This window comes from Pedobacter nyackensis (genome assembly GCF_032678475.1).
In the GTDB taxonomy this organism is placed as follows: Bacteria; Bacteroidota; Bacteroidia; order Sphingobacteriales; family Sphingobacteriaceae; genus Pedobacter; species Pedobacter nyackensis_A.
Window position 1 is genome coordinate 1 of sequence record NZ_JAVTSF010000005.1, and the last position, 57,671, is coordinate 57,671.

The 57,671-nt window shown below is 39.3% G+C and carries 46 protein-coding genes (1 of these 46 running past the window's edge); 24 read left to right on the forward strand and 22 right to left on the reverse strand.

Annotated elements, in window-relative coordinates; all coding sequences use genetic code 11:
* Nucleotides 1-313: 313 nt before the first annotated feature.
* The 7 genes from R2Q84_RS16450 to R2Q84_RS16480 all read left to right on the forward strand — a co-directional run bounded on the left by R2Q84_RS16450 (nucleotide 314) and on the right by R2Q84_RS16480 (nucleotide 12,366).
* The gene (locus tag R2Q84_RS16450) at nucleotides 314-451 is read left to right on the forward strand and encodes a hypothetical protein (protein ID WP_316817672.1); all 138 of its coding nucleotides are present in this window, start codon (nucleotides 314-316) and stop codon (nucleotides 449-451) included.
* Between the two features lie 474 nt (nucleotides 452-925).
* Nucleotides 926-1,531, forward strand: a complete 606-nt coding sequence (locus R2Q84_RS16455) for an RNA polymerase sigma factor (RefSeq protein WP_316817673.1) — start codon at nucleotides 926-928, stop codon at nucleotides 1,529-1,531.
* 90 nt (nucleotides 1,532-1,621) lie between these two features.
* Complete coding sequence (locus R2Q84_RS16460) at nucleotides 1,622-2,803, forward strand: FecR family protein (protein WP_316817674.1); 1,182 nt, start codon at nucleotides 1,622-1,624, stop codon at nucleotides 2,801-2,803.
* A gap of 227 nt (nucleotides 2,804-3,030) precedes the next feature.
* Nucleotides 3,031-6,315 (forward strand): TonB-dependent receptor, encoded by a 3,285-nt coding sequence (locus R2Q84_RS16465; RefSeq protein WP_316817675.1) that lies wholly within the window; start codon nucleotides 3,031-3,033, stop codon nucleotides 6,313-6,315.
* A gap of 10 nt (nucleotides 6,316-6,325) precedes the next feature.
* Nucleotides 6,326-8,038, forward strand: a complete 1,713-nt coding sequence (locus R2Q84_RS16470; protein WP_316817676.1) for a RagB/SusD family nutrient uptake outer membrane protein — start codon at nucleotides 6,326-6,328, stop codon at nucleotides 8,036-8,038.
* Between the two features lie 273 nt (nucleotides 8,039-8,311).
* A complete protein-coding gene (locus tag R2Q84_RS16475; RefSeq protein ID WP_316817677.1) occupies nucleotides 8,312-10,414 on the forward strand; it encodes a right-handed parallel beta-helix repeat-containing protein in 2,103 nt (700 codons plus the stop codon).
* 5 nt (nucleotides 10,415-10,419) lie between these two features.
* Nucleotides 10,420-12,366, forward strand: coding sequence for a glycoside hydrolase family 97 protein (locus R2Q84_RS16480; protein ID WP_316817678.1), 1,947 nt, complete (start codon nucleotides 10,420-10,422; stop codon nucleotides 12,364-12,366).
* 78 nt (nucleotides 12,367-12,444) lie between these two features.
* Here the strand turns inward: R2Q84_RS16480 and R2Q84_RS16485 are convergent, their stop codons facing one another.
* Together R2Q84_RS16485 and R2Q84_RS16490 are read right to left on the reverse strand one after the other, a co-directional pair.
* Nucleotides 12,445-12,804 carry a CoA-binding protein gene (locus tag R2Q84_RS16485; RefSeq protein ID WP_316817679.1) on the reverse strand — a complete coding sequence of 120 codons (360 nt, stop codon included), beginning with the start codon at nucleotides 12,802-12,804 and terminating at the stop codon, nucleotides 12,445-12,447.
* A 75-nt stretch (nucleotides 12,805-12,879) separates the two neighbouring features.
* On the reverse strand, nucleotides 12,880-14,421 hold the full coding sequence (locus tag R2Q84_RS16490) for an NAD(P)/FAD-dependent oxidoreductase (protein WP_316818024.1): 1,542 nt from the start codon (nucleotides 14,419-14,421) through the stop codon (nucleotides 12,880-12,882).
* A gap of 541 nt (nucleotides 14,422-14,962) precedes the next feature.
* Here R2Q84_RS16490 and R2Q84_RS16495 point away from each other — a divergent pair.
* From R2Q84_RS16495 to R2Q84_RS16510, 4 genes are all read left to right on the forward strand, one after another.
* Nucleotides 14,963-15,544, forward strand: a complete 582-nt coding sequence (locus R2Q84_RS16495) for a LemA family protein (protein WP_316817680.1) — start codon at nucleotides 14,963-14,965, stop codon at nucleotides 15,542-15,544.
* An 82-nt stretch (nucleotides 15,545-15,626) separates the two neighbouring features.
* Nucleotides 15,627-16,070 (forward strand): TPM domain-containing protein, encoded by a 444-nt coding sequence (locus R2Q84_RS16500; RefSeq protein ID WP_316817682.1) that lies wholly within the window; start codon nucleotides 15,627-15,629, stop codon nucleotides 16,068-16,070.
* A gap of 3 nt (nucleotides 16,071-16,073) precedes the next feature.
* Nucleotides 16,074-16,847, forward strand: a complete 774-nt coding sequence (locus tag R2Q84_RS16505; RefSeq protein ID WP_316817683.1) for a TPM domain-containing protein — start codon at nucleotides 16,074-16,076, stop codon at nucleotides 16,845-16,847.
* Between the two features lie 12 nt (nucleotides 16,848-16,859).
* Nucleotides 16,860-17,408 carry an NUDIX hydrolase gene (locus R2Q84_RS16510; RefSeq protein ID WP_316817684.1) on the forward strand — a complete coding sequence of 183 codons (549 nt, stop codon included), beginning with the start codon at nucleotides 16,860-16,862 and terminating at the stop codon, nucleotides 17,406-17,408.
* Nucleotides 17,409-17,471: 63 nt separating this feature from the next.
* Here R2Q84_RS16510 and dnaA read toward each other — a convergent pair whose 3' ends face one another.
* The 3 genes from dnaA to R2Q84_RS16525 form a co-directional block, all read right to left on the reverse strand.
* A complete protein-coding gene (dnaA, locus tag R2Q84_RS16515; protein WP_316817685.1) occupies nucleotides 17,472-18,902 on the reverse strand; it encodes a chromosomal replication initiator protein DnaA in 1,431 nt (476 codons plus the stop codon).
* Between the two features lie 194 nt (nucleotides 18,903-19,096).
* Nucleotides 19,097-20,644 carry a methylmalonyl-CoA mutase gene (locus tag R2Q84_RS16520; protein WP_316817686.1) on the reverse strand — a complete coding sequence of 516 codons (1,548 nt, stop codon included), beginning with the start codon at nucleotides 20,642-20,644 and terminating at the stop codon, nucleotides 19,097-19,099.
* Nucleotides 20,645-20,646: 2 nt separating this feature from the next.
* Nucleotides 20,647-21,231 carry a hypothetical protein gene (locus R2Q84_RS16525; protein WP_316817687.1) on the reverse strand — a complete coding sequence of 195 codons (585 nt, stop codon included), beginning with the start codon at nucleotides 21,229-21,231 and terminating at the stop codon, nucleotides 20,647-20,649.
* Nucleotides 21,232-21,283: 52 nt separating this feature from the next.
* Here R2Q84_RS16525 and R2Q84_RS16530 point away from each other — a divergent pair, with 52 nt between their 5' ends.
* Both R2Q84_RS16530 and R2Q84_RS16535 read left to right on the forward strand, forming a co-directional pair.
* A complete protein-coding gene (locus R2Q84_RS16530; RefSeq protein WP_316817688.1) occupies nucleotides 21,284-21,637 on the forward strand; it encodes an iron-sulfur cluster assembly accessory protein in 354 nt (117 codons plus the stop codon).
* 86 nt (nucleotides 21,638-21,723) lie between these two features.
* Nucleotides 21,724-22,953 carry an ABC transporter permease gene (locus R2Q84_RS16535; protein WP_316817689.1) on the forward strand — a complete coding sequence of 410 codons (1,230 nt, stop codon included), beginning with the start codon at nucleotides 21,724-21,726 and terminating at the stop codon, nucleotides 22,951-22,953.
* 43 nt (nucleotides 22,954-22,996) lie between these two features.
* Here R2Q84_RS16535 and rfbB read toward each other — a convergent pair whose 3' ends face one another.
* The 5 genes from rfbB to R2Q84_RS16560 are packed head-to-tail and all read right to left on the reverse strand — an operon-like array spanning nucleotide 22,997 to nucleotide 27,969.
* Nucleotides 22,997-24,046, reverse strand: a complete 1,050-nt coding sequence (gene rfbB, locus R2Q84_RS16540) for a dTDP-glucose 4,6-dehydratase (RefSeq protein ID WP_316817690.1) — start codon at nucleotides 24,044-24,046, stop codon at nucleotides 22,997-22,999.
* Nucleotides 24,047-24,072: 26 nt separating this feature from the next.
* The gene (locus R2Q84_RS16545; protein WP_316817691.1) at nucleotides 24,073-24,639 is read right to left on the reverse strand and encodes a hypothetical protein; all 567 of its coding nucleotides are present in this window, start codon (nucleotides 24,637-24,639) and stop codon (nucleotides 24,073-24,075) included.
* Nucleotides 24,640-25,662 (reverse strand): UDP-glucose 4-epimerase GalE, encoded by a 1,023-nt coding sequence (gene galE, locus R2Q84_RS16550; RefSeq protein WP_316817692.1) that lies wholly within the window; start codon nucleotides 25,660-25,662, stop codon nucleotides 24,640-24,642.
* Nucleotides 25,663-25,669: 7 nt separating this feature from the next.
* Nucleotides 25,670-26,659 (reverse strand): UDP-glucuronic acid decarboxylase family protein, encoded by a 990-nt coding sequence (locus R2Q84_RS16555; RefSeq protein ID WP_316817693.1) that lies wholly within the window; start codon nucleotides 26,657-26,659, stop codon nucleotides 25,670-25,672.
* Nucleotides 26,659-27,969: a UDP-glucose/GDP-mannose dehydrogenase family protein gene (locus R2Q84_RS16560; RefSeq protein WP_316817694.1), complete on the reverse strand. Its 1,311-nt coding sequence runs from the start codon at nucleotides 27,967-27,969 to the stop codon at nucleotides 26,659-26,661. The genes R2Q84_RS16555 and R2Q84_RS16560 overlap by 1 nt, the downstream gene beginning before the upstream one ends.
* Nucleotides 27,970-28,031: 62 nt before the next feature.
* On the opposite strand from R2Q84_RS16560, the gene R2Q84_RS16565 reads away from it, so the two are divergent.
* Nucleotides 28,032-29,255, forward strand: coding sequence for a 3-deoxy-D-manno-octulosonic acid transferase (locus R2Q84_RS16565; RefSeq protein WP_316817695.1), 1,224 nt, complete (start codon nucleotides 28,032-28,034; stop codon nucleotides 29,253-29,255).
* On the opposite strand, the gene hemH is transcribed toward R2Q84_RS16565, so the two are convergent.
* The 11 genes from hemH to kbl form a co-directional block, all read right to left on the reverse strand.
* On the reverse strand, nucleotides 29,242-30,258 hold the full coding sequence (gene hemH, locus R2Q84_RS16570; protein WP_316817696.1) for a ferrochelatase: 1,017 nt from the start codon (nucleotides 30,256-30,258) through the stop codon (nucleotides 29,242-29,244). The genes R2Q84_RS16565 and hemH overlap by 14 nt on opposite strands.
* 91 nt (nucleotides 30,259-30,349) lie before the next feature.
* On the reverse strand, nucleotides 30,350-31,204 hold the full coding sequence (locus R2Q84_RS16575; RefSeq protein WP_316817697.1) for a 4-hydroxy-3-methylbut-2-enyl diphosphate reductase: 855 nt from the start codon (nucleotides 31,202-31,204) through the stop codon (nucleotides 30,350-30,352).
* A 51-nt stretch (nucleotides 31,205-31,255) separates the two neighbouring features.
* Nucleotides 31,256-32,221, reverse strand: coding sequence for a hypothetical protein (locus R2Q84_RS16580; protein ID WP_316817698.1), 966 nt, complete (start codon nucleotides 32,219-32,221; stop codon nucleotides 31,256-31,258).
* 41 nt (nucleotides 32,222-32,262) lie between these two features.
* Nucleotides 32,263-32,772, reverse strand: coding sequence for a phosphoribosyltransferase family protein (locus tag R2Q84_RS16585; protein WP_316817699.1), 510 nt, complete (start codon nucleotides 32,770-32,772; stop codon nucleotides 32,263-32,265).
* 174 nt (nucleotides 32,773-32,946) lie between these two features.
* Nucleotides 32,947-33,351: a hypothetical protein gene (locus R2Q84_RS16590; protein ID WP_316817700.1), complete on the reverse strand. Its 405-nt coding sequence runs from the start codon at nucleotides 33,349-33,351 to the stop codon at nucleotides 32,947-32,949.
* 16 nt (nucleotides 33,352-33,367) lie between these two features.
* On the reverse strand, nucleotides 33,368-34,816 hold the full coding sequence (gene rlmD / locus R2Q84_RS16595; protein WP_316817701.1) for a 23S rRNA (uracil(1939)-C(5))-methyltransferase RlmD: 1,449 nt from the start codon (nucleotides 34,814-34,816) through the stop codon (nucleotides 33,368-33,370).
* A gap of 91 nt (nucleotides 34,817-34,907) precedes the next feature.
* Entirely contained in the window at nucleotides 34,908-35,018 is a 111-nt protein-coding gene (locus tag R2Q84_RS16600) for a phenylalanyl-tRNA synthetase subunit alpha (protein ID WP_316817702.1), read from the reverse strand.
* 115 nt (nucleotides 35,019-35,133) lie between these two features.
* Nucleotides 35,134-35,709: a helix-turn-helix domain-containing protein gene (locus R2Q84_RS16605; protein WP_316817703.1), complete on the reverse strand. Its 576-nt coding sequence runs from the start codon at nucleotides 35,707-35,709 to the stop codon at nucleotides 35,134-35,136.
* On the reverse strand, nucleotides 35,709-36,122 hold the full coding sequence (locus tag R2Q84_RS16610) for a hypothetical protein (protein WP_316817704.1): 414 nt from the start codon (nucleotides 36,120-36,122) through the stop codon (nucleotides 35,709-35,711). The genes R2Q84_RS16605 and R2Q84_RS16610 overlap by 1 nt, the downstream gene beginning before the upstream one ends.
* Nucleotides 36,122-37,159 (reverse strand): phenylalanine--tRNA ligase subunit alpha, encoded by a 1,038-nt coding sequence (gene pheS, locus R2Q84_RS16615; RefSeq protein ID WP_316817705.1) that lies wholly within the window; start codon nucleotides 37,157-37,159, stop codon nucleotides 36,122-36,124. Before pheS ends, R2Q84_RS16610 begins: the two co-directional genes overlap by 1 nt.
* Before the next feature lie 28 nt (nucleotides 37,160-37,187).
* Nucleotides 37,188-38,375, reverse strand: coding sequence for a glycine C-acetyltransferase (kbl, locus tag R2Q84_RS16620; RefSeq protein WP_316817706.1), 1,188 nt, complete (start codon nucleotides 38,373-38,375; stop codon nucleotides 37,188-37,190).
* A gap of 139 nt (nucleotides 38,376-38,514) precedes the next feature.
* Here kbl and R2Q84_RS16625 point away from each other — a divergent pair, with 139 nt between their 5' ends.
* Nucleotides 38,515-40,965, forward strand: a complete 2,451-nt coding sequence (locus R2Q84_RS16625) for a DUF5686 and carboxypeptidase regulatory-like domain-containing protein (protein ID WP_316817707.1) — start codon at nucleotides 38,515-38,517, stop codon at nucleotides 40,963-40,965.
* 118 nt (nucleotides 40,966-41,083) lie between these two features.
* Here the strand turns inward: R2Q84_RS16625 and R2Q84_RS16630 are convergent, their stop codons facing one another.
* Nucleotides 41,084-42,271, reverse strand: coding sequence for an aminopeptidase C (locus tag R2Q84_RS16630; RefSeq protein ID WP_316817708.1), 1,188 nt, complete (start codon nucleotides 42,269-42,271; stop codon nucleotides 41,084-41,086).
* Nucleotides 42,272-42,649: 378 nt separating this feature from the next.
* Between R2Q84_RS16630 and R2Q84_RS16635 the strand changes: the two genes are divergently transcribed.
* From R2Q84_RS16635 to bglX, 9 genes are all read left to right on the forward strand, one after another.
* On the forward strand, nucleotides 42,650-43,588 hold the full coding sequence (locus R2Q84_RS16635) for a rhodanese-related sulfurtransferase (protein WP_316818025.1): 939 nt from the start codon (nucleotides 42,650-42,652) through the stop codon (nucleotides 43,586-43,588).
* Between the two features lie 15 nt (nucleotides 43,589-43,603).
* Nucleotides 43,604-46,516, forward strand: a complete 2,913-nt coding sequence (locus tag R2Q84_RS16640) for a triple tyrosine motif-containing protein (RefSeq protein WP_316817709.1) — start codon at nucleotides 43,604-43,606, stop codon at nucleotides 46,514-46,516.
* A gap of 250 nt (nucleotides 46,517-46,766) precedes the next feature.
* Nucleotides 46,767-49,814, forward strand: a complete 3,048-nt coding sequence (locus tag R2Q84_RS16645) for a TonB-dependent receptor (RefSeq protein ID WP_316817710.1) — start codon at nucleotides 46,767-46,769, stop codon at nucleotides 49,812-49,814.
* 10 nt (nucleotides 49,815-49,824) lie between these two features.
* Nucleotides 49,825-51,366, forward strand: a complete 1,542-nt coding sequence (locus R2Q84_RS16650; RefSeq protein ID WP_316817711.1) for a RagB/SusD family nutrient uptake outer membrane protein — start codon at nucleotides 49,825-49,827, stop codon at nucleotides 51,364-51,366.
* A 21-nt stretch (nucleotides 51,367-51,387) separates the two neighbouring features.
* A complete protein-coding gene (locus R2Q84_RS16655; protein WP_316817712.1) occupies nucleotides 51,388-52,242 on the forward strand; it encodes a LamG domain-containing protein in 855 nt (284 codons plus the stop codon).
* A gap of 96 nt (nucleotides 52,243-52,338) precedes the next feature.
* Complete coding sequence (locus R2Q84_RS16660) at nucleotides 52,339-53,988, forward strand: glucoamylase family protein (RefSeq protein ID WP_316817713.1); 1,650 nt, start codon at nucleotides 52,339-52,341, stop codon at nucleotides 53,986-53,988.
* 83 nt (nucleotides 53,989-54,071) lie between these two features.
* Nucleotides 54,072-55,430, forward strand: coding sequence for a glucoamylase family protein (locus R2Q84_RS16665; protein ID WP_410478430.1), 1,359 nt, complete (start codon nucleotides 54,072-54,074; stop codon nucleotides 55,428-55,430).
* 2 nt (nucleotides 55,431-55,432) lie between these two features.
* The gene (locus tag R2Q84_RS16670) at nucleotides 55,433-57,181 is read left to right on the forward strand and encodes a family 43 glycosylhydrolase (RefSeq protein ID WP_316817715.1); all 1,749 of its coding nucleotides are present in this window, start codon (nucleotides 55,433-55,435) and stop codon (nucleotides 57,179-57,181) included.
* A 48-nt stretch (nucleotides 57,182-57,229) separates the two neighbouring features.
* A protein-coding gene (gene bglX, locus R2Q84_RS16675; RefSeq protein WP_316817716.1) for a beta-glucosidase BglX crosses the window boundary here: on the forward strand, nucleotides 57,230-57,671 show its 5' portion. It continues 1,877 nt past the right edge of the window; 442 of the gene's 2,319 nt are visible here — the first part of the coding sequence; the start codon lies at nucleotides 57,230-57,232; its stop codon lies off the right edge, out of view.

A 57,671-nucleotide genomic window follows, 5' to 3' on the forward strand; every position in this document is an offset into this window, starting at 1 on the left:
CCAGCACCCCCTGGTCAGCGGCCCGATCCTGTCTGGGTACGGTTTGGAACAAGCAGGTAGATTCCAGGTACCTTCTAGGTACATCATAGGTACCTCATAGGTGTAAACACATACGAGGTAGGCCTCAGGCACCACTGAGGTCCGAATGATCTGCCAATGCATACCAGGCCACAATGCCACGACACGATGACTCAACTTCCGCCGGAAAAGACCATACCGACCTCTTGTTTTCAGGCCAACTTTCTCACATGGTTCACATGTTCTGCACACATCCTTCACAAAAAGGTACCCGTCTGTCGGCTTAGGGTCAAGCATGTCTGGAGAATACATGAAGAACCAGCAGGCAGTTAATATCAACTATAGAAACTCAGCATCGGTGACGCGGGCTGAAATCAGAAAGCAGCTTACATCCGGCTTAAGAGGCCCGGACTACTATTTTCCGGGTGTATAGCGAGCTCAGGATTATCGCGTAGTATATATATACTACATAGTGGAAACGAAATCGAAAACAAACAGCATTGATATAGCCGTTTAAAACCCCCTATTAAAGAGAAAAATTGTTCATACCAATGTTCAGCTGGAAATTAACTTATACTTAACTGCGCCTTACTTGGGTTTTGCCCCTACTAAAAGCCCAACTAACCATAAGCCCAGATGATTAACAAACTTATACTATGCAAAGAACACCTTATACCAAACATAATCTAGCAGCCTATCACCATGATGACCATCATGGTGATAGGCTGCTAGATTTTTCAATAACACTTAATATAAACTTCCTGGCATAACAACTATTCAGTTACCAACTAGACAGAAGTCTTTCCACTTTTTTTATTTTTCTAATTGCAAGGTTTTTCATAAAATTATATACAGATTTGTTCAGAGCACCATAGCCCAACAAAACACAACCAAATAAGTTATTGAAATGAAGGTGACGGATACAAAAAATGAGTTGTCTTTGCTTACGAAAGTAGCGGAGGGAGATGAACACTCATTTAGTTTGTTATTTAACAGATATAGACCAAACATTTATACCACCGCATTAAGAATTACCGGAGATGAATGGGTAGCAGAGGAAATTCTTCAAGATACTTTTTTAAAAGTCTGGGTGAACAGAACCACACTTCCTTATCTGGATAATTTTGGTGGATGGCTGTACACTATAGCAAAAAATCTGACCTTTAATTCTATTAAACATGCTCAAAGTGAAAGAAAAAAACTCTTAAATATTACAAGAGAGTCTATATCCATTTATTACAGGGAAACCGACTATCTGGCGGAAGAAAACGAATTTAACAAAATACTAAACCAGGCTATTGAACGACTGTCTCCAAAACAAAAACTCACCTATAAATTGATCAAGGAACAAGGCATGAAACGTGAAGAAGCGGCATCAGCGTTAAATGTTTCAGCCGAAACTATAAAATGGAATCTGGATCAAGCCATGAAAAGCATACGTGCCTTTTGTATGGTTCGGTTAAAAGACCTTCCATTAATTATTGTTTTATACTTCTCTGCAAAATATTTTTAAACCTCCCCCCCCAAACACGCCTTATTATTGTCTAACTGTTTTACGCCAATAAGATTCCGCTTGTCTGCATCTTTAGAAGCTGTTTTTTGTATGAATGTACCGAGATTAGAATATTTAATAGCCCTTTCCATAGATAAAAAAGCCACTGCTGAAGAACTCAGAGAAATGGCTCAATTGATAGCCTTACCTGAGCATGAAACTTTGGCTAAGGAACTGCTCTTTAAAGCATATGAGATGCCCAAAGAACTTTCAGATATTGATCCCCAAAAAAAAGATGCCATACTTCAGGCGATTTACAATTCAGAAAAGCCATCGAGAAGAGTATTTAAAGATTCTTCAGATCGGCCATACATAAAGTGGCTTTCAATTGCGGCAACTGTCCTAATTCTCTTTTCAGCAAGTTTCTTCTTTATTTATCATAAAAATGAACTACCTCAGCAAACGACCAAACTCATCAAACAGACTATCGTTCCTGGGGGAAACAGAGCTATGCTTACATTGGCTGATGGCACGAAGGTTACTTTGGATGATACTGATACAGGCAAAATAGCCAATCAAGGGGCAGTACGAATTACTAAAACAGCAAATGGACGACTAGAATATAATATTACAAATTCCTCAGTTAAATTAAATGCGAACAAATTTAATATGATAGAAACTCCAAAAGGGGGAAAATACCAAATCAGTCTGCCCGACGGAACCGTAGTTTGGTTAAATTCGGCTTCGACCTTAAAATACCCGGTAGACTTTAAAGGTAAGGAACGAAAAGTAGAGCTAAGTGGAGAAGCATATTTTGAAGTATCATCTAATAAAAAAATGCCTTTCAGGGTAATAAGTGGCAGCCAAGTCATTGAGGTCCTGGGCACTCACTTTAACGTAAATAGTTATAAAGATGACAACAATTGGGAAACTACATTACTTGAAGGTAGTGTAAGGGTATCCAATCTAAAAAACCAATCCATACTTAAACCCGGCCAACAAGCCAGAATTGAAAAAAACGAAATCATCTCTATCTCCGAAGCGGATATAGAAGAAGTTATGGCCTGGAAAAACGGTTATTTTAAATTTCATAAGGAAGATATTGAAACTATCATGAAAAAAGTATCAAGATGGTACGATGTGAACGTTGAGTTTAAAGGACCAATATCTCAGGAAAAATTCAGCGGGACCATTTCTATGACAAAAAATATAAACCAGATACTGGAAATCCTGGAAATTACTGATGCGGTTCACTTTAAAATTGAAGGAAGGAGGATTACTGTTATGAAGTAATGCTTACTATCTTTCAATAATCCAAAAAAGCCAGGAACCGACGCGAATCGAAGTCCTGGCCATGTCTGGAATATCTGAATAATTTAACAATTAATCTTTAACTGCGTAATGCCGGGCATCTTCGACAATGAACAGGCTAACGCTTAAACCAAACTAAACAAATGTACAAAATTTGGGAACCAAACCTATGCACTCTACCTAGATGCGTAACTAAACTGTTATTGGTTATGAAACTGACCATTTTATTATTAACCACAGCGATTTTACAATTGAGTGCGAGCACTTTTGCACAAAAAATATCGCTGCATGAAAAAAATGCTCCTCTGACCAGAATCTTCGAAAAGATCCGATTGCAAACTGGTTATGATTTCTTAGTAACCGAGAGTATGCTAAAAGATGCTAAGACAGTGAGCATCCAGATTAGAAATGAAGATTTCTTAACTGCATTAAATAAAATATTCGAAAATCAGCAGCTCACTTTCGCTATAAAGAGTAATTCCATCATTGTTAAAAAAAAGCTCAGCTCTGGCTGGTCTCCGCTTTCTGTTACTGAAATAGCCATGGATATTTCAGGTAGGATTGTTGGTGAAGACGGCAAGCCTATTCCAGGAGCTACAGTAAAAGTAAAAGGAGAGAAACAAGGGACAATAAGTGATGAAGATGGGAGGTTCAAAATTAGAAACGTAAATAGCGGTTCAATTTTAGTTATTACCTATCTTGGCTATATCGCTAAGGAGGTAACAGCCAGCTCAGGTTCTGAAATGACTATTACCTTGATTGCTTCTACAAGTGGACTAGAAGAAGTTGTTGTAGTTGGATATGGAACACAAAGCAGAAAAGACATTACCGGTGCAATATCAACTGCAAATCTAAAAACCTATGAACATGTTGCTGTAAACAATATTTTAGAATCGGTTAAGGGCACAGTACCAGGATTAAATGTAGGTTCTACCAATACAGCCGGGCAGTTAGCATCTATTTCTATTCGTGGACAAAATTCAATAAATGCCGGAAGCTCCCCATTAATAGTTGTTGACGGGGCTATTTTTAGGGGGACCCTAAATGATATCCCCGCAGCAGACATAGAAAGTTTTACAGTACTAAAGGATGCTAGTGCCGCGGCTGTTTATGGTTCAAGGTCGGCCAATGGGGTTATTTTAATTGAAACAAAAAAAGGCAGCGGAATAAATGGAAAGCCTAAATTCGATGTAAATATCACCCAGGGGATCAGCAATGAGCTGGAACATCTGGCAGTGTATGACGGTCCTGGTTATATTCAACGATTATTAGATATCAGGCAGGCAAACGGTCTTGAACACGATCCGGCTAAAGTGGCTATCTACCTACAAAATGAAGAACAAAAAAATTATAATGCTACCCCAGATCATAAACCAACATTGGTTGACCCTTATAGTTTGTTCCGTCAAACGGGAAAAACCTTAAATGCTACATTAAGTATTTCTAATCGGACAGATAAAACGCAATATTATATTTCTGGAAATATAATTGATCAAAAAGGTGTAATAGTAAATGATGTTTACAAGCATTATTCAGGAAGAGTTAATCTGGAAACAGATTTAACCAGTTGGTTCAAAGTTGGAGTAAAAAGTTACTACAGTCTCAAAAGTTATCCTGGGGCAACTATTTACGGAGCTAGTGGATTAGGTTCTGGCACTTATGGTTTCAGTCCTTACGCGTCTATTTACGATGCTGCCGGGGCTTATTTACAGTTCCCTCAAAGTACAACTTCCTTTAACAGTCCGTACTGGCAAATTCCTAATGATGCCTACAATAGACAAAACAACCTGAATGGTATTCTTACGGCACTTATAAAAGTTCCATGGGTTAAAGGCTTATCCTATAATTTGACCTATTCAAATACACTTAACTTTAATGAAACAGGGTCTTTCTATGGATTAAAGACAGTTTCTGGTTCGGCAAAACAGGGTTCAGGCGATGAAGCATATTCAAGAAACTATACCACCTTACTTGATCACCTACTCAAATACAATAAAACCTTCGGGAAACACAGTATTGACTTAACAGCGCTTTATTCTACCGAGGATTACACTACAATAGGCATGAATGCCCATGGAGAAGGTTTCGACGATCCTTCATTGGGCGTCTTCGGGTTAGGAAAAGGAAAGATCCAAACCGTAGGTACCAGTGGGACAAAAACGTCGGCTTTAGGACGAATGGCTCGTGTTACTTACGGATATAACAACACCTATACAATTACAGGTACAATTAGACAAGATGGATTTTCTGCCTTCAGTGAAAATCATAAATACGGCACATTCCCTTCAGTTGGTGTAAACTGGAATATTTCCAATGAAAAATTCATGCAACATATTGGAGCAATTGATAGAATGTCATTACGTGCATCATATGGCAGCAATGGAAATCAATCCATTTCACCTTATGGAACGTTAGGAAAAATGTTGACAGGCAGGTATTTTTACGAAGGTAGTAGTTCCTATGTCCCTACTCAATATGTGGGGAATTTAGGTAATTCCGACTTAAAGTGGGAATCTACCATTGGTGTAAATTTAGGTTTAGACTTTTCAGTTCTTAAAAATAGGATAAACGGATCAATTGATTGGTATTCTAAATATACTCACAACCTTATATTTCCACTTGCATTGCCTAGTACTTCCGGTTTTGGCAGTATCAGTACAAACCTCGGAAAGGTTGGTAATAAAGGTGTTGAGCTGAATTTGAGCACTATAAATATTGATAGATCAGCATTCCAGTGGAGATCGGACATTGCTTTCTCTTTGAACAGAAATAAAATTGTCACCATTTATGGAAAAGATGCAACAGGAGTAGAAAAGGACCTGATTTCGCAAGGATATTTTATCGGAAAATCTCTTGGTACCATATATGGATACCAGGTAACAGGTATGTGGCAGCAAGCTGATGCTGATCAAGGAACGATTATGAAAGGAATGATACCTGGTTCTTATAAATTGCTTGATGTTGATGGTGATGGTAAAATTACCTCCGATAAAGACAGGATCTTTTTAGGTAATTCAAATCCGAACTTCCGTTGGAGTTTTACCAATACTTTCCAATATAAAGATCTTTCATTAATGGTTTATTTGTATTCAATATGGGGTGGACATGGCTATTATCAATCTGGGAGCAACACACCTTATAATGACGGGTACGCCAATTCAGGAGCTATAAACCACGCTATATATGACTATTGGACACCAGAGAATCCAGGCGCTATGTTTCCACGTCCAAACTATTCCGTTGCAGCTTATAAGGGTGTAAAATATTTTGACCGGAGTTTTATTAAACTGCAAAAAATGTCAATTAGCTACAACCTGACAAAACTAGTGAAACGTTATGGTATTCAAGGAATGACGCTCTCCTTTAGCGCAGACAACCTATTCACCTATGCACCTGATTGGATAGGAATGGATCCAGAAACAAATAGTGGCCTAACCGATTCGTCTATCCCCTCAATCCGGACATTTATGACTGGTTTATCATTTAATTTCTAAACTGAACGCAATGAAAAATAAAATATATTTATTACTACTCCTTTCAACACTTGGAATAGTTTCCTGTAAAAAAGCATTGACGGAAGTCCCTTTGGATTTTTACAGTCCGGAAAATGCTTATACGAATAAAGCCCAGTTCCAGTCTGCCCTGGCTCACATATACCTTAACATACGAACTAATTTTTATGCAACTACTGATGCTTTTTCAAATTATGATATGTTAGGTATAGATGTAGATCTGGCCGACAACAGAAGTGGGGTTACCTATGTTTCTTACTTCAATTGGAACACATTAAATGCAGATAATGGATTTGCCAACAAATGGTGGGGCAATCTTTATGGTATGATTTCACGAGCCAATACAATTATAGACAGAGCCAATCAGCCAGCAGCAGTATGGACATCTGAGGCAGAAAAAAATGCTATTGTTGGCGAAGCCAAATTTTTACGCGCATTCTGCTATCGATTTTTAGCTAATATGTGGGGCGCAGTACCATTGGTAGCAAACGAGACCAAAGTACCGAAATTTGATTATAAAAGAAGTTCCCAAGACTCCATATACCAATTTTGTAAAAGTGATCTTCAATTCGCTACACAATGGATGCCACGAATTAATACACAACAAGGAGGAAGAGCGCCTAGAGAAGCCGCTTTTCACTTGTTAAGCGAGATAAATATTGCCATGAAAGATTACCAAGGTGCCATTAGTGCTGCCGATTCAGTTATTACCGGTCCTAATAACAGATTAATGACCAACCGTTTCGGCGCATTTATAAATTTCACATCTAGAAACCCTACGTATCAGGGAGCAGCTAAACCTTATGGGGATGTATATTTTGATTTGTTTCAGGACGGAAATTTTAATTGGTCACAAGGCAACAAAGAAGCTATCTGGAATATAGAACAAGACCCTAATATTATTGGAGGGAACAACACAGATGTAAATGCGTCCGGTGGTTTTTTTACGATGGAAAGATGGTGGGGCCCTAATCCCAATAATGTTAAAGATAAGAATGGTGTATCAAATTTTTTAATTGACACCCTCATTGGAAGACCAGTTGGCGCATTGATTGCTTCAAAATATGCTGATTCTTTGATATGGAGATATAAAGACGATTGGAACAAAGATATTCGTAATTCAGCATTCAATATCCAAAGAACCTGGTATTACACTAATCCTTCCAGTGCTTTTTATGGACAAGCAATTACCGCAGCTAATATAGCAACGCCTACAACTTTCAAGGTTGAATGTTCACCGCAATTTAAAAAAGCCGTGTCTGCAGTTCATTATCGTAAATTCCAAGATGCACTGAGTAAACAATGGCATGACAATGGTCGAACGTATAAAGACTGGTATATTATGAGGTTGGCAGAAACTTACCTGTTAAGGGCAGAAGCAAATTTTTTAAAAGGCAATTTAACCAGTGCAGCTGATGACATTAATGTCATCAGGCGAAGAGCTAACGCTACGCCAGTTGACGCAGGAGATGTAACACTTGACCTTATTTTGGACGAGCGGGCCAGAGAGCTTTATCAGGAAGAATTCAGACTCAATACTTTGATGAGGATGGGTAAATTAGCGGAGTACCTTAATAAATACAATGGTTTTATTAAATCAAACGGATATACACTTGATAACCATGTGAACAAAATGCCAATCCCAAATTCTGTAAAACAAGCCAATACTGGCGCAGACATGGGACAAAATCCAGGCTATAATTAATATTTCATATTGAATTAAGCCTATTCTTTTCTTATGCATCTTGTTATTCTGAGATAAATTCAGAATAACAAGATGCATAAACAATGATCAATTAATGAAGCTCTCTATTAAAGCTGTCTTAGTTTTAAACATACCTTAGTTATCCCTCATCTTAAATATTAGAGAGATTCAGGGAAATGATTATTTTTTGAAATCACGAATTAAATGAATATAAAATACTTTTTTGTTTTGCTCTTTCAGCTTTTGTCGATTCCTGCTTTTACACAGAAGCACATGACATTTTATGTGTCATCGCATGGAAGAGATTCAAACCCAGGCACAATTAATAAGCCCTTGGCTACGCTTGAAAAGGCTCGTGATTTGGTTAGAACACGATTAACATCAGGCCAGAAAGATACTATAACTGTTTTTTTACGAGAAGGCAATTATACTTTAAAAAATACTTTTGAATTAAATAACAGTGATTCAGGGCGCGAAAATCTTCCTATTATTTATAGTGCCTACCCTAATGAGAAAGTTAGTATTAAGGGGGGCATTTCTATTCCTGTAGAAAAGGCAGTAAAAGTAAAGGACAAGGAAGTTTTATCGCGATTGATTCCGACAGTAAAGGAAAAAATACTTCAGATTAACTTAAAATCGCTGAACATTCACAACTATGGAGTTCTAAGTCCCAGAGGATTTAGCCGCCCTTATCAGCCTGCCCCAATGGAATTGTTTTGTAATTACAATGAGATGAAACTGTCGCGCTGGCCAAATGATAGTCTGATACGAATAGGAAAAGTAATCGATCCGGGATCAGTACCCAGAAACGGAGACTATTCACAACGTGGCGGCAAATTCACTTTTGACACAAAACGACCAGAAAGATGGGCAAATGCCAAAGATATTTGGATCTCTGGGTTTTTCCATTATGGTTATGCTGATGATGCCGTAAAAATAGCCAACCTTGATTTGGATAAAAAGATCATCACCACGGTTCAAGAAACTCTTTATGGTTTTCAAGGTGGCAAAAAATTTCAGAGTTGGTATGCCTATAATCTACTTGAAGAAATTGACCAACCTGGAGAATACTTCATTGATCGGAACAGTGGTATGCTTTATTTTTTACCACCATCAGAAAGTTTAACCAGTATTGAACTATCTGTTTTGGAAACCCCATTGGTTACGATAGAAAATGGGTCTTACATTCAATTCAGGAACATTACATTCGAATGTGCAAGGGGCATGGGAATTTATATTGAACAAGGTCAGGGAAACCGCATTGAGAATTGCATATTCCGCAACCTTGGCCTGGTGGCCGTCAGCCTTGGTAAGGGAGTTCAACCATTAAATCCTTTGCAACATGCTGGATCGGGCAAGCCTGCATCTAGGATTTTGGGAAGCATTTCAAATCATTTATACGACAACCCTACTTTCAATAGAGAAGCCGGAACAGATCATGTAATTTCCGGTTGTCACATTTATAACATTGGAGCTGGTGGTATAAATTTAAGTGGAGGCGACAGACTAACCTTGAAAAAAGGGAAGAATATAGTGGAGAACTGTCAAATTAATAACTTTAATAGACTCGACCGATCTTATAAAGCTGGAGTAAACATCGATGGCGTAGGTAATATCATCAGGAACTGCGAAATATACAATTGCCCGGGTAGCGCCATTTTACTTCATGGAAATGACCACCTAATTGAGTTAAACAATATTCATCATGCCGTAACTGATGGTGATGATATGGGAGCAATTTATTATGGCCGGGACCCTAGTGAACTTGGAAATATAGTAAAGCATAATTTCTTTCATCATATTGGTAATGATCATGGCTTAATTGTATCTGTTTATCATGATGATGGTGCATGCGGTATGGAAGTGACAGGTAATGTTTTTTATAAAGCTGGTTCGAAGAGTGTTTTAATCGGCGGAGGACATGATAATGTTTATAGGAATAACATTTTTATTAACGCTGATATCGCCTTTCATTTGGACAACAGACAACAAAACTGGGCAAAGGGTAACCTCGTAAAAGATGGAATATTCGAAAAAAGGCTTAAAGCTGTAAATTACAAGCTTCCACCCTATGCTGCAGCTTATCCAAAAATTGCTCGCTACTTTGAAGACTCTCCTGCATTACCTAAAGGAAATTTGATTGAAAACAACGTCTTTGTAAACGTAAAGATGATTCATAATGGCGCAGCAGAATGGTCTTATTTCGGCATAAATTATATTGCCGATAAAGACCCTGGTTTTGTAAATTATGAAGATATGAATTTTGAACTGAACGTATCATCTGATATATTTAAAGTTCTTCCTGGTTTTAAGCCTATTCCATTTCATAAAATTGGATTACTACGTGAAACGGATTCGTATGAAATGAATAAATAAAAATAATGATAACATACAATAAGTCGATCATCGAAAACTTTCACATAAGAACAACAAGTATGTATAAATTGCTTTCCACATTGCTCCTCATAGGCCTAACCTCATTTTTACAGGCAAAAGACGTTGAGATTTTGAGTCCTGATAAGAAAATAAGCCTTATCATAAATACAACTTTAAACAATAAATCTATTTTAAATTACGCTGTTTTATATCAGGGGAATACCATTATTGAGGCTTCGCCACTAGGTCTTGAATTCGAAAATGAAAGCCCTTTATCTGAACACCTGAATATTGTTTCCGTAAAACAAAATGTTGTAAATGAAAAATGGAAGCCTGTTTATGGTGAAAGGGCTGCATATTTAAATAACTATAAAGATGTAAACATCCAGTTAAAGGAGAGCAAGGCTCCATTTCGTTCATTCGCTATCACCTGTAGAGTTTACAATGAAGGGGTAGCTTTCAAATACGATTTTAAAACAAGTAAAAGAATAACGATTACCCGCGAACTAACCGGCTTTAAATTCACTAAGGATTACACGTCTTGGATTGCCCGTGGAGCCCAATCTACTTATACCAAAGGCAGTATTAGCAAAACTGCAAATGGGACCGAGCGGCCTTACGTCATTGAAGTAAATCAACAACACTTTGTCGCCCTAGGTGAAGCAGCTTTGGTAGATTACGCCCGAATGAAATTTAACCGCTCTCCAAAAGATAGCCTATTGCTAACAGCATCTTTAGATGGTAAGGTCATATTTGACACCAACTTTTCTACACCTTGGCGTTATGTTATGATTGCAGAATCGGCGGGCAAATTACTGGAAAACAATTATTTTATTTTAAACTTAAATAGTCCCAGCGCCATCAAAGATGCCTCATGGATAAAACCGGGAAAAGTGCTTCGTGAGGTAACCCTAACTACGGTTGGCGGCAAGGCATGTATCGATTTTGCCGCCAAACACAATTTACAATATGTAGAGTTTGATGCTGGCTGGTATGGTCATGAGTACGACAATGCTTCAAGTGCCTTAGCTGTAAATGTAGACCCATCAAGATCACCAGGACCTTTGGACTTACAGGAAATCATTAATTATGGTAAGACTAAAGGTATTGGGATAATCCTTTATGTGAATCAAAGAGCACTGTCAAAAGAGCTGGACACCATTCTTCCTTTGTTTAAATCCTGGGGAGTGAAGGGTTTAAAGTATGGTTTCGTAGATGTGGGTTCTCAAAGAAGTACCACGTGGTTACATGAAGCAATTAGAAAAGCCGCTGGCCACCAATTGATGCTAGATATTCATGATGAATATCGCCCCACCGGCTATTCCAGAACTTATCCAAATTTGTTAACTCAAGAAGGCGTACGTGGTGATGAGGAGAGTCCGGAAAACCAGCAAGCCCTGATTACCTTATTTACACGCATGATTGCTGGAGCCGCTGACTTAACCAATTGTTATTTTGCTCCGCGTGTCAATACAATGGGTTCTCATGCTTCACAAATGGCTAAATCGATTTGTCTATACAGTCCATGGCAATTTGTATATTGGTATGATCGCCCAGTTGGCTCCCCAATAAAAAAAGGCGGGGCTGGTTCAGCGGCTTCCATTATTGAAGAAATCCCGGACCTTAGTTTTTATGATGACCTACCGACTGTGTGGGACGACACCAGAGTACTGGAAGGTAAAATTGGTGAATATGCTACTATAGCCCGCAGAAAAGGAGAAAACTGGTATCTGGGATCTTTAACCGATGAAACAAGGAGTTTTTCATTACCACTTGACTTTTTAACTAAAAACAAACAGTATGAAGCAACAGTTTACGCAGATGATGCTTCATTGACTACAGACACAAAAATAGCCATCAGAAAAATGAAAGTAAATTCAGCAACCATCTTAAAAACACAATTGCTGAAGAAGAATGGTCAGGCGATCATCATCAAGCCTGTAAAAAAATAGAGCAGGTTAAATGGAACTTGTTGAGAGTAGGTGCTAAAGAAAGAATAAATTATGGCTGGATTAAGTCCAGCCATAATTCTAATATTGACCAGTAGACAACAATACCAATGTACAAGCTTCTACAGGTTCAATTCCATTAGCTACCAATAGATTTTCAAGCTCTGCATTTTCAGTCCCAGGATTAAAAACTACACGCTTAGGTTTAGTTTCTAATATATAGTCATAATACTGCGATTGCAAATGCGTACCTATATATAAGGTCACTGTATCAATATCAGAATGAACAATGCCGGGTTTTTCAATTTCAACACCAGCAACAGATCCATTCTTTATGCCCACATTAACAATATCATGTCCTTTACTCGTAAGCATGTGCGCTGCACGATATGCATAGCGTTCAGGATTTGGACTAGCACCAATAATTAATGTCTTTTTCATCAATATATAATTTACTTTTTATCAGCTTAATTCCTTCTATACACAACCAACAAGAATAAACTAAATCTGTTTTTCCTAATAAGTCTTTAAAACTGCATTAGCACAATTAACACCATCAATAGCAGCTGACACGATACCGCCCGCATAACCCGCACCTTCGGCGCAAGGGTACAAACCTGCAACCTGGGGATGCTGAAACGTTTCACGATCTCTGGGAATTCGGACCGGAGATGAGCTTCGGCTTTCCACACCTACTAAAATCGCTTCATTTGTATAGTAACCTTTCATCTTTCTTCCAAACACAGGTAAAGCATTCTTTAAACTTGATGCTACAAAATCAGGCAATGTATCTTTAAGCATTACACTCCTGGTACCAGGCAGATAAGAATTTTTTGGTAGATCTATAGAAACTCTGCCCTCAACAAAGTCGACCATACGCTGCCCTGGAGCTACCAGATCCCCTCCTCCCAATCGAAAAGCTCTTTGTTCTATTTCAGCCTGAAAATGCATCATCCTTAAAGGGTCGTCGCCCTTTACATCTTCTAAGGTAATTTGAACTACAGTCCCCGAATTTGCAAATGGATTGTTTCTTTTTGAAGGGGACCAACCATTTACCACGATCTCATTCTGATAAGTAGCACAAGGCGCAATAATCCCGCCCGGACACATACAGAAAGAAAACACCCCCCTATTACCTACCTGCTCTACCAAACTATAATAAGCTGGCGGCAGAAATTCACTCCTGACATCACAATGGTACTGTGCAGCGTCAATAATAGCCTGCGGATGTTCGATCCTAACCCCCAATGCAAAAGGCTTTGCTTCAACCAAAATCCCCTTATGATGCAACAACTCATAAATATCGCGTGCAGAATGGCCTGTCGCCAGAATAACCGCATCAGCGTACAACTTATGATCGTTATTAATCTCTACACCTTTTATTTTCCCAAAATCGATGAGTATATCGGTTACTTTCTGATCAAAATAAACTTCACCACCTGCATTTAGTATGGTTTCTCTAATTGCTGTGATAATATGTGGCAACTTATTGGTACCAATATGCGGACGTGCATCAATTAGAATATCTTCTGTTGCACCGTGCTGAACAAAAGCTTGCAGTACTTTATTTATATCACCCCGTTTATTGGACCTGGTGTAAAGCTTCCCATCTGAATAAGTTCCTGCTCCTCCCTCTCCGTAGCAATAATTGGATTCTGTATTTACTATTCCCTCCTTATTAATAGCAGCGAGATCTCGTCTGCGTTGCTTTACGTCCTTACCTCTTTCTAAAACAATAGGCTTAAGTCCATTCTCAATACATTGCAAGGCTGCGAATAATCCTGCAGGACCAGCCCCAACAATAATTATAGGTTTGGCATCCCTAACATTTTGATATTCTACATTGAAAACTTCAGGCACCGGTGTCTCATCGATAAATACCCTTACCTGCAAGCGATAAATCACTTTTCTGGATCTGGCATCAATAGAGCGTTTCAGAATTTGGTAGTCTTTAATCCGTACAACATCCACCTTCAAAGCGTAGGAAAGGTTTTCCTTCAGGATAGTTACAGACTCCATGTCTTCCGGAGCCATGGTAATTTCGATTTCTTTCTGCATAAAACTTGTCAGGTTTTTATCCTGAACGTAGGCAAAGATACAGATTATAAGAATATACATGAAAAACCAGGTATCTGGAAAAATGAGTATCTCTTCCTGTTTAAAGGCCATCACGGTTTATGAATCACATAGCTTTTCCCAAACCTTGGCTTATTTTGGCATAAACGCGATGTCAAAATTGTCAGTATTTTAACATTTCAAAAGCTAATCAAATCGTATCTAAAAAATTACTGTTCTTGATATAAGTTAAAAAGTTTTATAGGGCTTTATTCGTTTTATATCTATTTTTAAAGCAGTTACAGGGTTTTATCTGGAATTGGGATAACCGACCTGCAAACAGAATTCCCGGCAGCTCAAGTATATTTTGACTTAAAAATTGTCAGGTTTTCACGCTAAGTATGTAACAAAGGAACGAAAATTGAGTTCTAATGTGTAAATTAACACATATTACGAATTGGGTATCATAACCCATAAAAAACTAAAAACACATGAAGCCTGTTAAAACCAGCTTCACTACCGTTAAAAATTAAAACAAATGAAAATGAAAAAAGCATTATTGACAATAGTAGGTGCCTTGACGCTTATGGTTACCATGAGTGGATGTGGCTACAACTCTATGGTAAGTTTAGATGAAAATGTAAAATCAAAATGGAACCAGGTAGAAACACAGTATCAGCGTCGTTCAGATCTGATTCCTAATTTAGTAAATACAGTTAAAGGTGCTGCAAAATTTGAGCAAAGCACATTAACCCAGGTCACAGAAGCCCGTGCAAAAGCCACTCAGGTTACTATTGATCCAGATAAATTAACACCAGAAAACATTGAGAAATTCCAGGCTGCACAAGGCCAGGTTAGCCAGGCCTTGAGCCGCTTGTTAATGGTTACAGAAAACTACCCTCAACTGAAAGCTACTGAGCAGTTCAGAGATGTCTCTGCAGAACTTGCCGGAACGGAAAACAGAATTGCTGTTGCACGTAAGGACTTCAATGAGGCGGTACAAACTTACAATACAAAAGTAAGGTCATTCCCTACCAATCTTACGGCAGGTATGTTTGGCTTTAAACAAAAAGCAGGCTTTAAAGCCGAAGCAGGAGCAGAAAAAGCTCCGAAAGTAGAATTCTAATATACTATAATAACTTTTAAGGGTAATGTGTGTTTATTTATCAAAACATTCATTACCCTTATTCATATTAAGTGATCCTATCATGGGCATATTTACAGAACAAGACCAGGAACTAATTGCAAATGCGATTTCAGAAGCCGAAAAAGCAACCTCTGGCGAGATTAGAATAGCAGTAGAAAAACATTGTAGTGGTGATGCTTTGGAAAGAGCTACCACTTATTTTTCGAAACTGGGTATGGATAAGACCACGAAGCACAATGGCGTGCTCATTTATCTGGCTTACGAAGACCATAAATTTGCAATAATTGGTGATAGCGGCATCAACAAGGTAGTCCCTCCGGACTTCTGGCAAACCACACAAATAGCTATGAAAGCTCATTTTGCCGGAGGAAATATTGCACAGGGAATTGTGGCAGGCGTTGTCCTCGCTGGCGAAAAACTGGCTTTATACTTTCCTTTTGAAGGAGATGACATCAACGAACTGCCAAATGACATCGTTTTTATGGATCAACACAAAAACAATTAGGCGATGAAAAGAACAATCATAGCCTTATTATTGGTCGTTTATTCTATTGCAGGTTTTGCCCAGGACTTTCCCGCGAAGCCAGGCAAACTAGTTAATGATTATACCGGAACACTTTCTGCTGATCAAATCCAGCAATTGGAACAAAAACTAGTCGCTTTTGACGATTCTACATCCATACAAATTGCTATAGCCATATTGAAATCTGTTGGTGAATACGACATCAACGATTATGCAATGCAACTGGGCAGAGCATGGGGTGTAGGCACAAAAGGCAAAGACAACGGCGTAATGATCGTGGTTGCGCTAGGAGACAGAAAGATCTCTATCCAAACCGGATATGGTGTTGAAGGTGTGTTACCTGATATGTACACCAGAAGAATCATTGACAACGACATCAAACCCTACTTTAAAGCCGGCGATTACTACAAGGGCTTAGATGCCGGAACAAATGCGATTATTGCACTTAGTAAAGGCGAATATAAAAATGACAAGCCTAAAGTCAGTAAACGTGGCAGCGGAGGATCTGGTATTGTTGTCATTATTATTATCATCGTTGTTGTTATCATCCTACTTAAAAAAGGTGGTGGCGGAGGTGGCGGCAGTCAGGTAATTGGCGGTCGCGGTGTAGCTGATGCACTTTTCTGGAGTATGTTACTTGGCGGCGGAAGAGGTTCTGGCGGCGGTGGCTGGGGTGGAGGAAGCAGCGGCGGCGGTGGCGGCTTCGGAGGCTTTGGCGGTGGAAGTTTTGGTGGCGGTGGAAGCAGCGGTAGCTGGTAATTTGAATTGCATATGGAAATATTAAAATGGGAAAAACTTTCATCCAGATACCTGGTGAAAGAAAAATGGGCAACACTTAGGGTAGACACCTGCAAACTTCAAGACGATACAATAAAGGACGATTACTATGTATTAGAATATCCGAATTGGGTAAACGCAATAGCACTTACTCAGGATAACAAGATGATTCTGGTTCGCCAGTACCGGCATGCAGCAGATATTATTTCTCTGGAAGTCCCTGGAGGTGTAATGGATGGTGACGAATCACCTGAGTTTGCCATCAGAAGAGAACTGCTGGAAGAAACAGGCTATTCTTTTGAAAGTGCAGAACTCATCGCGACCCTTTATCCTAATCCTGCAACATCCACCAATGTCACTTATACTTACCTGCTAAAGGGCGGTATAAAAACACATAAACAACATTTAGATGAACATGAGATCTTAAATGTTGAGGAGTATACCATTTCAGAAGTGAAACAGCTACTTGCAGACAATAAAATAGACCAGGCACTACATTGTGCGGCTTTATTCTATGGATTAATGAAACTAGAAGCTCATTGATCAAAGTATATTTACAAAAAAACGCTGAGTGATCACTCAGCGTTTTTTTGTAAAATGACTATACTAGCTCATTTTTAATTTCTTCTGGATATCATGTACGTATCCTTTAAATTTCTTATCCGTATCGATCAGATCTTCCACTGTTTGGCAAGCATAAATCACAGTCGAGTGATCCCTGCCACCAAAGAAGGCTCCTATAGTTTTTAATGATGATTTGGTATGACTTTTTGAAAGGTACATAGAAATTTGGCGCGCCTGAACAATTTCTCTTTTCCGGGTCTGAGATTTCACCATATCTACCGGAACTTCAAAATACTCACATACCAGCTTTTGGATATACTCCATCGAAATCTCTTTCGAAGTATTTTTAATAAAGTTCTTTAACATTTGCTTGGCCAGGGCCAGATCTATGTCTTTTTTGTTTAATGTAGATTGCGCAAGTAAAGACACCATCGCCCCCTCCAGCTCTCTCACATTATTGTCTATATTATGAGCAACATACTCCACTACTTCTTCAGGCAGTTCAATACCATCGGCATACATCTTCTTTCGAAGAATCGCAATTCTGGTTTCCAGATCAGGCACTTGTAAATCCGCTGAGAGCCCCCACTTAAATCTGCTCAATAAACGTTCTTCTAAACCAGCCAGGTCCTTTGGCGCTTTATCTGACGACAAAATCACCTGCTTGCCCGATTGATGAAGGTGGTTAAAAATATGGAAGAATATATCTTGTGTTTTCTCCTTACCGGCGAAGTTATGTACATCATCCATAATGATCACATCCATTGCCTGATAAAAATTAACGAAATCATTTATCGTATTGTTTTTTAATGAATCAACAAACTGCTGGCAAAACTTCTCACAAGAAACATAGATCACCAGTTTATCCGGCATATTTCTTTTGATCTCATTACCAATAGCCTGAGCCAGATGCGTTTTCCCTAAGCCTACGCCTCCGTAAATCATTAAAGGATTAAATGATGTCCCTCCTGGTTTTGCTGCCACTGCGTAGCCCGCAGAACGTGCCAGGCGATTACAATCTCCCTCTATATAATTTTCAAATGTATAATTGGCATTTAACTGTGGGTCGACATTCAACTTTTTCAGTCCGGGAATGATAAATGGATTCTTAATGTCCTTGTTTATCGAGACCGGGATCGGCATAGATTGCTTTTTGGCTTCAGCCCCATTTCCGTTACTTGGCATATTTGTCGTATAAGGAGATCCGCTGTTAGAAGATTTATCAACCACAATGTTATACTCCAATCTACCCTCATCCCCCAACTGCTTTTTCACTGTCTTTCTTAGTAGCCCAACATAATGTTCTTCCAGCCACTCATAGAAGAATAAACTTGGTACCTGAATGGTTAAAACTTTGCCTTCCAATTTAAGTGCAGATATTGGTTCGAACCAGGTTTTGAAACTTTGGGTCGGAATATTATCTTTTATGATTTGGAGACAGTTTTTCCATACTTCAGTACAAGTTTTTTCCATTGTCATAATATATTTTGTTGGTTTACAGTAACGATAAGCGCGTATAAATTGAGCCCGTTCGAGATATCGAATATTCAAAAAATTATCAACAAAAAAAACTTAATTTTCATTTATTTGGCAAGTACTTAAACAGCAACACCATAGCCTAGTTAACCTCAATTTTTTATGTGGATAACTATTTATTAACATAACATTTAATATTCTCCAAAAACATTACGCAACACGTCAGCAATTTCACCAAGGGTAGCATACTCCTCTACTGCCGCAAGAATAAATGGCATTAAATTGTCAGAACCTTTAGCAGCACCCCTAAGGTTATTGAGCGCTTTTTCTACAGCTTCCTTGTTTCTTTCTGCTTTAAGTTTCTCCAGTTTTTCAGTTTGAATAGTCCTGATGGATTCGTCGATCGTAAACACATCACTTATCCCCTCCTTTTCCTGGGTAAACTTATTCACACCAACAATGATCCGGCTTGCTTCTTCCACCTCCACCTGGTAGTGATAGGCAGCAGTCGCAATTTCATTCTGTATGTATCCGTTTTCTATCGCATTAACCGATCCGCCCATAGCATCAATTTTATCGATATACAATTGTGCAGCAGCTTCAATTTCATCAGTAAGGTTTTCAACAAAGAAAGAACCAGCCAGGGGATCCACAGTTTCTGTCACACCACTTTCAAAAGCGATAACCTGCTGAGTACGCAAAGCGATTTTCGCAGCAGCTTCTGTTGGTAACGACAACGCCTCATCATAACCATTGGTGTGTAAGGACTGCGTACCACCAAGCACAGCTGCCATTGCCTGATTTGTCACCCTGATCACATTGTTTAGCGGTTGTTGTGCGGTTAGCGTGGAGCCTCCTGTTTGAGTATGAAAACGAAGCATTTGTGCTTTTTCGTCAGTGGCACCAAGACCCTTTGTGATTTTCGCCCACATTCTCCTTGCAGCTCTGAACTTCGCTATTTCTTCAAAGAAATTATTGTGGCAATTGAAGAAGAAAGACAAACGTTTCGCAAAGACATTAATATCTAACCCCTTTTCCAGTGCAGCATTTAAGTATGCCTTTCCGTTGGATAGCGTAAAGGCAAGTTCCTGCACTGCTGTCGATCCTGCTTCCCTAATGTGATAACCTGAAATCGAAATGGTATTCCATTTCGGCACTTCCTTGCTGCAATACTCAAATATATCGGTAATGATACGCATAGAAGACTTAGGGGGATAAATATAAGTCCCTCTGGCCGCATACTCTTTTAAGATATCATTCTGAATAGTCCCGGAAATTTGCCTGATATCTGCGCCTTGCTTTTTTGCAAGTGCAATATACATCGCCAGCAAAATAGAAGCTGTTGCATTAATGGTCATTGAAGTTGTAATTTTCTGCAATTCAATCCCATCAAATAAGATTTCGATATCCTTCAAAGAATCAATAGCTACACCAACTTTCCCTACCTCTCCTTCGGCCATCTCATGATCAGAGTCATAACCAATTTGGGTAGGCAAATCGAACGCAACTGAAAGCCCCATCGTCCCTTGTTTCAAAAGATAATGGTACCTTTTATTCGACTCTTCTGCGGTAGAAAAGCCAGCATACTGACGCATGGTCCATAAGCGGCCACGGTACATATCTTTCTGAATTCCCCTTGTATATGGAAATTCTCCCGGTCCTTCTATCGGACCATTTATTTTTGTGTATACTTCTTTTATCTCAATACCAGACGTAGTGGTAAATTTCTTCTCACTCATAATTAAAACAACTGATGAATATCCTTTTTAATCAAATTCAATGTCAAATCATATGGATTGTGCTCTGCTGCTGCCATATGTTGTAAAACTTTTCTGCTCAAATCTACTCCAGTTGCGTCTCCTTGCAAACTTTTCACACCATTATTAACCATTGCAATAGTATCGTCTTTCAGCTTCTTTACAACATCCCATGTTTCGGTACTGATATACAACTGCTGGGTTATGTTGTGCTGGTATTCCGACCGGATCTCATTCAAAACTATAGCCTGAAGTTCGGTCAATGAAATCCCTTGCTGATGTACCCTTATAAAAAGGTTTGCCGGGTTTATCCGTTCAACAAAAACTATTAAACGCTCGTGTGCCTGTAATCTCAAAGACAACAATGGGCTGTCTTTTTCCTTTTTTTGATCGGAAAATTTCAAGCTGAAATAAGTCCTGATATCATCTTTTATCAGATAGTACCCGGCTGAAACCGTTGCTACCCCTCCTACAACCAATACACCTGCCTCAGTTAAAAATTTCTGTAAGTCCATCATACTTTGTTTGAATACCGTAATAATTATTGGTAATCCAACAAAAATGTACATTTTGATTTATATTTGCTCTATTAATAGATTTTTTAACGGCATACGAAATAATATGAGTAATACTGTAGATACCGCTTTTGCCCCTGTAACTTTTACAGAAACAGCTGTAAAAGAACTCCTTAAATTAAAAGACCAGCAAGAAATAGCTGAAGATTTCGGTTTACGTGTAGGCGTTGAAGGCGGAGGCTGCTCTGGAATGAACTATGTTCTGGGCTTTGATCAAAAAAAGGATGGCGATCAGGAATTTATTATTCAAGGGATAAAAGTCTTTATGCACAAAGCTCATCAAATGTATTTAATGGGCATGCAGGTTGACTGGCAAGATGGCTTAAACTCCAGAGGCTTTACATTTAGTAATCCTAATGCAGCAAGTACCTGTGGTTGTGGCACCAGTTTTTCAGTATAAAAGAGATTATATATTGTAACATTATAAGGAGTCCTGTTGTCTTAACAACAGGACTTTTATTTTAGCGCTAAATTTATCTGCCAGTAATGACTTATACCGAGAACGTACAACTAGCCCTTCAGTCAATAACAAGTAACCGGTTACGGACGATGCTTACTGCATTGATCATCGCCATTGGCTTATCTGCACTTGTTGGTATCCTGACTACGCTGGATGCGGTTAAGAAAAGTATGACCGAAGCATTCTCCAGTATGGGGGCGAATTCCTTTAACATCAGGAACCGTGGTTCCGGCATTCGTATAGGTGGAGGACAAAGACCAAAACCTTTTAAAGTCATCAGATATGAAGATGCCTTAACCTTTAAAGAAAGGCTAAATACACCAGCGAAAGTAGCCGTAAGTGTAATGGCTACAGGTGGCGCAACAGTAAAATTTAGCACTGAAAAAACAAACCCAAATATCAATATTCAGGGGATCGATGAGAATGGCCTTGCTTCTCAGGGGCTGGAACTCGCACAGGGCAGAAATTTCAACCTTACCGAAACCCAGTCAGGTAGCAACATCTGTATCATCGGAAGTGAGGTTGCACAGAAACTCTTTAAAAATCAGTCGCCCATAGATCAAATTATTAATGTCGGAAACAGCCGGCTGAAAGTAGTTGGCGTATTAGTGTCGAAAGGACAGAGTATGGGCTTTAGTGGAGATCGTTCCGTATACGTTCCATTGTTAAAAGCCAAGCTGATTAATGCCAATGCAAACCCATCCTACACCATCACCGTTATGGTCCCCAGCAATGACATCATGGACAATGTTATTGGAGAAGCTACTGCTGAGTTCAGAAAAATCAGAAAAATTCGGGTAACAGACCCTAATAATTTTGAAATCACGAAGAGTGATGCGATGGCTCAAACATTTTTCGAACAAATGCAAGCTATAGTCTGGGGAGGTATTGCCATCGGTATCATCACTTTACTTGGGGCATCGATTGCTTTGATGAATATCATGCTGGTATCTGTAACTGAAAGAACCAGGGAGATTGGCATCAGAAAAGCAATTGGTGCAAATCCTTCTGTAATACGCAAACAATTTTTGATTGAAGCCATCATGATTTGCCTGATGGGTGGAACGCTAGGTATATTCTTAGGCATCGCTATTGGCAACCTTATCTCCTTAGGTATGGGAGGCTCCTTCATTATCCCATGGCAATGGATATTCGGAGGCTTTGCCGTATGCGTCCTGGTAGGTATTGTTTCGGGGTATTATCCGGCAAAAAAAGCTTCCAAACTAGATCCGGTAGAAGCTTTAAGATATGAATAAAATAAAACAGGCGCTTTAAATATTTAAAGTGCCTGTTTTATTTTTATCTTCCGTGATATTGTGTATCGTAATAAGCCTGGTAATTTCCAGAGGTCACATTACTCAGCCAATCTTCATTTTCAAGGTACCAGTCAACTGTTTTTTCCAGTCCCTCTTCAAATTGCAGACTGGGAACCCAGTTCAGTTTATTCTGCAATTTGGTAGAATCAATTGCATAACGTAAATCATGTCCTGCCCTATCAGTAACAAAAGTGATAAGCTTAGCTGAAGTTCCTTTCTCACGATCAAGTTTCTTATCCATGATATCGCAAAGCAAATGAATCAGATCTATATTTTTCCATTCATTATGTCCCCCTATATTGTAGGTCTCCCCGGTTTTAGCCTCATGAAAAATCACATCAATAGCCCTAGCATGGTCCTCTACCCAAAGCCAATCACGTACGTTTTCACCTTTCCCATAAACCGGAACAGGCTGGTTATTTTTAATGTTGTTAATCGCCAACGGAATCAACTTCTCAGGGAAATGATGAGATCCGTAATTATTTGAACAATTTGAAATGACTACATCAATACCATAAGTATCATGATAAGCACGTACAAAGTGATCTGAAGATGCTTTTGATGCTGAATAAGGACTATGTGGATCGTAGGCCGTTGTCTCTGTAAACATTCCAGTTTCACCTAGCGCACCATACACCTCATCTGTAGATACATGATAAAAACGTTTGCTCGCATAATCTTCCTTCCAAAACTCCCTTGCAGCATTCAGCAGATTAACCGTACCGATTACATTCGTCATCACAAAAGCCGTAGGGTCTGAAATAGATCTATCTACATGAGACTCTGCTGCCAGGTGGATAACTGCATCAAACTGTTCTTTCTGAAACAAATTGTTCATCTCAACTGCATCAGTAATATCCGCTTTAATAAAGCTGTAATTGGGTTTATCTTCAACATCAGTCAAATTAGCCAGGTTACCAGCATAAGTTAGCTTATCAAGATTTACAATCTCATACTGAGGGTACTTATTTACAAATCTTCGAACAACATGAGATCCGATAAAGCCGGCACCGCCTGTTATTAATATTTTCATTGGTATGTTGTTTTCTGTTAGTTATTCTATAATTGTTCTGGTAAACCCAGGGTTTTAGCTATTGTTACAGTTTTATGTCGGTAAACCTTTTCTAGCAAATCATTTAACCGGTCTTTTAAATCAAACTGCAAATCTTCATGCATTTTATAATACTTATTTAATACGGCTACCGTTGTTTTTACAAAATAAACAGTCAGCTTCTCATTAAATTTATAAAGTGAAGAGTATACACTTTCCTCAAAATCAATGGGAATGTGATTCAACAAATGGATCCGAAGTTCCATTTCGCTATTCAAATCCTTTGTTACTTTAGAATGGTGGTTAATACCACCATTCAATTTCCGCATCTTCAATAAAGTATCCTTTGAATTAGGTCTTTTGGCATGCAAACATTCTTCAATACCTTCATCAATTAAACCTTGTAATTCTTCTTGTCGCCTTACCAGATCATGTTCATCTTCCAATAATTTGAAATGAAGATGCTCAGTTAACACCTTATCTTTAGCAATTAATCTGAGCAATAGCTTATCCTTTTCCTTTTCAGGAAGAGATTTGATCTCCAGTTTCAGCTCCTTATGCTCACTTAACAACATTTAAAAAGGGTTATCCTGCAAATATTTCTCCCATTTCCAGGCAGACGACATCATTTCGTTTACATCAAGCTCTGCTTTCCAACCCAATTCATTGGCAGATTTAGTTACATCGCCCCAAACTTTTTCAATATCTCCCTCTCTCCTGGCTCCAATTGTGTAATTTAATTTCACACCTGTTGATTGCTCAAATGCTTTAATAATTTCTAATACTGTAGACCCTTTACCAGTTCCAAGGTTAAACACCTCATAATTAGTGCTGGCCTTATTACTTTCCAAACGCTTAATTGCAGCAACATGTGCTTTAGCTAAATCAACCACATGGATATAATCTCTTATTGCACTACCATCTGGGGTGTCGTAATCATTGCCATAAACAGTGATCGGACCGCGTTTACCAATTGCAGACTGTGTAATAAAAGGAATCAGATTTTGAGGGACACCAATTGGCAACTCACCAATTAAAGCCGTATGATGTGCACCTACCGGATTAAAGTAACGCAAAGAAGTTACTTTCAGTGTAGGTGTTACCGCACAACTCTCTTGCAAAATCTCTTCTGCAATTTGTTTGGTATTGCCATAAGGCGATTCCGCCTTTTTTGTAGGTGCGCTTTCAGTTACCGGTAAAACATCTGGCTGGCCGTAAACGGTGCAGGACGAAGAAAACACCAAACTGATATTGCTGTTAAAAGCATTAATCAGGTTAATCAGCGAGTAAAAGTTATTTCTGTAATATTTTAATGGTTGCTGTACTGATTCACCAACAGCTTTAAAAGCTGCAAAATGAATTACTCCGGTAATATCACTGTGTTGCTTAACAAAATCCTTTACTTTAGCCTCATCGCATAAGTCCAGTTCTACAAATGCAGGTTTAACACCTGTAATTGTTTCTAATTGTTGTAATATCTTCGGATTAGAGTTCGAAAAATCATCAACTATAATTACTTCATAGCCAGCATTGTGTAATTCTACCACTGTATGCGAGCCAATAAAACCAGTTCCACCGGTCACTAATATTTTTGCCATGTTTCTATTAACGGTTATATCCTGTAAAATCTTTATGATCCTTGTTGATCAGCGCTTCTTTAGGCAGTGATTTAAAATACTCGTAAGTAATTTTCAATCCTTCTGCTCTGCTTACTTTGGGTTCCCAACCCAAAATAGACTTTGCTTTGGTAATATCCGGACGTCTTTGTTTCGGATCATCAACAGGCAAGTCTCTAAGTACTAATTTCTGACTGGTTCCTGTAAGTTTAATAATTTCTTCACCAAACTGCTTAATGGTAATCTCGTCTGGATTTCCAATATTTACCGGCAAAGCATAATCGCTATGTAACAATCTATATATACCTTCAACTAAATCGTCAACATAACAGAAAGAGCGGGTTTGAGAACCGTCACCAAATACAGTTAAATCTTCACCACGTAAAGCCTGACCAATAAAAGCAGGTAATACCCTTCCGTCATTCAGTCGCATTCTTGGCCCATAAGTGTTAAAAATTCTTACAATACGGGTTTCCAGGCCATGAAAAGTATGGTAGGCCATAGTCATCGCTTCCTGAAAACGTTTTGCCTCATCATAAACCCCTCTTGGCCCTACCGGATTTACATTACCCCAGTATTCTTCAGGTTGTGGATTTACATTCGGATCTCCATAAACCTCGGAAGTGGAGGCAATCAGCATCCTTGCTTTTTTATTTCTGGCAAGACCAAGCAGATTATGGGTTCCCAATGAACCTACTTTTAAAGTCTGAATAGGAATTTTCAAATAATCAATCGGACTTGCAGGTGAAGCAAAATGTAGAATATAATCCAATTCTCCTCCAACATGTACAAACTTGGAAACATCATGATGAGAAAACTCAAAGTTCTCCAATGCAAATAAATGTTCAATATTTTGCAAATCGCCAGTGATCAGATTATCCATTCCTATTACATGGTAACCTTCTTTGATAAACCTGTCGCATAAATGCGATCCTAAAAAGCCGGCTGCTCCGGTAATTAAAACTCTCTTACGTCTCATTATTTTATAAGCTTACGACCAACACTATTATAATAATAGCCTAAATCAATCATTTTTTGCAGATCATATAAATTACGGCCATCAAAAATCACCTTATTGCTCAGGCTTTCTTCCATTCTTTCGAAGTCAGGGTTTCTGAATACAGACCATTCTGTAGCAATCAATAAAGCGTCGGCTTTTAATAAGGCATCATACTGGTTATCTGCGTAGGCAATTTTATTCCCAACAACAGCCTTAACATTGTTCATTCCTTCAGGGTCAAAAGCACAAATAGTTGCCCCATGTTTAATAAGTTCATCAATGATATACAATGCAGGTGCCTCGCGGATATCGTCAGTCTCAGGTTTAAAAGCCAATCCCCAAAGCGCAAAATGTTTGCCTTTCAGGTCGCCCTTATAATACTTCAATAATTTATCAACCAGTAAAGTCTTTTGCTTTTCGTTTACCTGCATTACAGACCTCAATATCTGGAAGTCATAATCATGCTCATCAGCAGATTTAGCTAAAGCCTGTACATCTTTAGGAAAGCAGCTACCGCCGTAACCAATACCAGGAAATAAGAAACGTTTACCAATCCTTGCATCAGATCCAATCCCTTTTCGCACCGAATCCACGTCTGCACCTACAATTTCACAAAGGTTCGCTACCTCATTCATAAAGGTAATTTTGGTTGCCAGAAATGAATTAGCGGCATACTTTGTCAGTTCAGAAGAACGCTCATCCATAAACAAGATTGGATTTCCCTGGCGCACATACGGCCCATAAAGCTCCATCATTAACTTCTGCGCTTTTTCACTTCCTGTTCCAATAACTACACGATCTGGTTTCATAAAATCGTCTACAGCGACCCCTTCCCGTAAAAACTCGGGGTTGGAAACCACGTCAATTTCTACATCAGTATTTGCAGCAAAAACCGCCTGAACTTTATCAGCTGTACCAACCGGAACGGTAGATTTATTGACAATAACTTTATAATCAGTAACCAGCTTTGAAATATCTTTAGCCGCACCTAAAATATAGGATAAATCTGCAGCACCATCTCCCCCCGGAGGCGTAGGTAATGCCATAAATATAATCTGAGCATCTTTAACAGCATGGGCCAGATCGGTAGTAAATGTTAATCTGCCTTGTGCAATATTTCTATGGAACAACACATCAAGTCCAGGTTCATAAATAGGAACTTCACCATCCTGCATTTTCTTAACCTTTGCTTCATTAATGTCTACACAAATTACATTATTTCCAGTTTCCGACAAGCAAGTCCCTGTAACCAATCCCACATATCCAGTTCCGATAACGGCTATTTTCATATATTAATCCTATTTTAATTATATTAAAGTATCTTCGGCTAAGATAATAAAAAACACATAAAATGCTTTGGCTTTATAACATTGCAATTCAACTTTATAGCCTAATAATCGGGATTTTTTCAACCTTCAACACGAAAGCTTCATTATTTGTAAATGGACGAAGGAATATTTTCGAAAAAATAGCAAAAAAAATTAACCCAAAGACTAAACACATCTGGTTTCATTTTGCTTCTTTAGGAGAATTCGAACAAGGCAGACCAGTATTAGAGCTTTTAAAAGAACAATACCCTCAAAAAAAAATAATTATTACTTTTTTTTCCCCTTCGGGTTACGAAATAAGAAAGAATTACGTGCTGGCGGAAGGAATTTTCTACCTGCCATTAGACACAGCAGCGAATGCCCAGCGAATCATCACTGCTTTTAACCCCGAGGTAGTCATTTTCACCAAGTACGAATACTGGTTTCATTATTTCAGGGCATTAAATGACAGAAAAATTCCACTACTCATTATATCCGGCATTTTCAGACCCAATCAGGTATTCTTTAAGCCCTACGGATCTTTCAACAGAAAAATATTGAGCTATGTAAGTCACTTCTTTGTTCAAAATGAAGAAAGTATAGAATTGTTAAAAAGCATTAACATACAGAATGCGACTTTAAGTGGTGACACCAGGTTCGACCGTGTTGCAGAGAATGCTGCTACACCTAAAAAACTCAATATTATTGAACGCTTCTGTGGAGACTCACCTGTACTTATTGCAGGAAGTACCTGGCTTCCAGACGAGCAACTGATAACCCAACTTTGTAAAAAATATCCGGAATGGAAGTTCATCATCGCTCCTCATGAAATAGGCATTAGTCATATTCAGGAAATAGAAAAACTGTTCCCGCAAGCGATCAAGTACTCGACATTCGCAACAGAAGAACCAACTGCGCATCAGGAACAGACGATGATCATTGACAACATTGGAATGCTGTCAAGTTTATATGCTTTTGGTAAAATCGCTTACATTGGAGGCGGGTTTGGCGTAGGCATACACAACACACTCGAAGCAGCAGCTTTTGGTATCCCTGTAATATTCGGTCCAAAATATGATAAGTTTCAGGAAGCTAAAGACCTGATTAATGCTGGTGCAGCAAAAAGCATAAATGACTTTAATGAACTGGAAACAGCATTTTTGACGTTAACGGAAAGCAGCAAGCCTGGACAAATAGCAAAGGATTATGTAGCTTCAAAAACGGGTTCTACTGACCAGATTGTTAAATACCTTTCTAAATACCTTTAGCCATATCAACTAAAGCCTTTATAAACTTAGGATCATCATTCAAGCTTTCCACGAGCTGCACATGCTCACCACCCAGCGCTTTGAATTCCTCCTGGTATTCAACCGTAATTTCGTAAAGTGTCTCCAGACAATCGGCCACAAAAGCAGGGCTAAAAACCAACAGCCTCTTTTTACCTTCAGCAGCAAGCTTTTTTAACACATCGGTAGTGTAAGGCTGCACCCAAGGTTCTTTACCCAGTCGAGACTGGAAACAAACGGTATAGTCGGTTTTGGCAATATTCAGTTTTTCGGCTAATAATCTGGCAGTATCATGACCTTGCGCAGAATAGCAAAACTTGTTAGTATCGTTCAAGCTATCGCAGCAATTTTCTTTTTTCAAACAATGCTTACCAGTATGGTCACATTTTAACAATTGACGCTCAGGTAGTCCATGAAAACTAAACAATACGTGATCAAAGGTTTCCGGTTGATACTTCCTTGCATTCTCAGCAAAGGTTTCAAGCATCAATTCGTTATCGTGAAATGAACTTACAAAGCTAACAGGAGGTATCGTTGTCCATTTACTAACCAGTTCCATCACCAGCTGGATTACTGAACCACTACTTGCGGATGCATATTGAGGAAACAAAGGAATGACACGGATACTTTCCACCAAGCCTGCTTTCATTTTCTCAAGTGCAGATAAAATGGAAGGGTTTTGATAACGCATAGCCAATTCTACGTGATATTCATCACCCAATTGTTCCTGCACCAATGCAGCTTGTATTTTACTAAAGTATAACAATGGCGAACCATTTTCATCCCAGATCTCTTTATAGAGTTTTGAAGTCTTAGGACTGCGAAATGGAACAATAATGCCTTTTACAAGTAAAGTACGTTGAAAAGCATTGATATCGATCACGCGCTCATCCATCAGAAACTGATCAAGATATTTACGCACATCACCAACTTCCGGACTGTCCGGAGTTCCTAAATTCACAAGCAATACACCCTTTTTTCCCATAATATTCCCCAAAATTAACCATTCAATCCATTATTCTGTTTTATCAGCACATGGAATAAGAATAATTACTTTTTAATGATGATTTTATAATTTAGTAAGCCAACAATTCCGCCTTTACCTGCTCCATTAACCACATCGGAGTCGATGTAGCACCACAAATGCCCACTCTATCATTTGGTGAGAACCAGTTTTTATCAATTTCCTCAACATTGGAAATGAAATAAGAATTGTCATTATATTTTTTGCACACATCGTACAACACCTTTCCATTCGAAGATTTTTTCCCGGAAACAAAAAGGATTTTATCATAATTCGCTACAAACTTCTCCAGATCGCCATATCGGTTAGATACCTGCCTGCATATCGTATCATTAGCTTTGACTTCGTAGCCACGAGCCATCAGTTCATCTTTAATACTATAAAACTTATCCGTACTTTTTGTGGTTTGGCTGTACAGCGTAAATTTGGCAGGCAATTCAACATGATCAAGTTCGGCGAGATCCTGAAAAACAATAGCTTTACCATCTGTCTGTCCTTGTAAACCGATTACCTCTGCATGACCATGCTTTCCAAATATCAGGATCTGTTCATCGTCATCATGCGAATTCTTAATCCTGTTCTGAAGTTTCAATACCACGGGACACGATGCATCAATTAACGTCAATTCATTTTCAAGCGCAAGCTGATAAGTTGAGGGTGCCTCACCATGGGCCCGGATCAATACCTTTTCTTTGTGCAAGAGCTGTAGTTGCTCATGATCAATGATTCGCAGACCTTTAGCTGTTAAACGTTTTACTTCTTCGTCGTTATGCACGATATCGCCCAGACAATACAAATGATCGTCATTATCCAGTATATCTTCAGCCATATCAATAGCGTATACCACGCCAAAGCAAAAACCTGAGGCTTTATCTATTGTTACTGCTAAATCATATTTTACCGGCATAATTCGTTTTCTTGAACAATTACAAAATTACATAAATTCTATTTGATATTGCTATTTCTTAAGCTTAATCGACTTGAAGAATTCGCTCCCAACAGCCCTTAAAGTCAATATAAACAGGGCCAGCATTTGCAGGGGGTGCAGAAAAACCTGTAGCAATGCATTTTGTTTAGTTAAAAATGCGATCATTAACCTCTCCATAAAAATCAGCCCAAGAGGAAGCAGCAATAATGCCGGGTCATAATTCAGCAATATCATTAGCGGACCGATAACTACAAAAATCACATAGAACAATGCTGCTATACCACTGTTCGAAAAATTCAGCAAGAGCCTGCTGCTAAAACTATTGATATCTATTTGATCAACATTATATCGTATAAATTTATTTGCCAATAAAACTTCCGTCTTAAACTTGAGTTGTTTAGCAATCCTCACAACTTCCGCTGCTGACGGCATTTTTTTGCTTAAAGATTCGTTCCAACCCAACATTTTGAAATGTGTAGCATCACAAAATAAACAATCATTACTCCCTGCCCCGGCAAAAGCAGGAATATTACTTAACCGGATCAATCTTAACGGAAATAGGTTGAGTAATAAAAAATCATTCAGTGGATAAATACAATTCGCCAGAAAACCATGTGCCGTATAAGTAGGTGTCAAGCTAAGAACAGAAAGTTCAAACACCTTAACCCTATAAATTAAATTATTTAACAAGCCATGATGCAAGGTCATGCCAGCTGTTATAAACAGAAAATACTTACCTGTTGCCCGTTCCATCAACTCTGTCACAGTTTCGTTCCGCTGTACAACAACTTCAACATCTCTATATTCCTGTTCTTCTATAGAGGTGACTATTTTTTTTATATCAGTTTGTCGATTGGGAGACAACACAATAACTGAAACTCTATCGGTAAAATGCTTACCGTAGTAACCTAGTTTGGGATTAGATAAAAAGTTAAATAAGGTAACAGAGAATCTTAAAATAAGGAATATAAAAACAGCATACACAAACACCACCATACTACAACTGCTTTAGATTTTAGTTAGTAGTGTCACTGTTCCTAACTTAAGTAAACCCTATCTTCTTCACCTTCCACATCCATCACCACATCAACATGTTCCTTTAATACTGTTGCCATTTTCAGGCCAACATAGTCCGTCGCTATGGGAAATATTTTATGACTTCTATCTACCAACACCACCGTTCTGATTTTTTTATGTGGTGTATTTAAAAACACACCTAAGCCATAAGCTAATGTTTTACCACTGTTCAATACATCATCAACAATAATAACGACCTTATTTTTCCAGTGTGTTTCATCAAGGTCTGTGTTGGCTACCAGTTTACTATTTTGTCTGTCCAGATCTATTTTAAGCATAATAATCTTCAAATCGGAGATCTTAGACAATACTTTTTTTAACCTGAGCGCAAGTTTGTAACCTCTGTCCCATATACCAGCCAGTACAATTTCCTTTTCAGTTAGGTTATCTTCCAATATCTGATAAGCAATCCTGTTTATTTTCTGTTGTATCTGCTTTTTATCAAGAATGAGTAATTGAGATGCTGCCATTATTCGCCATATTTTATGCTACAAAAAGAACGATTTTAAGGTTCATATTCAAATATTTAAAAATATTTTACAAACCCTGAAACCTTTCCCTCTCAGCGATGTCTAATCAATAGTTTTTTAGTAATCCTTATCCATGTTTGCCCGGATAGGGATTTCTTTTTTGCGGTTGTGGACTTACTTTCTAACCTTGTACGGATAGTAAATAAAATTAGCCCCCTCAGGCACAATCACAAACACACACATATAATCTTCCGGTTTCTTATAGCTTTTTAAGAACAAAGCTTTTTTATCAGGCGTAATAATACCCTTTTCCACAAACTCCTCAAAAGTTGAAGCCTGTATGGTCCATTCAGTATTCAGTTCTTTTCTATCCAATATCACTTCACCAATACTTACCGTATGCTGGTGTGCAATGAAAATTGGATTAGCGGAAATACCTTCAACTATAATCTCCATTGCAATCTCTTTTACAGAATCTGCATAAAGCTCCAAATCCTTTTCCAGGCTAACAAGAGGACTCTTTTTTTGCTGCTCTTTACTGTCCTCTGGTTGTTGCGGCATTAATTCTTCTATATCCATCAAAAAATCCTTATGATTAATTTCCTTTAAATTTCAACAGCACTACGTTTTCTACGTGTTGAGTATGCGGGAACATATCAACTGGCTTAATTCTTACTACATCGTATTTCTCTTTCAGTAAAGCCAAATCGCGCGCCTGTGTAGCTGCATTACAACTTACATAAACAATTTTCTCTGCTTCCATTTCCAGCAAACGCTCTACTACATCTGCATGCATTCCAGCTCTTGGTGGATCAGTAATCACGACATCAGGCTTACCATGCTCAGCAATAAACTCCCTTGTCAGGATATCTTTCATATCACCGGCATAAAAAATCGCATTTTCTATACCATTCAGTTTAGAATTAAACTTCGCGTCCTCAATAGCCGTTGGCACATATTCGATACCCACTACCTGTTTTACGCTACGGGCAACGAAGTTGGCGATTGTACCAGCACCAGTATAAAGGTCATACACCAATTCATCACCAGAGAAACCGGCAAACTCTTTAGTGATCTTATACAATTCATGCGCCTGGTCGGAATTGGTCTGATAAAACGACTTCGCTCCTATCTTAAATTTCAATCCCTCCATATCTTCAAAAATATGATCCCTACCAGCATAGGTAATCACTTCCTGATCAAAAATGGTATCGTTTTTCTTTTGGTTCTCGATATACAATAAAGCTGTAATCTGAGGAAAGCTAACTTTCAAATGCTCCATCAGGCCATTGATCTGCACCTGTTCCGCATAAGCGAAAACCACAACCACCATCACTTCTCCGGTTGAAGAAGTACGGATAATCAGGTTTCTCAGACTTCCTTCATGGTTGCGCAGATCATAAAACGTTAAGCCATTTTTTAAAGCATAAGTACGAACATCATTTCTGATGCTGTTAGACGGCTCGGCCTGTAAATAGCAGTGTTGAATATCTAATATTTTATCAAAGCGCAATGGTACGTGAAAACCAAGTGCATTCATTTCCAAATCAGGATTAGGGCCATCTGCATCCAGCTCATCAGACCTTTCGGCCATATCCTGTTTATTTAACCAACGCTTATTGGAGAAAGTATACTCCAGTTTATTCCTGTAATACTTGTTTTCGGCTGAACCCAGAATAGGTTCCATACCGCTTGTATCTATTTTTGCCAGGCGCTGTAAAGCAGCCTCAACATTTTTATGCTTAAATTTCAACTGAGCATCGTACTCCATATGTTGCCATTTACAGCCACCACAGGTACCGAAATGCTGACAAAAAGGATCAGTTCTTAGTTCCGACTTTTTGTGAAGAGTTTCAATGATTGCTTCTGCAAAGTTCTTTTTTTTCTTTACAATGCGAACATCAGCAACATCACCTGGCACTGCTTTATCCACAAAAACCACCAACTCATCGGCCTTACCTACCCCTTTACCCTCTTCGGCAATATCAATAATACTTAAATCAGGAATGATAGTTACCACTCCGGCTTTTCTATTTCTACTCATTATGGGGCGAATTTAAGTTTTTTTTCAGACAAAAAGCTTTCTTCCAGACATTTTGGGATGCCTGTCATCGAAGAAATCCATGAGTCAAATCTTACCTGTCAAAAATTCTAAGTATAAAACCCAAAACACCATTAACCTGGTCAAACTTCACATCAAACTTCTCATCCACCAATACAGAAATCTCTAATATTTCGTTACTCATTGCTATAAAAGATGATAATAAATCAAATATAGCTATTTATATACCGAATACCACATCGGTATAAGTTAACATTATGTAAAGAAATCGATCAGCTTAGATATTAAGGTTGCAGACCTTAAAGGGCAGCTTTAACTAAAAAAGGAAGTAATTCTTTCTGAAAACTCACAAAATTCTTACGAACATCTGAGTCGCTAACAGAAGTAAAGGCAAAAGAAAAGACAATATTTTTACTGGCCTTTAATAAAAACGCAAGTCCTTCTCTGCGCGACGGATGATTTTTAAAATGATCAAGTTCCAGATATGCTGAAAGTAAAAGAGATTCCAATTGGTCAGACAGATGCTTTAAAAACTCCTGCGAGTTTGCATTTTCCCTCACAAAGTCCCAGCCAATAAACTCATTACAAACCGTATAAGTTAATCTGCAGGTTTTCATCACTAAGGCTTTAAGGTGTTCTTCCTCATCAACAAACTGGGCTTTATTTTTTAATATCTCGTGCAGGTTCAAATCCAGGTAATCCATCAAAATGGCATCCAGAATCTGTTCTTTACTTTCAAAATACTTGTATATGGTCGCCTTAGCAATACGTGCCTTCTTAGCTATCTCATTTACACTTGTCTTGTGATAACCATACTTTCTGAACAACTCCTTGGCGGCCCTAACTATACTTTCTTTTATTTTTTCTGGTTCCATTAATTGGTTACATGTATTCTATTTCCTGCAACAACTGTATTGTATTTTTTTAGAGCTAACACTGCCGGTGCTTTTGCAGGGCTTCCGTCCTCTAAAAGATATTTCGCTCCCGAACATTTATCCGTCACCGTAAAACTGGGATCATCTAAGTCCACGGCACATTGTTTTTCCGGGTTAACAGTACTACACCTGTCATATGCCACGTACCGACCATCAAGGGTACGATAAATGACAATACCGGCAACACCATATTTATCCAAAACCACTGCTCCCCCCGGACTGCTCAACCTGAGCAACCTTGGATCAGTTAACAGATCGCTAAAGTTAACCGGCACATTAGGAATGACCAGGTTTTCCTTACCGCATCCCGTCAACAGCAGCACCAACAAAAATATACCGGGAACAAATTTCATTATATCAATGAAGTCTTATATTGTTTTAAGAACCTTGCATCATTCTCAGAAAACAAGCGCAGATCTTTAATCTCAAACTTTAGGTTTGCAATACGTTCAATCCCCATTCCAAACGCAAAACCACTATATTTTTTGCTATCAATGTTACAATTATCCAAAACATTCGGGTCTACCATACCACAGCCCAAAATCTCTACCCAGCCACTCTGTTTACACATCTGGCAACCAGCGCCTTTACAGATGGTACAAGAGATATCCATCTCAGCCGACGGCTCTGTAAAAGGGAAGTAAGAAGGACGGAAACGTACTTTAGTACCTTCACCGTATAATTCCTGTACAAAATAAAACAAGGTCTGTTTCAAATCTGCAAAAGATACATTCTCATCCACATAAAGTCCTTCAACCTGGTGAAAAAAGCAATGTGCCCTTGCCGAAATCGCTTCGTTCCTGTACACACGTCCTGGCATAATTGCTCTGAAAGGAGGTTTCCCTGCTTCCATCATCCTCACCTGTACAGAAGAAGTATGTGTACGCAATGCGATGTCACCTTTCTCCCCACCTTTTTTAATAAAGAAAGTATCCTGCATATCACGTGCAGGATGTTCTTCAGGAAAATTCAGTGCCGAGAAGTTGTGCCAGTCGTCCTCAATTTCGGGTCCTTCAGCAACCACAAAGCCAAGCTTATTAAAGATCTCGACAATTTCTCTCCGTACTAAAGCCAATGGGTGACGTGAACCTACCTCAAGACCTTCTCCGGGTAAGGTCAGGTCTAAACCCGAATCCTTAGCCGTATCAGTTACCTCAGCCTGGTCTTTAAGACCTTGATATTTAGCCTCAGCCAATTGTTTAAACTCATTTAAAACCTTACCCAAGGTTCTTTTCTCCTCAGGTGAAACGGATTTAAACTCGTCGAAAATATCTTTAATAATTCCTTTTGTACCCAGGAATTTTATGCGGAATTGTTCTAATTCATCAGCACTGTCCGTAGAAAAAGCATTTATTTCTGCGGTATATTGTGTTATCTTATCTTGTAACATGCCTCAAATATACAGCTATTTTATAATTTTATATCACGCCTAAAGCTTTACCTACCTTAGTAAATGCAGCAATAGCTTTATCTAAATGATGTTGTTCATGTGCGGCAGAAAGCTGAACACGAATCCTTGCCTTACCCTGTCCTACTACCGGATAGTAAAAACCAATTACATAAATCCCTTCTTCCAGCATTTTAGCAGCAAATTCTTGTGCCAGTTTAGCATCATATAACATCACCGGAACAATAGGATGAACACCTGGTTTTATATCGAACCCGGCCTCCGTCATTTTCTCACGGAAATATTGCGTGTTGCGTTCTAATTTATCTCTTAAATCTGTCGTCTCACTTAACATATCCAATACAGCAACAGAAGCTCCTGCGATAGCCGGGGCCAATGTATTCGAAAATAAATATGGACGTGAACGTTGACGAAGCATATCAATGATTTCTTTTTTACCAGCCGTAAAACCACCAGAAGCACCGCCAAGGGCCTTGCCTAAAGTGCCTGTAATGATATCAACACGGTCCATTACATTAAAATGCTCATGTGTACCACGGCCTGTTTTACCGATAAATCCGGTACAGTGCGACTCATCAATCATCACCAAAGCTTCATATTTATCCGCCAGGTCGCATATCTGATCCAAAGGCGCAACTACACCATCCATAGAAAAGGCACCATCAGTAACAATAATACGATGTCTGGCATCTTTCGCCGCGATCAGTTGCTGTTCCAGATCAGCCATATCTGCATTTTTATATCTGAAACGTTTTGCTTTACACAAACGCACACCATCAATAATAGAAGCATGGTTTAACTCATCAGAAATAATTGCATCCTGATCATTAAACAAAGGCTCAAAAACACCACCATTTGCATCAAAAGCAGCAGCATATAAAATGGTATCTTCAGTACCTAAAAATTTAGAAAGCTTCTCTTCCAGTTCTTTATGCACATCCTGTGTACCACAAATAAAACGTACAGACGACATTCCGTAACCATATTTATCAATTGCTTTTTTTGCAGCCTCGGTTACACGTGGATCCGAAGACAAGCCCAAATAATTATTTGCACAGAAATTAATTACTTCCTGTCCGGTGCTCACTTTTATATCAGCCCCTTGTGGAGTAACAATAATACGCTCGCGTTTAAATAATCCGTCTTTCTCTATCTGGTCTAGTTCTTGCGCCAGAACTGGTTGTAATGTTTTATACATAAAAATATGATTTGATGTGCCAAAGTTATGCAATTCCTGTGTTTAGGTGGTAACCTAAATATGGGAACAATCATAAACTTTAATACAAAAAATTCGGTTTACTTATAAGTTATACGATATTTAGGCTTTAATCAACTGTATGAATAGATCTATTTTAACGCTGTTATTGCTTGTAACCGCCATTACCGTTTCATTTGCACAGCAATTTAACCTTAGTGGTCACATCAAAGACACACAAGGACAGCCTATTTCATTTGCATCCATTTATATTAAGAATACAACCAAAGGGACATCTGCAAACATTGACGGGGTTTACAAATTTACCCTGCCGCAAGGAAATCACACCGTTGTATACAAAGCGATCGGCTACAAGGCCATAGAAAGGGAACTCAGTATTGGTGCCGACCTGGACGAGAACGTTGTCCTCAATCCAGAAACTTATACCCTTTCGAATGTCACCATCAACGGCAACGCTGAAGATCCTGCTTACGAAATCATCAGACAAACCATAAAAAAGCGTAAAGCACACCTTACCGAAGTGAAGGCTTATACTGCTAACGTTTATATCAAGGGCGTACAAAAACTTGTTGGTGCACCCAAAAAGATATTTGGACGTGATGTGCAGAAATTACTTGAGCTGGACACCAACAGAAAAGGAATGCTTTACCTATCAGAGTCGACTTCCACTTTCGCTTTCCAACGACCTGATAAAATCCATGAAGAAATGGTCTCTTCAAAAACGGCAGGTAAGAACAACGCTTTCAGTTTCAATAAAGCATCGGACCTGATCATCAATTTTTACGAAAATATTTTACTCGAAAACAAATTAAGCTCGAGAGGCTTCGTATCGCCTATATCCGACAACGCGCTACTTTATTATCATTACAAACTCCTGGGCGTAAGCATAGAAAACGGAGAAACCATCAACAAAATTGAAGTTATTGCCCGCAGGCCACATGACCCGGTTTTTAGGGGAACGATATACATCAAGGAAGATACCTGGAACCTGGTTAATGCAGAATTATACCTCACAAAAAGTACAGGCATTAACCTGATTGACACCCTAAGCATCTCTCAGCAATTTCTGAAGAGCGGCAATACCTATATGCCGTCTAACATTCATTTTAAGTTTAATGGCGACATCATAGGTTTTAAATTTGAAGGTTACTACATCGGTGTTTATAGCAATTACAATCTGCAACCCAAATTCCCTAAACACTATTTCAATGGAGAGATCTTAAAAATCACTAAGGCAGTAAATACAAAAGATTCTTTGTTCTGGTTAAATAACCGTCCAATTCCCCTTACCAAAGAAGAAAGCAATAACTATATCAGCAAGGACAGCATTGCTTTGTTAAAAACGACAAAACGATATCTGGATTCGCTTGAAAAACTAAGCAACAGATTCGGAATTCTTAAATTCATTGTACTTGGTCATACTTCTAAAGATCGTTACACTAGCCAAAAATACACTTACGACCCGCTTTACAAGTCGATATTTTACAACACTGTTGAGGGGCTTACCTTTAAATATGGAGTTACCTACACAAAAGAACTCGGAGACAAGCGTTATTACAACATTAGACCAGAAGCCAGATATGGTTTTTCAAACAAAACCTTAACCGGAAGCCTTACTGCAAATTACTATTACGACCCGGTAAAGCGCGCAAATATTCGTATCAGTGGTGGATCTGGAATCTATGATCTAAACAATTATGGTACGATGAGTTTACAGGGTAACGCCATCAACTCGCTATTGTTCGAAACCAACTTCTCTAAATTCTATAAAAAGCAATTTGCCGGCATCGGTACAGCCAGAGAACTTAGTAACGGGTTACAGGCTAGTATTGATCTGGATTATTCACGCAACTTCAATCTGGTTAACACCACCACATTCAAAATTAAAGACCTTAAAGGAGAAACTTTTACGTCCAACAACCCCTTTACCCCTGATACAGAAACACCTCTTTTCCCAACTTACAGTGCACTTACGTTAAACGCGTCCTTAAACTATACCATCGGACAAGAATACATTACCCGTCCTGACGGAAAATTCTATCAGCCATCCAGATATCCGACGATCGATCTTTCTTATAGAAAAGGGATAAACGGTGTTTTCAACAGTGATGTGAATTACGACCTGGTATCGCTTGAGGTCTCACAAAACCGCATTAGCAGTGGCTTATGGGGATACTCTTCGTTTGTTGTAGGTGCAGGAAAATTCATAAACAACGACAGGATCTTTTATCCTGAAGCCAAACATTTCAGAGGTAACAATTCCCTGTTCTCCCTTCCTAGTTTAAGAAAGTTCCAGTTTCTTGATTTTTATCTTTTCAGTACTGACAGACAATATCTGGAAGCTCACTTTGAGCATAACTTTTCTGGTTTGTTCACCAATAAAGTTCCATTACTGCGCAAGGTGAAACTAGAAGAAATTATTGGAGCAAGCTATTTGAGTCAACCGATAAAAAGGAATTACACCGAGTTTTACTTTGGTTTTCAACGTTTGATATTCAGAGCGACTTATGGTTTTGCTTACGATGGCAGCAAAAGAGTCAACCATGGGTTCAGATTCTCCTATGGGTTTTAAGCAGCGCATTCTGATCTTCAAAATGCCGGAGAGCTTATTTCAAACCTGAACGAAACAAAAAAGGGAGTGCAATTGCACTCCCTTTTTTGTTTAAACTTAAGCTGTTTAAAGATACATCCTATTTAATCGCCATTTTCTTGCGTAAATCAGATGGAATTCCATTTTTATGTAAAAGGAAAGCTGTTGTTTTATACTTTACAAAGTTCTTAGTTACATATAAATAACCTTTGTAATCGTTAGTAGCACCCCATGAGTTTTTAACGATATAATATTCTTTACCCGACTGATCTTTAGCGATACCAGTAATTTGCATGCCATGATCATCAGTAGTTTCATAATCATCAAAAGCAGCCTGACGCATCTCTACAGTAATTTCTTTCTCAGCTTTCGGGCCGTTGAACATTGATTTTTTCTCGTCGTTGCTCATGCTCTCAAAATCTTTCGCAGGTACATATGCCACACCATTTTTCCAGCTAAAGCCTTTCTCACTTACGTCAGTAGCCCATGCAATAGTGAAACCTTTTTTCAATGCATTGTCTATAATATTGGTGATGTCATCCATCTGTACATTATAAACCTGATCAAATGACCAGTTATCAGGAACCATTAATACTGCTTTCTCATAGTAAGGACTAGTCGTGAACGACGAAAGCTCCACATAGTCAGCAGGATTGATACCTACCACTTCTTTAGCAAAAGTTTTAGGTGTATATTCTTTTCCTTCGTAAGTAAATTTCTCAGGAACAGCACCCATGCAAGAATCTATAGTAGCAATATATCTTGCTTTCCATGTTGGATCAAATTTGCCATCAATTGCCTTTTTAAGAATAGCTTCGGTCAATTTGTTCATTCTGTCTGATGAACCTGGGCTACCATAATCGTTACCACTATAAGCTTCCTGAGGTAAAGCACCATATTTAGCAAACATATTGGTTACATCATGACAAGCACCACCGTCACCTAAAGTTAAAGCACCGTGCATACGTACATAGTTGATACCTTTTTCAATGTAAGCGTTACGGGCAGTAAACAAGTCAGCTAAATCAACTGGCTTTTTACCCATACGGATCATTTCCGATTCAAGGAAAGAGTTTGTGCTATAGCTCCAGCAAGTACCAGATGATTTCTGGTTCTTTACTGAAGTAACCTCAGCGTTGATAACCGGTGTAAAAGTAAAGCTATTTGCGCTGTTCGCACTTTGGTTATTTTTTAATGAATTTACAAGATTGTCTTGTGCAAAACCTGCAGTTGCACTAAGCAACAAACCTGCTGCTAACCACATTGGTTTCATTGAAATTTTAGTCATTGTATGTTTAAAAGTTAGTTAGTATACGTATTTAGTGATTTCAGATGCAAACTTAGTAATTATCCAATACAAATTAAGTGGTAGCTGGAGCACTCCCGTTCAATATCCCCCTTAAAAGGGGAAAAAACATTCTTTGCTAACGCCAAAACATTTAATTTGTTACAAAAGAGGTTAATAATAAACATCCATTATAAATCGGGCATCCTGCTTCGCCTCCTACCTCTGCACCTTGTTTGAGACAAAAAACACCTTCTCCGACAAGGCCTCAGGCGCTTTAAGCTCCCCTTCAGGAGCCTTAAAGATGCCAGACTTGGAGGAGAACGGTTTTTTTTGCACTTTTGTACCCGCATTAAACGCCATTTGCACCGGTATCAATGAATTATGACATATCAGACACTACTTTATTATTGCTATAGTCCTATAGCAGAGGCAGAGCAATTTGCCGACGATCACCTTAAATTTTGTAAATCCATAAATCTTGTAGGCCGTATTATTGTTGCCGACGAAGGTTTAAACGGTACTGTTTCTGGCACAAAGGAAGCTTGCGAAACCTATATGGCTGCTATAAAAGCGGATGAGCGCTTTGCAAAAACAGACTTCAAGATCGACGATGTTCAGGAGCCATCTTTTATTAAGATGCATTGTCGCTACAAATCGGAGATTGTGCACTCCGGTTTAAGAGACCCAAATATCATCGACCCGAACAAGCAAACTGGTAAACACCTGGAGCCTGTAGAATTTCAGAAAATGATTGATCAGGAAGATGTAATCATCCTGGATGTGCGTTCCAACTATGAACATAACCTTGGCCGTTTTAAAAACGCGGTTACACTCGACATCGAAAACTTCCGTGATTTCCCGGAAAAGATAAACGAGCTGGCACAATACAAAGACAAAAAAGTACTAACCTACTGTACCGGTGGGATTAAATGCGAAAAAGCATCTGCATTGCTATTGCATCATGGCTTCAGCGACGTGTACCAATTACATGGTGGTATCATAAAATATGGTAAAGAAGCAGGTGGAGAAGATTTCGAAGGCAAATGTTATGTATTTGACAGCCGAATTGCTGTGGATGTAAATACAGTAAATCCTACTGTGGTATCTAAATGTTTTAACTGCGGAAAAACAACGCCTAAAATGATCAATTGCGCCAATCCCGAATGCAATGAACATGTTACACAATGCGATGAATGCGGCGATGAATTGCAAGGATGCTGTTCAGTTCCCTGCACCACCAATCCACGTAAACGTAAATACGACGGAACTGGATATTATGTAAAAGTACCTCAACCTGTAAACGTAGCTACGAAATAACTATCTTAGCCTTTAATGAACCAAAGGCATTTTAAATACTACATACTTTATTTTGCTTTTCTGCTGCTGCCATTCTTTTCAGCAGCAGAAAACATAAAAAGCATCGGGGTTCCCTATATTCAGAACTATCCCAAATCTGTATATTTATCTGGCAACCAAAACTGGTCTATAGCTAAAGACAAGCATGGTATCATGTATTTTGGCAATGCGCAAGGTTTACTTACATACGACGGTAAATATTGGCAGCAATACAAAATGCCCAACAGACAAATTGTACGCTCCGTAGCAACAGATGCAGAAGGCATCATCTATACAGGAGGATTTGGCGAGTTCGGCTACTGGTCTAACAAAAAGAATCATTTAACTTATACCTCGCTTACCCATCTTATCCCTGCATCAAATAATCTTAAGGACGAAATCTGGAAAATACACACCATAGGTAAGAAAGTAATATTCCAATCCTTTTCGGCCATCTACATTTACGAAAACAAAAAGATAAATGTAGTTACGGCCCAGGAATCACTTTTGTTTCTCCACACCGTAAACAACAAATGCTACGTTGAGGTTATCGGGAAAGGACTTTTCGAACTCATCGGCCATAAACTTAACCCCTTAAAAAACAATGGTTCCATCTTACCACAGTTGATTATGAGTGTACTTCCATATAAAAACGGAAGCCTCTTAATCGGAACCAGCAAGGACGGCCTCTTTGTTTACAATGGTGAGAGCTTTACGCCTTTAAACACCCCAGCCAATGCCTTCCTAAAAACTTACCAACTCAATAATGGTACCCGTATTCTGGGTAGGTACTTTGCTTTTGGCACCATCCTAAATGGACTGATCATTATTGATGAAAATGGAAACATCGTACAACGCATCAATAAATCAAGTGGCATGCAAAATAATACTGTGCTAAGTTTGTATGCAGATGAAGACCAGAACCTGTGGACAGGGTTAGACAATGGGATCGACCGTGTAGAGTTAAACTCACCACTTTACTTTTACTTTGACAAAACAGGTCTCTTCGGCACCGTGTACTCAAGTCTGATTTATAAGAACAATATTTACCTTGGCACCAATCAAGGTCTATATTACAGCACCTGGTCCAGCGGATCGGGAAACCTATTCAACTCCTTTGACTTTAAGCTGATTCCAAGCTCACAAGGACAGGTATGGGATTTGACACTTATAGACGATCAATTGCTTTGCGGACATAATGAAGGCACCTTTAAAGTCACCGGAAATAAACTTGAGCGTATATCAACAGTTAAAGGTGGCTGGACCATCAAAAAATTAAGCTCAAACCCCGGCTACCTGATACAAGGTACCTACAACGGATTGGTGTTGTTTAAAAAAGATGCTGACGGACAATGGAAGTTTTACCATAAAATAGAGGGCTTTGGCGAGCCATCAAGATATGTAGAACAAGATGCCCGGGGCGACATATGGGTTAGTCATGCCTACCGAGGGCTCTACAAACTAAATCTAAGTGCCGACCTGAAAAAAGTTACAGACATTAAGAGTTATGATGCAAAGAATGGGTTGCCCAGCAACTACAACATTAACATCTTCACCTTTCAAAACAAACTTATTTTTTCTTCCGATGAAGGATTTTTAAATTATGATGAGATCAGTAATAACTTTACCAAATACACCACATTAAATAATGAACTGGGCAGCTTCGCCGGTTCAAACAAAATCATCAGTGCCGGAGATAAGAAATACTGGTTCATTAATCATGGAAAAATGGGACTGGTCAATTTAATGGAGCCGGGCAAGGTAGAAGTAGATTCCAGCACATTCAGTATTCTGGACGGGCGAATGGTTCAGTACTATGAAAATATCAGTAAAATAAGCGACAAAATTTATTTGATGAGTGTGGATGACGGCTTCGTCATTTTCAATTCCACCGATGAACAAAATATAAAAAGGGAAAAAAATCTACCTGCAGTACTGATTAGAAAAATAGAAGATATTACCGATACTTACCATACCATTAGTGAATTTGGAAATGGCGGCGATGACGATTCGGAAATAGAGATACCCTTTGCCCGAAACAACATTCGCATCTCCTTTGCACTTCCCTACTACAGGCAAGCGAAAGTAAAATTCCAGTATTACCTCGAAGGCTATTCCAAACAATGGTCGGACTGGAGCACAGCCTCGCAAAAAGACTTCACCAACCTCGGCCGGGGAACCTATACCTTTAAAGTAAGAGCAAGTGTCAATGGGATTTTGGTCAGCAAGGTTACAGCATTTGAATTTACGGTCCTCCCTCCGTTCTATGCCAGCAACTGGGCTATCGCATTTTATGGTTTGCTCATTATATTTCTCCTTTTCTCATCCAAACGCGCCTATGAGAAAAAATTAAAAAAAGACCAGCTAGTCATCGCTAAAAAACTTCAGGAAGAAAAAGAAGCCTATCTCAAAAAAGAAGCAGAGGCTAACGAAAAACAAATCATTAAACTGCAAACGGAAAAACTACAGGTAGAACTTGCAGGTAAGAACAGGGAACTCGCCAACTCGGCCACAAGTCTGGTTTATAAAAATGAGCTCCTGCAAAAGCTAAGTCAGGAAATACTAAAATTAAAGGACGCCAACGGCAAACCACTTTCGGAAGAGCAGCTCAGAAAAATACAAAAAGTAATTGACGAGGGGATGAACGACGAGCGTGACTGGAACCTTTTTGAAAGTAGCTTTAATGAGGCCCATGAAAGCTTTTTCAAAAAACTTAAGGCCAATCATCCCGATCTTGTACCTAATGATTTAAAGCTTTGCGCTTACCTTCGTTTGAACATGAGCAGCAAAGAAATGGCGTCTTTATTGAACATTTCATTGAGAGGTGTGGAAATACGCCGTTATAGACTGCGCAAAAAGCTCAATATTCCTCATGATAAGAACCTGGTGGAGTTTCTCATGGAACTTTAGCACTACATCATTACCTCTCATCATGCTTTTTTCACATACACTATTTCTATTTATTAAACCAGACCTGCTGTAGTGAAAAATTCATACTTGAGGTACTTTAAGCCGCTTTTTTAAACCAAAAACCAGCATGAAAAGCCAATTTGAGATAGTACACATTTCAATGATGATGTATTAATGTAGAGGCACTTTTTTTGTAATAGCCGTAATAGAGTCGGAAATTTAGGTAACACTAACTAAATATCTAAATAGTATGAAAAGAGTCTCTACAAAACTTTCCGTTTTAACTTTTCTCTGTTTTCTTTTTACTAACGTAGCATTGGGGCAGGACATTACTGTGACAGGTGTAATTACCGACGGGGCCGATAAATCTCCGTTGCCAGGTGTAAGCGTGGTAGTAAAAGGAACAAAAACGGGAACAACAACAGATGCAACTGGACGATACGCTATCAGCGCGCCAGGAAATGCAACACTTGTCTTTACTTATATAGGGTACACTTCACGCGAAGTACCTGTAAACAATCAAACCAACCTTAATATAGCATTGGCTGCTTCTTCACAGGAGTTGGAACAAGTTGTAGTGGTAGGTTATGGTACACAGCGAAAAAAGGACCTAACCGGTTCCATCTCACAAGTTAAAGGTGAAGAACTAACCAGGCAGCCTGTGCAAACGCCTACCCAGGCTTTGCAGGGTAAGGTTGCCGGGGTTCAAATTATCAGTTCAGGTGAACCCAATACAAGTCCTACAGTAAGACTAAGAGGTACAGGAACACTACTAGGAGGTGCTAATCCTCTATATGTAGTGGATGGAGTATTCACCGATGACATCAAGAACATCAACAACGCAGATATTGTAAGTGTAGATGTATTGAAAGACGCTTCGGCCGCAGCCATATATGGTATGCGTGCGGCAAATGGAGTAATCTTAATTACCACAAAAAAAGGAAAAGTAGGTGAGAATGTTATTACACTCGATGCGAATATTGGTTTCAGAGAAGCTAACAATTTGGTCGAAATGGCTGGTGCAAATCAATACACCGGATATCTGAATGAAGCGGAAAAATATTATGGAAGTGGATCAGATCTCATTACACCGTCTATGCTTACAGGAGCAAATACTGACTGGTATGATGCCATTCTTCAAAAAGGAATCATGAGCTCACAAAATCTTTCCTTCTCTGGTGGGACTGAAAAGGTCAATTATTTTATTAGCGCTGGTTTGTTAACTGATGAAGGTATTCAAAAAGGGAATAAGTACAATAGGTTTACACTAAGGATAAACAATGAATATACCATTACAAAAAAGCTGAAGTTCAGCAATATGATTTCTTACACAAACGGAAAAGCAAAAGGCGCACAATTGGATGCCTTTACCAATGCTTACCGTGCAGCGCCTATTATTGCTTCAAAAGTTGGTGATCTATACGGAAACACTTCCCTTTTTGGTAACGTAGCCAACCCACTGGTAAGCATCAATAAAGTAGACAATACAGCATTGCAAAATCGCATACAAGGTAACTTCGCTTTGGATTACAAACCAATTGAAGGATTGACATTAAGATCAGCAATAGGGCTAGACCTAAACTACCTTAAATCAACCGACTACGGATTCAAATACTTAAATGATGCTTCCACGTTTTTACTTGCCGGGGGTAATCAAAGTAGACCAAACAGTACATTAAAGCTGACTAAAAATGATAAAATGAGCTGGATATGGGACAATACAGCAACCTACACCAAAACCGTAGAAAAACATTCCTTCACAGTTCTGGCCGGTGTTACAGCAGAAGAATTCAAATCAAATGACATGGTTGGAGATGCCAGAGATGTACCATCCAATAAAGATCAGTGGTATTTGAATGCAGGTTCCGGCGGCTCACAATCAGTTAGCAATGAAGGTGATAAATATCACAGAAATTCCTTCCTGGCGCGGGTAAACTATGGTTATGACAATAAGTATTTGTTAACTGCAAGCTACCGTTATGATGGAACATCCAAATTCGGTAAAAACAGTCGCTGGGATGGCTTCCCTTCTATCGGTCTGGCCTGGAACATTAACAATGAAGACTTCATGGCCGATCAAAAGATTTTCAGCAATCTGAAATTAAGAGGCAGTTATGGTCGTTTGGGTAACGACAATATTCCATCGTCTTTATACATATCCACAGCCGCTATTAATAAACCATATTACTTTGGAGGCGATCTTGGAAAGCTTGGCTCACCTGTGTTAGGAATAAGATTAGAAGATATTATAGATGATCAGCTTAAATGGGAAATAACTACGGAATATGATTTAGGATTAGACTTCGGATTTTTAAACAACAGATTGTCCGGTACTATTGACTACTATGACAAAAAAACCGACAATGCTTTAATTTTCGTAAACATCCCGGCCATTCTGGGCGATCCGGATGAGAAAGTGCTAACCAACGCTGCCAATGTATCCAATAAAGGAGTTGAGCTTTCGTTGAACTGGGCTGATCAGATTGGTGAAGACTGGAAATATAGTATAGGTGCTAACATTGCACATAATAAAAACACCATTAATAAACTCAATGGAGGGCAACCGCTACTTGGCGATAAGATAGCCGAGACTAATGTTACAAAATCCGACAATGGACAAGCTATAGGTAGTTATTTCCTATTAGAAAAAATAGGATTGTTCCAGAACCAGGCGCAAATCGATGCCTCAGCGCAAAAAGATGCCAGAGCTGGTGACATTATTTATAGAGATCTTAATGGAGATGGAGCAATAAATGATCTTGACAGAAAGTTTGTCGGATCCTATCAACCTAAATTTACGTATGGTCTGAATGGTAACCTTAGCTACAAGAACTTCGATCTTAACTTTGGGTTTTTCGGGACTCAGGGCGGGAAAATTTACAATGGAAAAAAAGCTGTACGAGGAGCCAACGAAAAGAAAGATAACATTGAGGCATCAGTGGTTAGAAATCGCTGGACACCAAACAATCCTAACAACAATGTACCGAGAGCGACAACGACTGTATTACCAGGTTCTACTTATTTTGTAGAAAAAGGTGATTACCTGCGTTTAAATAACTTAACACTGGGCTACACACTGCCTAAAACCTTGCTAAATAAAGCGCGCATCAACAATGTCCGTGTGTTTTTAACTGCACAAAATCTGTTTACCATTACTTCTTACACGGGCTTTACACCAGAGCTTCAGCCATCAATACCTGGTGCAAAAGAAGAGAGTACAAACCTGAATCAGGGGGTCGATTTAAATAGTTATCCCTCAACAAGAACGTTTGCATTTGGTATTAATGTTGGATTTTAATTAAAAGAAGATGAAAAAGATATTTTATATTACTACACTGGCATTATTTGCATCAGCCATATTTATCGCTTCATGTAAAAAGGGCTACCTGGATGTCCCTCCTCAAGGAAAAACAACAGAAGAACAAGCCCTTATAGATCCCGATGCAGCCGACAAATTGGTTGTAGGAGCTTATAACAACCTTTACTTACCCGGTACCGTAGGTTTAAAACTGGTTGTACTGGCGGATGTGACTTCCGACGATTCCGATAAAGGATCTGTAATCAGCGACCCGGGATTTGACGGCATCTTCCTTGACAACTTTACTTACACCCCAACTACAGGTATTTTTAATGACATTTGGGTAGACAATTACAAAGGTATTGCCTCAGCAAACAAAGCATTGTCAGTTTTAGAAAAAAGCACCATTGATGTGGGCATCAGAGACCGTTTAAGCGGCGAAGCCAGATTTATCAGAGCCCTGCTATATTTCAATATGGTTAGAACGTTTGGCGGCGTGGTTAAATTAACAACTGTACCTACATTTGCCGAAGCCAATAATGACGAATTTCAGACACGCGCCTCCAAAGAAGAGATCTACAAAGTAATAACAGATGATTTACTATTTGGTGTAGAGCATTTACCTATAAAAGGAGAAGGAGGAGCGATAGTTGGAAGGGCTACCAAGGGAGCTGCACAAGCTTTGTTATCGAAAGTTTATATGTACCAGGGAAACTGGCAAGGTGCATATGACATGTCTCAAGCGGTTATTACTTCACAGAAATATGGTCTTGCACCTGTGTATGCTGATATTTTCAGGGAGAAGGGTGTAAACAACATTGAATCTATCTTTGAAATACAAACAGGACCATACGCCAACCAAACAGCAGGAGGTTTGGCCTGCGACGCAGTAAGTAAAAACTACAGCAATTTCCAGGGACCACGTGGCACTTTTCCAGTACAATCTATCGGTGGGCAAACCTACAACGGCGGAGACCTTGGCTTTGGCTTGAATACGCCTTCAGCGGATCTTGCTGCTGCCTATGAAGAAAATGATGTAAGGAGAGCCGGTACTATTATTTTTACAAGCGATGTTACTACAACAACCTTATGGGATGGTTTTGTGCTTCCTACCCGACCAAATGTAGTGAACGAACGATATAATTATAAAGCATACCACAGTCCCTTCCTTGAAACTAAAAGCTGTCTTGGTATCAATGACAAAGACAATAAGCCAAAAAACATCCGCATTATCAGATTTGCTGAAGTTCTATTGATCAATGCTGAAGCGGCGACTCATGTTGGTCAGGATGCCTTAACACCTTTAAGAAAGGTGCGTGCACGTGCAAACCTAACTACCACATCTGCTACCGTTTCCGATATATGGAAAGAGCGCAGAGTTGAGTTGGCAATGGAGGCCGATAGGTTTTTCGATCTGGTGCGCACAGGCCGTGCAGCATCTGTGATGAATGCTGTAGGTAAACCTTTTATTGCCGGCAAACACGAGGTTTTTCCTATTCCACAAAAACAAAGAGATTTAAGTGGTGGCAGGTTAACTCAAAACAATTATTAATCACCTTTAGACCATAAGAAGATGAAATTAAGATATTTAAACATAGGCTTTGCAGGTATAGTAATTGGAAGTACATTATTATTCTCCTGTGTAAAAAACAAGAATGACGATTATTTCCCACCAGGGGATATACCAAAAACAGCGGGAGGTTATTCTGCATCCAGTGAGATTGCACCAACTAATCTTATTGCTTACTGGAATTTCAATGCTGATAGCATGTTGGATTCCGTTTCCAAAACTACAGGTATAAATGCCGGTATGACCTTCACGGCAGGAATTAAAGGAAAAGCCCTTACGGGTAATCCAGACGCCACCAAAAAAGCCTATGCCACAGCTGTTGCCAGTGCAGCCGTTAAAGCAATGACACAGTACACCGTAAGTTTCTGGGTAAATACCCCACAAAATACCGGGGCAACAGGAATATTTGGCTTGGGAGACACCCAGGGCTTCTGGGGCAATATCAATGTGTTTTTTGAAAATGGAGGTACTACAACCCTCGCACGGTTTAAAACAATATATAGCGACAATGGCGTTACCAGAGATAACAACATCCAGGATGTACAGAACGGCTTTAACAACTGGGTACAATATGTAATCACCTATGATGGTGCCGGGAACTTCAAATCTTACGTCAATGGAAGTTTAGCCAGAGCTACTACGGTCGCAGATATGGGCCCTATTAGATTCACAAACGTAGGCCCTATTGTTTTTGGCACATTGCATTTCATGACTGTCCCAAGTAGCACAACCGGTTCCCCTGGCGAAGGATGGGCGGGCTACCTACCAGGTAAAATGGATGAAGTGAGAATTTACAACAAAGCGCTTACAGCGATAGAAGTATCCGCATTATCAACTCTTGAAAGACAAGGTAGGTAAATACATACTGTAATCTCGCACCTGCTATTCCATCTGGCAGGTGCGAGATCCCGGCCTTCACCGGCATGACGACCGCTTTAACAAACTGCTTAAACAATGAACAAAATAACTACCTGTTTCTTCGCAATATCCCTCCTCTTCTTATCCTGCAAAAAAGGAAAAGAGCATATTCCTGTCGCTACCTCTTTCAAAGAAACAGCAATTACCGTAAGTGGTGCAACCACGCAACCTTACAACAACATCTCCGTTAACCCGATTGTAAAAATCACTTTTTCAACTGCTATCAATAACAGTAACCTTAACGCAAACCTCATTTTCAAAAACTTAACAGATGCCACAAATATTGCATTTACAGCTACTTTAGAGAACAACAACACCATTATTATTCAACCAACATCGAGTTTAACAGGCTTAAAAGTCTACAACATAACCATACCCACTACACTAAAATCTACAGATGGAGGTAATCTGCAAAGTGAAATCAGCATCACCTTCAATACCGGAGTAGATGATACCGACAAATTCCCTAGAATTACGGACGATGAGCTACTCACTAAAATTCAGCAGCAAACCTTCAAATACTTCTATGATTTCGGACATCCGCAAAGCGGAATGGCCAGAGAAAGGAATACATCCGGTGATATCGTCACCGCCGGAGGAACAGGATTTGGGGTCATGGCACTCATCACCGGCATACACAGAAATTTCATCACCAGAAATGAAGGGCTAAACCGGGTTCAAAAAATTGTTACCTTCTTAAAAACTGCCGACAGATTTCATGGTGCTTATCCACACTGGCTAAACGGAAGCACCGGTGCAGTAGTCCCTTTCAGTCAGAAAGACAATGGTGGCGACCTGGTAGAAACTTCCCTCTTGATACAGGGATTGCTAACCGCAAGGCAGTATTTCAATGGTTCCGACAATGCAGAAACTACTTTAAGGGCCGACATCAATGCCATCTACAATACCGTAGAATGGAATTGGTACAGGAAAGACAACAGCAATACCTTGTATTGGCATTGGAGTCCCAATTATAATTGGGATATGAATATGCCAATAACCGGATGGAATGAATCTCTGATCACCTATGTGATGGCGGCCTCCTCACCTACACATACTATCCCGAAAACAGTGTACGACAATGGCTGGGCACAAAATGGTGCTATGAAAAATGGTAGTTCTTATTATGGTATTCCATTGCCTTTAGGCCCAAATCAGGGTGGGCCATTGTTCTTTGCCCATTATTCCTTCCTCGGGATCAATCCCATAGGATTAACAGATGCATATGCTAATTATGAAACACAAAATAAAGCACATGCATTAATCAACTACAACTATTGCAAAACTAACCCTAAAGGATATTACGGGTACAGCGATCAATGCTGGGGTTTAACGGCCAGCGATATCAATAACGGTTACACCGCCAGTTCACCAACAAACGATGTGAGTGTAATTGCACCCACTGCTGCCATCGCTTCCCTACCCTATACCCCAGTGGAGTCTATGAAAGCCATCAAATTCTTTTACTATAAACTGGGTGATAAAATATTTAAGGAATATGGCTTTGTTGATGCCTTTTCTTTACAACAACAATGGTTTGCCAGCTCAACCCTTGCCATAGATCAGGGGCCAATCATCATTATGATTGAAAACCACCGCAGCAAACTATTATGGAACTTATTTATGAGCTGCCCTGAAGTAAAATCCGGAATGCAGAAACTTGGCTTTTCAGGCCCGAACCTTTAATAAAACCTGACAAATACCAATAAATGATTACAACATTAAAACAACACACACAACAAATTATAAACACAAATGATCCTTTTCACATGAGCACAAAAACTAACTTATTCCGATCCATCTGTTCATTGTTCCTACTACTGTTGGCAGCGCAGGTTAGTTATGCACAATCCACAAAGAATAAAGTACTTATCAAGCCTGAAATGGGCATCAAAAAGAACCTTAGCGACGATCAGCTACTCGACCTGGTACAGAAACAAACCTTCCGGTATTTCTGGGACTTCGCTCACCCGGTTAGCGGAATGGCCCGTGAACGCAGCAACCGATCATTTGACTATGGTCAGGAAGTTGTAACTACCGGTGGCACAGGTTTTGGCGTAATGGCTATCATTGTGGCTTCAGAACGTAAATTCATCACCCGTGAACAAGCTGCAGAACGCACAAAAAAGATTGTAGACTTTTTATGGAAAGCAGATATGTATCACGGTGCTTTCCCACACTGGTTAAATGGAGAAACAGGAAAAACCATTCGCTTTAGTTTAAAAGACGATGGTGCAGATATTGTTGAGACCTCGCTCCTATTCCAGGGACTATTAACGGCAAGACAGTATTACACGGCCGACAATGCTGTTGAACGCGACATCAGAAACAAAATACTATGGATGTGGGAAGGTATAGAATGGGACTGGTTTACGCAAAACCAAAACGTATTGTACTGGCACTGGAGTCCAAATAACGGCTGGGCGATGAACCACCAGATCAAAGGTTGGAACGAGTGTCTGATCACTTATGTGCTGGCGGCTTCCGGGCCAAAACATACCATAAGCAAACGTGTATACGATGACGGCTTCGCAAACAGTAACACCTTTTTTAACGGCCGTAAGTTTAACGACATCACACTTCCACTTGGCTTTAACTATGGCGGGCCATTGTTCTTTTCGCAATATTCCTTTTTAGGTTTAGATCCACGTGGCTTAAAAGATAACTATGCAGATTATTGGGAGCAAAACAAAAACCATGTACTCATCAATAGGGCTTACTGTATCGAAAACCCTAAAAAATACAAGGGTTACAGTGCCGATAGCTGGGGATTAACCGCTAGCGACAGCTGGGGAGGTTACGCTGCACATTCGCCAACAGAAGATTTAGGTGTGATTAGTCCAACAGCAGCATTGTCTTCATTCCCATATACCCCGGAATATTCCATGCAGGCCTTAAAACACTATTACTATAAAATGGGCGATAAATTATGGAGCGAATATGGCTTTATTGATGGCTTTAGTGAAGAAAAAGATTGGTATGCCAAATCGCACCTGGCGATAGACCAGGGCCCCATCATTGTGATGATTGAAAACTACCGTAGTGGTTTGTTATGGAAATTATTTATGAGCAGTCCGGATGTAAAAAGCGGGCTTAAAAAATTAGGTTTCAACAGTCCGGCATTATAGAAATGGGATTACAAAAACATATCAGCTTATGCCTCATGCTACTGTTTAGCATGGGGGCATTTGCGCAAAAAAAACAGCTCACCTATTGCAATCCCATTAACCTGGATTATGGTTATACACCTATTCCTAATTTTTCTGAGCAAGGCAGGCACAGAGCAACAGCCGATCCGGTAATTGTAACCTATAAAGGTGATTATTACCTTTTTTCTACCAACCAATGGGGATATTGGTGGAGCAGCGATATGTACAACTGGAAATTCGTTTCCAAAAACTTTTTAAGACCAGAGCATAAGGTATATGACGATCTTTGCGCCCCTTCTATCTGGATTCAGGGCGACACCATGCTTGTTTTTGGTTCTACTTATTCCCGCAACTTTCCGATCTGGATGAGTACCGATCCTAAAAACAACGAATGGAAAGAAGTGGTGCATGAATTTGAGATCGGTGGATGGGATCCAGCGCATTTTGTAGATGACGATGATCGTTTGTACATGTACAACGGCAGCAGCAATAGCTATCCCCTTTACGGAATTGAGTTAAACCGGAAGACTTTTGATCCTATCGGTACGCGTAAGGAACTTTTGTTGTTAAATCCTGATCGCTTTGGCTGGCAACGTTTTGGTGAACATTCAGACAATACCTTTTTAGATCCTTTTATGGAAGGTGCCTGGATAACCAAACATAATTCCAAATATTACCTTCAGTACGGTGCACCCGGAACCGAGTTTAGCGGATATGCCGATGGGGTAGCCATTGGCAAAACACCCCTGGGGCCATTTGAACACCAATCGATTCCCTTCTCTTACAAACCAGGTGGTTTTGCGCGTGGCGCAGGACATGGGGCTACCTACCAGGACAAATGGAACAACTACTGGCATGTATCTACCATCGCCATCTCTGTAAAAAACAATTTTGAACGCAGACTGGGTATTTGGCCTGCAGGGTTCGACAAAGACGATGTGATGTACATGGATGCAGCCTTTGGTGATTATCCGCATTACCTGCCTACAAAAAGTACCGATCATTTAAAAAGCGGTTTTACCGGCTGGATGCTACTCAATTACAATAAACCAGTAACCGTATCATCCACTTATGGTGCTTATGCGGCCAACAATGCGGTCGACGAGAGTATCAAAACCTATTGGAGCGCTGCTACCGGCAATAAAGGCGAATGGATCCAAACGGATCTCGGAAATGTTTCTACGATCAATGCCATCCAGCTCAACTACGCAGATCAGGACGCAGAGTTTTTAGGCAAACAGTTAGATATTTACCATCAATACAAGCTATGGAGCTCAACAGATGGAGTGAAATGGAAAATTCTGGTCGACAAAAGCAAGAACAAAACAGATGTTCCGCATGATTACATTGAACTGGAACAACCTGTAAAAGCCCGTTTCATCAAACTGGAAAACATACACATGCCTACCGGAAAATTTGCCATCAGTGGTATACGCGTATTCGGGAACGGAAATCAGGAAGCCCCAAAAAGTGTAAAAGAACTGGTGGTACTCAGGACTGAGAAGGACAAACGCAGTGCCTGGATCAAATGGCCACCAGTGGAAAATGCTTACGCCTATAATATTTACATCGGCACTGGCCCCGATAAACTGTACAACTGCATAATGGTGTACAATACTAATGAGTACTGGTACAAAGCTATGGACAAGAATATCCCTTATTATTTCAGCATTGAAGCCATTAATGAAAGTGGCGTATCTCAAAAAACAGACGTTATTAAAGTTAATTAAGCCAAACCTATTGAACCTGGCCCAATAAAAAGATTAAAATACAGCACTATGAAAGCGATATATTTAACCCTCATCACACCTTTATTCTCGGCAGTTCTGCTTTTTAGCGGAGGCACAGCAATTGCGCAACAGAAAAAAGCAGTGCTTTCCCCTCAGCAAAAGATGAATACTTTTATCAGCATGCTGATGTCGAAAATGACACTAGATGAAAAAATAGGTCAGCTGAATTTACTTACAGGCGGCGAAGCGACAACAGGATCAGTAGTCAGCACCGATGTGGAGAGCAAAATTAAAAAAGGACAGGTAGGCGGCATTTTCAGCTTAACTACTCCTGCCCGGATACGCAAGGCACAGGAAATTGCTGTTCAGCAAACCAGGCTTAAGATCCCAATCATATTTGGTCAGGATGTGATCCATGGTTACAAAACTACCTTCCCTATTCCACTTGCACTTTCCTGCACCTGGGATATGGCACTTATAGAAAAAACAG

Bases quoted from the DNA above. Each gene is read 5' to 3' on its own strand.
- hemH (WP_316817696.1), bottom strand. From the start codon at position 30,258: ATGGGAAAAAAGGGTGTATTGCTTGTGAATTTAGGAACTCCGGACAGT.
- R2Q84_RS16555 (WP_316817693.1), bottom strand. From the start codon at position 26,659: ATGAGACGTAAGAGAGTTTTAATTACCGGAGCAGCCGGCTTTTTAGGA.
- R2Q84_RS16460 (WP_316817674.1), top strand. From the start codon at position 1,622: ATGAATGTACCGAGATTAGAATATTTAATAGCCCTTTCCATAGATAAA.
- rlmD (WP_316817701.1), bottom strand. From the start codon at position 34,816: ATGAGTAGAAATAGAAAAGCCGGAGTGGTAACTATCATTCCTGATTTA.
- rfbB (WP_316817690.1), bottom strand. From the start codon at position 24,046: ATGAAAATATTAATAACAGGCGGTGCCGGCTTTATCGGATCTCATGTT.
- dnaA (WP_316817685.1), bottom strand. From the start codon at position 18,902: ATGGAAAAAACTTGTACTGAAGTATGGAAAAACTGTCTCCAAATCATA.
- R2Q84_RS16475 (WP_316817677.1), top strand. From the start codon at position 8,312: ATGACATTTTATGTGTCATCGCATGGAAGAGATTCAAACCCAGGCACA.
- R2Q84_RS16485 (WP_316817679.1), bottom strand. From the start codon at position 12,804: ATGAAAAAGACATTAATTATTGGTGCTAGTCCAAATCCTGAACGCTAT.
- R2Q84_RS16560 (WP_316817694.1), bottom strand. From the start codon at position 27,969: ATGAAAATAGCCGTTATCGGAACTGGATATGTGGGATTGGTTACAGGG.
- R2Q84_RS16625 (WP_316817707.1), top strand. From the start codon at position 38,515: ATGAATAGATCTATTTTAACGCTGTTATTGCTTGTAACCGCCATTACC.
- R2Q84_RS16660 (WP_316817713.1), top strand. From the start codon at position 52,339: ATGAACAAAATAACTACCTGTTTCTTCGCAATATCCCTCCTCTTCTTA.
- R2Q84_RS16470 (WP_316817676.1), top strand. From the start codon at position 6,326: ATGAAAAATAAAATATATTTATTACTACTCCTTTCAACACTTGGAATA.
- R2Q84_RS16640 (WP_316817709.1), top strand. From the start codon at position 43,604: ATGAACCAAAGGCATTTTAAATACTACATACTTTATTTTGCTTTTCTG.
- R2Q84_RS16455 (WP_316817673.1), top strand. From the start codon at position 926: ATGAAGGTGACGGATACAAAAAATGAGTTGTCTTTGCTTACGAAAGTA.
- R2Q84_RS16510 (WP_316817684.1), top strand. From the start codon at position 16,860: ATGGAAATATTAAAATGGGAAAAACTTTCATCCAGATACCTGGTGAAA.
- R2Q84_RS16520 (WP_316817686.1), bottom strand. From the start codon at position 20,644: ATGAGTGAGAAGAAATTTACCACTACGTCTGGTATTGAGATAAAAGAA.
- R2Q84_RS16610 (WP_316817704.1), bottom strand. From the start codon at position 36,122: ATGAAATTTGTTCCCGGTATATTTTTGTTGGTGCTGCTGTTGACGGGA.
- R2Q84_RS16655 (WP_316817712.1), top strand. From the start codon at position 51,388: ATGAAATTAAGATATTTAAACATAGGCTTTGCAGGTATAGTAATTGGA.
- kbl (WP_316817706.1), bottom strand. From the start codon at position 38,375: ATGTATAAAACATTACAACCAGTTCTGGCGCAAGAACTAGACCAGATA.
- R2Q84_RS16495 (WP_316817680.1), top strand. From the start codon at position 14,963: ATGAAAAAAGCATTATTGACAATAGTAGGTGCCTTGACGCTTATGGTT.
- R2Q84_RS16590 (WP_316817700.1), bottom strand. From the start codon at position 33,351: ATGGATATAGAAGAATTAATGCCGCAACAACCAGAGGACAGTAAAGAG.
- R2Q84_RS16465 (WP_316817675.1), top strand. From the start codon at position 3,031: ATGAAACTGACCATTTTATTATTAACCACAGCGATTTTACAATTGAGT.
- R2Q84_RS16575 (WP_316817697.1), bottom strand. From the start codon at position 31,204: ATGCCGGTAAAATATGATTTAGCAGTAACAATAGATAAAGCCTCAGGT.
- galE (WP_316817692.1), bottom strand. From the start codon at position 25,662: ATGGCAAAAATATTAGTGACCGGTGGAACTGGTTTTATTGGCTCGCAT.
- R2Q84_RS16450 (WP_316817672.1), top strand. From the start codon at position 314: ATGTCTGGAGAATACATGAAGAACCAGCAGGCAGTTAATATCAACTAT.
- R2Q84_RS16645 (WP_316817710.1), top strand. From the start codon at position 46,767: ATGAAAAGAGTCTCTACAAAACTTTCCGTTTTAACTTTTCTCTGTTTT.
- R2Q84_RS16630 (WP_316817708.1), bottom strand. From the start codon at position 42,271: ATGACTAAAATTTCAATGAAACCAATGTGGTTAGCAGCAGGTTTGTTG.
- R2Q84_RS16585 (WP_316817699.1), bottom strand. From the start codon at position 32,772: ATGGCAGCATCTCAATTACTCATTCTTGATAAAAAGCAGATACAACAG.
- R2Q84_RS16580 (WP_316817698.1), bottom strand. From the start codon at position 32,221: ATGGTGGTGTTTGTGTATGCTGTTTTTATATTCCTTATTTTAAGATTC.
- R2Q84_RS16545 (WP_316817691.1), bottom strand. From the start codon at position 24,639: ATGTTGTTAAGTGAGCATAAGGAGCTGAAACTGGAGATCAAATCTCTT.
- R2Q84_RS16490 (WP_316818024.1), bottom strand. From the start codon at position 14,421: ATGCAGAAAGAAATCGAAATTACCATGGCTCCGGAAGACATGGAGTCT.
- R2Q84_RS16665 (WP_410478430.1), top strand. From the start codon at position 54,072: ATGAGCACAAAAACTAACTTATTCCGATCCATCTGTTCATTGTTCCTA.
- R2Q84_RS16525 (WP_316817687.1), bottom strand. From the start codon at position 21,231: ATGTACATTTTTGTTGGATTACCAATAATTATTACGGTATTCAAACAA.
- R2Q84_RS16565 (WP_316817695.1), top strand. From the start codon at position 28,032: ATGCTTTGGCTTTATAACATTGCAATTCAACTTTATAGCCTAATAATC.
- R2Q84_RS16535 (WP_316817689.1), top strand. From the start codon at position 21,724: ATGACTTATACCGAGAACGTACAACTAGCCCTTCAGTCAATAACAAGT.
- R2Q84_RS16505 (WP_316817683.1), top strand. From the start codon at position 16,074: ATGAAAAGAACAATCATAGCCTTATTATTGGTCGTTTATTCTATTGCA.
- R2Q84_RS16500 (WP_316817682.1), top strand. From the start codon at position 15,627: ATGGGCATATTTACAGAACAAGACCAGGAACTAATTGCAAATGCGATT.
- R2Q84_RS16600 (WP_316817702.1), bottom strand. From the start codon at position 35,018: ATGAGTAACGAAATATTAGAGATTTCTGTATTGGTGGATGAGAAGTTT.
- R2Q84_RS16650 (WP_316817711.1), top strand. From the start codon at position 49,825: ATGAAAAAGATATTTTATATTACTACACTGGCATTATTTGCATCAGCC.
- R2Q84_RS16605 (WP_316817703.1), bottom strand. From the start codon at position 35,709: ATGGAACCAGAAAAAATAAAAGAAAGTATAGTTAGGGCCGCCAAGGAG.
- R2Q84_RS16670 (WP_316817715.1), top strand. From the start codon at position 55,433: ATGGGATTACAAAAACATATCAGCTTATGCCTCATGCTACTGTTTAGC.
- R2Q84_RS16480 (WP_316817678.1), top strand. From the start codon at position 10,420: ATGATAACATACAATAAGTCGATCATCGAAAACTTTCACATAAGAACA.
- pheS (WP_316817705.1), bottom strand. From the start codon at position 37,159: ATGTTACAAGATAAGATAACACAATATACCGCAGAAATAAATGCTTTT.
- R2Q84_RS16530 (WP_316817688.1), top strand. From the start codon at position 21,284: ATGAGTAATACTGTAGATACCGCTTTTGCCCCTGTAACTTTTACAGAA.